The following is a 57,671-nucleotide window of genomic DNA, read 5'->3' on the forward strand; positions in this document are numbered from 1 at the left end:
GAGCAGTGCCCACCCGTCGAGGAGCAGGGCGGCGCCGTATCCGGCCTCGGGTACCGGTTCGGCACCCGGCGTGGCGACGACGAGGGCGGGGCGGTCCGGTACGGCGGCGACCATCGCGTCGCCGCCGGAGGTGATGACCTGGGTTCCGGGAAAGGCGCGGCCGAGTTCCTCGGCGGTGCGGCGGGCGCCCACCACCACGGCGCGCACCGATTCGGATCCGCAACGCCCACAACGTAGTTGGGGTTCGTCGCGGCCGCACCACCGGCACACCGCGGCACCGCGTTCGGGCAGCGACAGCGGACCGGTGCAGTGTCTGCACCGGGCGATCGCACGGCAGCGGGCACACGCCAGCGCGGGCACGTAGCCGCGCCGGGGCACCTGCACCAGCACCGGCCGTCCCCCGTCGAGCGCGGAACGTGCCGCGCGCAGCGCCATCGACGGCAGCCGCGCGGTCCGGGCGGCGGGGTCACGTTCCTGTTCGAAGCCGTCGTCGTCGAGCGCGACCACCCGCGGCGCCGCCGCCCGCACCGTCGCGCGGGTGGCCACCAGATCGTGCGCCCAGCCGCTGCGCACCAGCGCCTGGGCCTCGGCCGTGCGCGCGTAGCCACCGATCAGGGCCGCGCACCGCAGCTGGTGCGCGCGCAACATGGCCACCTCACGGGCGTGCGGATACGGGGCCCGCGGTTCGGCGAGCGAATCGTCGCCGTCGTCCCACACCAGCACCAGCCCGAGATCGCACACCGGCGCGAACACCGCACTGCGCGTGCCGATCACCACGCGCGCGCCGCCGCGCAGCACCGACAGCCAGCGCCGGTAGCGCTGCGTGGGCCCCAGCCCGGCCGACAGCGCCGCCACCCGGTCGTCGCCGAGGAGTGCGACGACCGCGGCGTGCAGGGCGTCGACGTCGCGCTGATCCGGCAGAATCGCCAGGACGCCGCGACCGGCCGCGGCGGCGACGGCCGCGGCCTCGGCCAGACGGTCCGCCCAGCGCTCACCGGGCAGCGCCTGCCAGACGGCGCGGGCGGCGCGGCCCTCCTCGATCGCGGTGAGGAACTGCCCTGCGCGCGCATAGGCGTCCCACGCGGTGCGGTCGATCGGTCCGACCGTCAGCGGCGGCGGCGCGGCCACGGGTTCCTTCTCGACGCGGGCGTGGCGGGGCGGCAGCGCCAGCCGCAGCACGTCGGGCCGGGTGCCGGCGTAGCGGGCGACGACGGCGTCGGTCAGCCTGCGGATGTCGGGGGTGAGCACCGGTTCGGCGGAGACGACACGGTCGAGCCAGCCGAGCTGGCCGACGTGGTCGGTCTGGGATCGGCGTTCGAGCAGATAGGCGTCGACCAGGCGGCCGCGAAAGCGGACCCGCACCCGTACCCCGGGCTGGGCGTCGTCGGAGCAGTCGGCGGGGACGAGATAGTCGAATTCGCGGTCGAGGTGCGGGACCGTCAGCATCGGCAGCACGCGCGCGATCGGTTCGTGCTCGGCCGCCTGCCGGATCGTGGTCACCCCGTGGGTCTAGCAGACGGCCCCGACGCGCGAAGCACTCACCTACAGCGCGAAGTGCTCCTTGTAGATCTGTCCGTGCACGCCGACGGTGCGGTCCACGACCTGGGAGATGGTGAAGTCGCTCGCAGCCGAGAGATAGGCGTAGGCCGTCGCGCGGTCCATGCCGCGGTCGTGTTCCAGGTAGTCGAGGGCGTTGACGACGGCCCGGCGCATCGCGATGTTGAGATCGCTGCCCTGTCCGCCGCCCTGGCCGCCGTCGGGGTCGGACAGTCCGATGGGGATCCACGCCTGCGCGGTCTCGGCGAACGGGTAGTGGTAGGCGACGCTGGGGGCGTCGCCGGATCCGGGTTTGCAGACCGTGAGGCGGAACGTGCCGCGCAGCGAGCCCTCCATGGCGGTCAGCGCCACCTCACCGTCGCCCATCGCCATGTGCGGGTCGCCGACGTAGAACAGCGCGCCGGGGGCGAACACCGGGACGTAGAACGTCGACCCGGGGCCGAGGTGTTTGATGTCGATGTTTCCGCCGCCGATCGTGGGCGGGATGGAGTTGGCGTTCGGCGGGTTGAGCCCCTCGTCGCGGGCGAACGCGACGCCCATCACGCCCATGAAGGGGTTGAGCGGGAACCGCGCCGAGCTGGAGCCGCCGACCGGCATCACGCCGCGGCCGTCCTGCACCGGGGTGAACACCGACACGCTTCCCCACTGGGTCGGATCGGGTGCGGACCGGTCGTCGGTGCCGGTCGGCGGCATCACCTCGGCCAGCGAGATGCCTGCGGGCGCCGCCTTGTCGGCGGTCAGCCCGAGCGCGCCCTTGCCGTGCCGGCTTGACACCACTCCGTAGGGCACCCGCGGGATAGTCTCCAGCGTCTCGATCTTCAGCACGTCACCGGGTTCGGCGCCCTCGACGAAGATCGGCCCGGTCACCACGTGCGGACCGTCCTTGGCGAAGTCGCGGGGCGTGCGATTGTATTCAGCGGCAATGACTTTCGCGTCATCGAGTACGTCGGATTCGCCGACGCCCTTCCCGCCGAAGTACTCGACGGGGTTGCGGCCCTGGTCTTCGAGGATGCCCTCGTGCGACACCGTGTCGATGGTGACCGTCTGGCCGCTGCGCATCCGCAGCACGGGCGTCGCGTGCACGGTCGGGACGTAACCCCACAGCACCTGATCGGGCAGCGAGGACAGGTAGTGATCCCCGCTGCGATCCCCCTGACCGGGCTGCAGGACCGGGATCGACGCGTACGGGGGCGCGGGCGCCTCCGCCTTGGACTCCGGTCTCGAACACGCGACGACGGCCGCCGTCGCACCTACTCCGACAGCGGCCGTGTGCAGGAATGCCCTGCGTCCCATCTGAGGCATAGGGCGCAACCTATGCAGCTCCGGTTACCTAGACGTTAGCGCGAGTTTTCGCCCGGTTTACCTCGAGATACCGGTCGACCTGCTCGGGCTCGAGCGTCTTCGACCAGATGGTGAGTTTGTGGTCCGGGCCCGCGTCCTCGTTCTCCTCGGCGCGCTTGGCGGCGGCGGCGCGGAAACCGGCGACGCCGAGCACCAGCGACGCGGCCAACGCGGCGCCGGCCAGCGCGGCGAGTTGGCTGCCGTGGGCCAGTGCCGCGACGAACAGTCCCAACCAGACGAAGCTGGTGAGCATGACGAGGTAGGCCAGACCGGTGACGACGGACGAACTGGTACGGGTCAACATGGAGCCTCCTTACAGAACGCTACGCGTATCGTAGCGCTACGCCCAGTGTAGCGTTGTTCGCGCGGCAGATATTCCCGGCGAGAGGCGGTCCCACCGATGACCGAGCGCGGCAGCGTCGAGGACCGCATCGGAGCGTCCACGCTGGACCTGCTGCGCAGCCGCGGGCCCGGGTCGGTCACCGTGGAGGCTGTCGCGGCGGCGTCCGGCGTGGCCAAGACGACGATCTACCGCCGCTACAGCGACCGGCGCCAGATGCTCTCCGACGCCCTGTCACGGCTGCCGGTCGCGACTCCCCTGGATCCGCGGACCACGCCCCAGGACCTGCTGCGCTGGCTGATCGAGCACGCCGTGCAGGACGTCGAGGACGGTGTCGGACTGGGCGGGGTGGCAGCGATGCTGACCGGCGCGGACCCGGAGTTCACCGCGCTGTTCCGGCAGCTCTTGGTCGACCGACGCAACCGCCTCACCGCCGCGATCGAGGCCGGCAAGGCCGCCGGCGCCCTGCGGGCCGACACCGACGGCACCACGCTGCTCGACGCGATCGTCGGCGCCTACCTCGCCGAACAGGCCCGCACCGGGGGCATCACCGACGGCTGGGAGAAGCGGTTGTTCGACCTGTTCTGGCCGGCGGTGGCCGCCGAACCGCGACCGGCCGGGAGGTAGCCACACATGGTCACCTTGGACCGGCTGATCAACGTGCTCGGCGGCTACGGAGTCCAGCTGCGGGCCTGCTCGGTGCCGCGATCCACCGCCCTGCGCAGCGTGGTCATGCACGAGCAGACCGACGAGCGCGTGGTCACCGGTGACGTGCTGCTGGCGATCGGTGCCGAGTCGATGGAGGACGCGGTGGCGTGGGCCCGGGCGGCCCGCGCCGCGGTGGTGCTCGTCGTCGGCCAGGTCGAACACGACGGGACGGGTGGCCCGGTCCAGGACCTGACCATGGACGCCGCCGCCCCGGCCGTCATGGTCGTCGACCCCGGGATCTCCTGGAGTGAACTGGCCGCGATCGTCTACGGACTGGTGCTGGAGGGCCGCGAGACCGAATCCGGCCGCGGACCGACCGATCTGTTCGCCCTGGCCGACAGCCTGGGCGATGCGATCGGCGCCGCCGTGACGATCGAGGATCCGCACTGGGAGGTGCTCGCCTACTCCCGGCTGCAGCAGGGCGCCGACGGCGCCCGCGCGCAGACAATCCTCGCCCGGCGGGCGCCGGACCGGCTGCGCGCGCTGTTCGTCGAGCTCGGCGTCCACAAGCATCTCGCCGAATCCGACGATCCGCTGTTCATCCCGCCCGCTCCCGAACACGAGCTGTCCGGCCGGATGGTGGTGGCCGCGCGCGCCGGGCGCCAACTGCTCGGCTCGGTGTGGGTGGCGTGCCCGGAGACGTTGCCCGATCCGCAGCTGCGCGCCCTGTCCGACGGGGCCCGGATGGTCGCCCTGCACCTGCTGCGGTCGCGGGCCAGCGCGGATCTGGAACGGCAGGTGGAGTCCGAGCTGGTGATCGGCCTGCTGGACGGCACCGCTGATGCGTCGACCGTGGCCAGCAAGCTCGCGTTGCCAGCCGCCGATCTTCGGGTGATCGCGCTGCGGGCGTCGGTCGGCGAACAGCGCCACGCCGCGCTGCTGCAGGTCTTCGAACGGGCCACGGCGGGGTTCGGCTGGTCGCGGCCCGGCCGCAGCGCACTGGCCGGCGCCACGGTCTACACCGTGCTGCCGACCGCGTCGGTGGAGATCGCCCGCCACTGGGTCGCGGACCTGCGCGCGTCCCTGCCGGACCGGATGTCCGTGCGGGCCGGGATCAGCGCCCCGGCAACGGTCCTGGAGATCCCCGCGGCCCGCGACGAAGCCGACGAATGCCTGGCCCTGCACGAATTGCGGCCCGCCGCCGCCGACGCCGTCGCCTACGACGAGTCCTGGGACGACATCCTGCTGCAGCGCCTGCGCGTCGCCGCCCGGGCGGGCCGCGCACCGCAGCGCGGACCGATCGCCGATCTGCGCCGGCACGACGCCGGGCACGCCACCCGTTACGTCGACACCCTGCGCGCGTGGCTGGCCGCCCAGGGCGACCTGCACCAGGCCGGTGAACTGCTCGGCGTGCACGAGAACACCGTCCGCTACCGGATGCGCAGGATGGCCGAGGTGACGACGCTAGACCTCGACGACGTCCGCAAAAGGCTGGCGATGACCGTGGAACTCGCCGCAACCGACGATTTGTCGCCTCCGGACAGCCCCGCCTAATCGGCTTGTCGCCCCGCGACAACGGTCCAGGCGGGTTTCCTTGCCACCATCGATGTGGACAGGAGTATCCGCAGGGAGGTGAGTCGTGGTCGGCGAGGGTTTCGACGATGTGCGCTCGGCGATCGTCGTGGGCGCCGGCATCGTCGGACTGTCGACCGCGTGGTTCCTGCAGGAGCGCGGTGTCGATGTCACGGTGGTCGACCGCGAGGGCGTCGCCGCCGGGTCCTCCTGGGGTAACGCCGGCTGGGTCGCACCGGCGCTGACGATCCCGATCAACCACCCGGCCACACTGGCCGCCGGGGTGGCGTCGCTGGCCGATCCCCATGCACCCCTGCACATTCCGCTGCGGGCCGACTTCTCCCTGGCTGCCTTCCTCGCGCGGTTCGCGTTCCACTGCCGGATGTCGTCCTGGGACCGCGCGGTCGCCGCGAACCTGCCGTTCAACGAGGAATGCCTCGAGGCGTTCGACGTCCTGACCGCCAACGGGGTCGACGCGGTGACCACCGACGGTCCGATCATGGCGGTCTTCACCGGCGCGCAGCAGGCAGGTCATCTCGTCGACGAGATCTGCCGGATGCAGTCGGCCGGCCAGCCGACGTCCTACACGCGGCTGAGCGGCGCGCGGCTCGCCGAGCAGGTGCCGCTGGCTTCGCCCGCCATCACGGCGGGCATCGAGATCGACGGTCAGCGCTACGTCGACCCCGGCCGGTTCACCCAGGCCCTGGCTCGTTCGGTGATCGACCGCGGCGGGGCGATCCTGCGCCGCGAGATCGTCGACGTCCAGCCCGCCGCCGACGGCGTTCGGGTGTACGCCGACCACGGCCTGCCGCCGCTGCGCGCCGACGCCGCCGTCGTCGCCACCGGCGCCTGGCTGTCGCGGCTGGCCGGCCGCTGGATGCGGACCCGCGTCCAGGCCGGGCGCGGATACTCGTTCACCGTTCCTGTCGACGCACCCGTCCCGACCCCGATCTACCTCCCCGAGGTGCGGGTGGCGTGTACGCCCTACCGGGGCGGTCTGCGGGTGGCGGGCACGATGGAGTTCCGCGGACCCGACGAACCGGCCGTACCGGCCCGCATCGAGGCGATCATCGCCTCGGTCGCCCCGCTGCTCGACGGGGTGCGCTGGGACGAGCGGACCGACGAATGGGTCGGCTCCCGGCCTGTCAGCTCCGACGGCCGTCCGCTGGTCGGTGCGGTGACCCGCGGCGTGTACGTCGCCGGCGGCCACGGGATGTGGGGTCTGGCGCACGGACCGGTGACCGGCCGTCTGCTGGCCGAGCAGATCACCACCGGCAAGCAACCCGAGGGCCTTCGCCCGCTCGACCCGCTGCGCTGACACCGAAAGACCAGCACCGAGTCGTCAGGGGCGGCGAATCGCCCCGCCCCTGACGACGGCATCTGACCACTCGACCCACCTGGAGGCTGACAATGACCGTTGCACAACGCTATTGGATCGGAACGCAGGCTTATCAGAAGTTGCAGGACGAACTCGCGACCCTGCGCCACCTGCTCGCGACCGAGGCGCTGGACGACAGCTCCGAGGACCTGGTGACCGTGCAGCGCGCCCGGCAGGCCCGCATCCAGCACATCCACGACATGCTGCTCAACGCCACCGTCGGTGACGAACCGCCGGACGACGGGGTGGCCGAACCCGGCATGGTGCTCACCGTGCGCTTCGACGAGACCGGTGACACCGAGACGTTCCTGCTCGGTCTGCGGGGCGTGGCCTACGGCGACCTCGAGGTCTACTCACTGAGCTCCCCGCTCGGCGCGGCGCTGCTGGGCGCCCGCGTCGGCACCAGCTGCACCTACACGGTGCCCAGCGGCGCCACCATCCCGGTGACCTTGCTCAAGGCGGTGCCCTACGGCGTGCACGACCACGCCGGCTAACACGCATCCGCGCCGTGCAGGGGGGGTGTTAGGTTACGAAGCCGATGGATCCGTAACCACGGGAACACCTCCCCTGCACGGTAAGGACACACCACCCATGGGCACATACGCCGTGACCGGATCCGCGTCGGGAATGGGCAAGGCCGCCGCGGATCGGTTGCGCGCCGACGGCCACACCGTCATCGGCGTCGACCTGCGCGACGCGGAGGTGGTGGCGGATCTGTCCACGCGCGACGGCCGCTCTCGCGCCGCCCGGGAGGTGCTCGCCGCCGCGGAGGACCACCTCGACGGCGCCGTACTCGCCGCCGGCCTCGGGCCGGGCAAGGGTGAGCAGCGGCCCCGGATGATCGCCGAGGTCAACTATCTTGGCGTGGTGGAACTGCTCGAATCATGGCGCGCCGCGCTCGCCGCCATGGGTCACGCCAAAGTCGTTGTGGTGTCCAGCAATTCGACGACCACCACCCCCGCGGTACCCAGCCGGACGGTGCGCGCGCTGATGGCGGCGGACGTCGAGCGCGCTCTGCGCACCGTGCGGCTGTACGGACCGGTCCGGCCGGTCATGATGTACGCCGCCTCGAAGCTCGCGGTCAGCCGATGGGTGCGCACCCGTGGGGTGCGACCGGAATGGGCAGGCGCCGGTATCCGCGTCAACGCGCTCGCCCCCGGCGCGGTGCTGACCCCGCTGCTAGAAGAACAACTCGCCGACCCCCAGCAGCGCAAGGCCGTCCAACGCTTCCCGGTCCCGGTCGGCGGCTTCGGCGACCCCGCCCAGATGGCCGAGTGGATCCGGTTCATGCTCTCGGACGCGGCCGACTTCCTCTGCGGCAGCATCATCTTCGTCGACGGAGGCACCGACGCGCACTTCCGCGCCGAGGACTGGCCGCGACCGGTGCCGCTGCGCCGCATCGTGCGCTACGTTCGGCGATTCCTCGGGCACGGCCTGTCGGCATGAGCGCCGGGGCGGGTCGCGCGAAAACCCCTGGGCGACCACGTGACACGTCGATCGACGACCGGGTGCTCTCGGCCGCCCGCGACCTGCTCATGGAGGTCGGCTGGAACGGGCTGAGCATGCGGCTGGTCGCCGCACGCGCCGGTGTCGGGCGGGCCAGCCTCAACCGCCGATTCCCGTCGAAGGCCGAGCTGGTGCTGCAGGCCATCCTCGGCGAAGCGCCCGATCTGTCCCCGTTCTCCGGCACCGACTTGTCCGGCTGGATCGACTGGGTGGTGCGGGGCAGTCACGAACTGTTCAGCAGGGAGGCCGTCCGCATCGCCGTCCCGGGTCTGCTGCTGGCCCTGCGCGAGAACGACGAGCTGCGAAAAGCATTGTGGCAGAACTTCAGTGGGCCGGCGGTGCAGCTGTTCGCCGCCCACCGCGACGCCACCACCGAAGACGAGCGCCGCCGGGTCGACCTCGACGCCCGCGCGGTGCTGGCGATGGCGGCCGGGGCCGCGCTGTTCATGACGACCGTCGCGGTCGACGACGACTCCGAGGCGTTACGCCGGCACATCGCCGATCTGCTGACCACCGCCGTCGTCCACCGGGCGCAGTGAGGCGATGATCGCCCCCTTCGGATCCCGCCAGTGGATGTCCAGCTCCGCGCAGGTCCTGCTGTCGTCGACGGGCGTCGCCGCGGTGAGCAGCAGGGCGGCCTCGTAGCTGAGCCCGTCACCGAGACTCACGTAGCGGCCTGCCGCGTCGGAGACACGGCCGAGCGCACGCATCGATCCGGGCCTCAACGGGATCCGGCGGATCCGCCGCCCGGTGCCCTCCTCGAGCGCGTCCACCATCTGGTCGAACGTCAGCAGCCGGCCGCCGCACGTGTACCGCCGCGGCCCGCAACCGGGGGTCATCAGCCGCACATGGACCTCGGCGACGTCACGCACGTCGACCATCTGCATTCCGCCGCGCAGCGACGGCGCCATCCCCCACCGCACGATCGGAGCCCAGCCCCGTTCGGTGACCCCCGCCGCCGTCCCGAAGGCGGGGCCCACCACGCTGGACGGATAGGTCACCACCACCGGTGCGCCGGCGTCCTGAAGTCGGCGGGCGGCCCGGTCGGCGTAGCCCTTGGTCTTCGCGTAGGCGCTGCGCCCCTCCGCGGTCGGCGAATCGGGAGTGATCACCCCGTCCGGCGGCGGGAACAGCGCGCTGTAGGAGCTGACCGACACCACCGGGTCCAGACCCATCTCGACCGCCCGCGTGAGCACCGCCTCGGTGGCGTAGGCGTTGACGTCCCACATCAGTTGCGCTCGGCGCTCGTCGGTGCCGACGATGCCCGCGGCGTGCAGCACGGCGTCGGCGCCGGTGAGCAGTTCGTCGACCGTCTCGGCGTGCCGCACGTCGCCGGTGAGCACCGTGACCGGACCGAGCACCTCGAAGCGGCGCAGGACGGGCGCGTTCACCTCCTGCGGCGCCACCAGCAGACGCACCTCGTGCCCCGCCTCGAGCAGCGCCCGCACAGTGTGTGCCCCCAGATAGCCCGTTCCTCCGGTGACGGCGATTCGCACGGCCCACTCCTCATCGATTGCGTGCCAGATTCGGTGCCAATGGTATCGGAAGGGTTGTTCCGTCCGGCACGGAACCGATCCGAACCCGCCCCGGCGACGAATGCCGGACATGACAGCTCTTTCCACCATCGCCAAGATCCCCGGCCAGACCCTCGAGATGGTCGGCTCCATCGTCGGTGTGCGCTGGGGTACCGAAGAACCGTCCTACACCGTCGTCGAGCGGGTCGGTCCGGTCGAGATCCGGCGCTACGGCCCCCGTATCGCCGCCGAGACCACCATCGACGCCGACGAGGACGAAGCGCGCAACATCGGCTTCCGCCGGCTGGCCCACTACATCTTCGGCGGCAACCGGACCCGCGCCGAGATCGCGATGACCGCGCCCGTCCACCAGAATCGGGCGCAGAACGAGAAGATCGCGATGACCGCCCCGGTGGCGCAGTCCGTCGACGGCCGCGAATCGGTGATCCGCTTCTACATGCCGTCGAAGTACACCCTGGACAGCCTGCCCGAGCCGGACAACGACCGCGTGGTCCTGGTGCCCGTCCCGTCCGAGACCGTCGCGGTGCTCCGGTACACCGGTGACCGCAGCCCGGAGGCGGTCAGCAGCAAGCGTGCGGAGTTGCTGGCCGCGCTCGACGGCAGCACTCACACCACCGTTGGCGAACCCTTCTCGTGGTTCTACGACCCGCCGTTCACGTTGCCGTTCCGGCGACGCAACGAGATCGGCGTGCGGGTCTCCAGCTGACCCGCTGAGCCTCCGCCGTGCCGGGGTCCGCTCCCGGGCAGGGCTTCGGCCGCATGCGACGATGGCCTCGGAGCTTCGCGGACGGGGGGACGTGATGAGCGGTAGCCGGCTTCGCGGCAGCCTGTTCGCCGTCGTCGCGGTGGTGGCCGTCCTCAACGCCATGGCACCGTTCGGTGAGGACGCCGCCCGCGTGTTCGCGTCCGCGCTGCAGGCCTGTATCGGCATCGGTGCGATCGTCACCGCGGCCGTGGTCGCCCGTCGGGTCGCCGGCCCCGCCCGGTGGTGGCGAGTCCTGGTCATCTCGGCGATGGGGTGCTGGGTGGTCGGCGAGGCGGTCTGGTGGTCGTCCGGCGCAGCGCAGCACGGCGGCACGGCCGCGCTGCCCGGGACCATCGCGTATTTCGGACCGCCGGCCCTGTCGCTCGCAGCGATGATCGTGCTGGCGGTGTCCAGCGGGGCCCTCGAGCAGCGCCCGGACCGTTCCTCGTCCTACTACCGCGCGGTCGCGGTGCTCGACGGGGTGCTGGCCGCGCTGGCCTTCACGATCCTCGTGTTCATCTCCCGGGAGGGCGCGGTGAGCGGGTTGGCCCTCCCGCACTCCCGCGACGCCGGCGTCGTCGTCAGCTACTCGGTGCTACAACTCTCCGTCGTCGTCGCGGCGACGCTGTTGGCGATGGCGTATCGGCGGGATCGCCCGTCCCGGGCGAACTTCCTGCTGCTGTCCGGTGGCGTGCTGGTGATCGCCTCCTCCGACCGGCTGATGGCCTATCTGCTGACCCTCGGACTGGAGAACGCCGATCTGTGGGGTGGGGTCGGCTTCACCCTCGGCCCGCTGATGATCGCGTACGCACTGCTGCCGTTGCCCCGGCGCGAGCGCGTCCGCAGCGGCGAGGCCATGGACTGGGTGCAGGCGGTTCTGCCCTACATCGGTTTCCTGGGGACCATCGTCCTGCTGTCGTTCCACCTGCTCGGCGGCCGCACAATGGAACCGGTCGTGGTGCTGGCGGGGCTGGGCACGATCGTGCTCGTCACGCTGCGGCAGATCATGGCGATGCGCGCGCAGCGGACCCTGACCCGGCGGCTGTTCGAGACCCAGAGACGGCTGGCCCACCAGGTTCACCACGATCCGCTCACCGGCCTGCCCAACCGGCTGCTGTTCGGCCAGCGCCTCGACGCCGCGATGCGCCACGGCCGGTTCGTGCTCGTCTTCGTCGACATCGACGACTTCAAAGACGTCAACGACAAGTTCGGCCACGCCGCCGGCGACGAACTGCTGTCCGCGGTGGGCGCCCGGCTCGGCGATTGCGTCCGGGACACCGACACCCTCGCCCGGATCGGCGGCGACGAGTTCGCCGTCCTGGTCGAGGGCGACCCTGACGCTCCCCGAGCCGAGACGCCCGAGGAGATCGCCGACCGGTTCCGCGTCGCCCTCGACCCGCCGTTCGCCGTGCACGGTTCCTCGGTGCGCGTGCGGGTGAGCATGGGCCTGGTCCGGCCGTCCGCCGATCAGCCTGTCGACAGTTCCGACGAGCTGCTCCGGCAGGCCGACATCTCCATGTACGCCGGGAAGCGGCTCGGCAAGGACACCGCGGTCGTCTACCGGCCCACCGGCGTGACGGTCGACTTCCCCAGCGCGCTGCGGCGCGCCGACGGCGAGGCGCCGGCGGGTTTCCGGTTGGTCTACCAGCCCGTCGTCACCCTGCCCGACGGAGACATCGTCGCGGTGGAGGCGCTGGCCCGGTGGACCGCACCCAACGGCATGCAGATCCCGCCGCTGACCTTCGTCGCCATGGCCGAGGGCTCCGGGCTCGGCGCCGACCTCGACGCGCTCGTACTCGACATCGCGTGCCGCGAGGTGCGGGCGCTGGACGCCGACTTGGCCATCCACGTCAACATCGGCGCCGCGCGACTGGGCAACCGGGCGTTCGAGCGGCAGGTCGCGCGGACGGTGGAGCGGTACGGCGTCGACCCGGCCCGCCTCGTCCTGGAGATCACCGAGACCGTCCCGATCGTCGACCTGACCGAGGGCGCCGCCGCGATCGAACGGTTACGCGCCCTCGGCGTCAAGATTGCGCTCGACGACTTCGGCGCCGGGTTCAACTCCCTGACGTATCTACAGGTGCTGCCGGTCGACATCATCAAGCTGGACCGCGGGCTGGCCGTCGGCGCCGAACCCGGGCGCGGCATCGCGCTGTACCGATCGATCATCTCGGTCTGCGAGGCGGCCGGACTCGACGTCATCGCCGAAGGGATCGAGACGGCCGCGCAGGCCGACGCCGTGCTGTCGGCCGGCTGTCACCAGGCGCAGGGCTATCTGTTCGGCCGACCGCTACCGCTGGCCGAGATCCCGGGCCTCATCGGGTCCGACCGAAGAAGAAACCCGCGCTGATCAGCAGCAGCGACGCCGCGTACGCCCACCAGATCGGCACCGCGAGCGCCTCGGAGCGCAGGATGAACCGGCCGATGCCGATCATGGCGTCGGACACCGCGAACGTCACCGCGCCCAGCGCTGTCCACGGCGTCGGCAGCTTGGCCAGCAGCGCCGCGCAGACCATCGCGCCCAACACCGCGATGTAGGCGGTCACCGGAACCGCCATCCCGTCGGCCACCAGGTGCGGCCAGAACCACACGAGCAGCGCCGCACATGCCACCACCGTCGCCGCGACCGCCGCCAACCGGGGCGCGGAGCGGGTCGCCAGCGGGATCAGCGCGGCCAGGAAACACAGATGCGCGATCAGGAACGACGCCAGTCCGAGCACGAACGACGGTTCCCACCACGGGATCGCGAGGAGGAAGTCGCCCGCGGCGGAGAACAGCAGCGCGGGCACCAGCCACCGGCGTTCACGGGCTACGGGGTGACCGACGGCCGCGGCGGCCAGCAGCACCGCCGCGGTGGCCTTGACGGCGGGTTGTGCGGCGAACTGACCTGTGAGCTCCGCACCGGCCGGGAGACGCAGAGCGGTCACGATGAGGAAGACGCCGTAGCCGGCGGCGACCAGCGCCGCGACGCCCCACAGTCGGACTGTCCGGGGGCGTGCGTACGGTGAGGGCGTGTCCGTCGCAGACGAGAAGCCGCCGATTGACGTCATCCTGCAGAAGGTACTGGACGCCGTTCCGTTCCAGCTGTCGACCGACGAGGGGGTGGAGGTGGCGCGGCGCCGGCTGCGCGACCTGCCGAGGCGGCCGGTGCATCCGGAGGTGACCACCGAGGACCGCGTGATCCCCGGGCCCGCAGGCGATCTCGGCGTGCGGATCTACCGTCCTCCCGCGGCGGGCGATCGGCCGCCGGTGGTGGTGTACTTCCACGGCGGCGGCTTCGCCGTCGGAGACCTGGACACCCACGACGGCACCTGCCGCGAACACGCCGTCGGTGCGGCAGCCGTGGTCGTCTCGGTCGATTACCGGCTGGCCCCCGAACATCCCTACCCGGCAGCCGTCGAGGACGCGTGGGCGGCGACGCAGTGGGTGGCCGACCACGCAGACGAACTGGGCGCCGATGCCGGGCGCCTGGCGCTGGCCGGCGATTCGGCGGGCGGCAACCTGGCGGCGGTGATCTCCCAGCGCGCCCGCGCGGCCGGCCGACCCGCCATCGCGTTCCAACTGCTGTGGTATCCGGCGACGATGTGGGACGAGTCGCTGCCGTCGTATGCCGAGAACGCCGCCGCCCCTGTGCTCGACCGCGCCGCGATCCTGGCCTTCTCCCAGTGGTATGCGTCCGACGCCGACTTCACCGATCCGGAACTCGCTCCCGGCCGCGCCTCGGATTTCGCGGGCCTGCCGCCGGCGTACGTGGCGGTCGCCGGCCACGATCCGCTGCGCGACGACGGGGTGCGCTACGCCGAACTGCTCGCCGACGCGGGAGTACCCGTCGAACTGCACAACGCGACCACCCTGGTTCACGGCTATCTCGGCTACTCCGGCGTCGTCCCGGCGGCCACCGAGGCGACCGAGCGCGGGCTGGCCGCATTGCGCTCGGCCCTGCACCCCTGAGGCCGCACGCCATCTAGAGTGCGAACATGAGCGCCTTGACAACACCCGATGTCGAAACGCTGGTCGTCGGCGCCGGGTTCTCCGGCATCGGCGCCGGGATACTGCTGGACCGAGCCGGCTTCGGTGACTATCTGCTGGTCGAGGCGGGCCCCGAGGCCGGCGGCACCTGGTACTGGAACAGCTATCCCGGCATCGGCGTCGACATCCCGTCGTACTCCTACCAGTTCTCCTTCGAACAGAACCCGGACTGGACGCGCACCTACGCGCGCGGAGGCGAGCTCAAGCGCTACGCCGACCACTGCATCGACAAGTACGGGCTGCGGTCCCGAATCCGCTTCGGCACCACCGTCGTCGCCGCATCCTTCGACACCGCCGCGAACGTCTGGCGTATCGAGCTCGACAGCGGAGAGGCCCTCACCGCGCGCTACCTGATCAACGGCAGCGGTCCGCTCAACGTGCCGAAACTGCCCGACATCGATGGCGTCGACACGTTCGCCGGGGTGACCATGCACACCGCCCGCTGGGACCACGGCCAGGACCTCACCGGAAAGCGGGTGGCCATCGTCGGCACCGGCGCCTCGGCGGTCCAGGTGATCCCCGAGATCGCGCCCGCCGTCGAGCGGCTCACCGTCTTCCAGCGCACGCCGATCTGGTGCTTCCCGAAGTTCGACGTACCGCTGCCGGCCGCGGCCCGCCGGGCGGCCCGGCTCCCCGGCGCTCAGGCCGTGCAGCGGCTGCTGAGCCAGGCCTACGTCGAGCTGACGTTCCCCGTCACGGCGCAGTACGCGAGCTACTTCCCGCTCGGCCGGCTCACCGAACGGATGGGCCGCAACTATCTGCGCCGCGAGGTGCGGGACCCGCAGGTCCGGGACAAGCTGACCCCGCGCTACGCGGTCGGCTGCAAACGGCCCGGGTTCCACAACTCGTACCTGTCCACCTACAACCGCGACAACGTCGAGCTCGTCACCGCACCCATCGAGAAGATCACCGGCGCCGGCGTCGCCACCGGGGACGGCGGTTTCCACGACGCCGACGTGCTGATCCTGGCCACCGGGTTCAAGGTCATGGACGTCGACGCGGTGCCGTTCACCGTGACCAACGGCGACGGCGACACCCTCAGCACCTTCTGGGAGCAGCACCGGATGCAGGCCTACGAAGGGGTCAGCATCCCGGGCTTCCCGAACTTCTTCACGGTGATGGGACCGTACGGCTACGTCGGCTCGTCGTACTTCGCGCTGATCGAGGCCCAGGTGGGCCACATCATCCGCTGCCTTGCCGAGGCGCGGCGTCGTGGTGTCCCCAAAGTCGAGGTCACCGCCGAAGCCAACGACCGCTACTTCGCCGAGATGATGCGCAAACGGCACACCCAGATCTTCTGGCAGCCCAGCTGCGGACAGGCCAACAGCTACTACTTCGACTCGAACGGCGACGTGCCGCTACGCCGGGCCACAACCGTCGAGGCGTACTGGCGCAGCCGCCGATTCCCGCTCGACGACTACGCCTTCATCAACTAGGACCTAGATGGCCGTCTTCAGGGCGTCGGCCTTGTCGGTGCGCTCCCACGGCAGATCCACATCGGTGCGGCCGAAGTGGCCGTACGCGGCGGTCGGCGCGTAGATCGGGCGCAGCAGGTCGAGATCGCGCACGATCGCACCCGGACGCAGGTCGAACACCGTGGTGATGGCTTTTTCGATCTTGGCCGGATCGACGGTCTCGGAACCGAACGTCTCGACGAACAGGCCCACCGGCGCGGCCTTGCCGATGGCGTAGGCGACCTGGACCTCGACGCGGTCGGCCAGGCCGGCGGCGACGACGTTCTTGGCGACCCAGCGCATCGCGTACGCGGCCGAGCGGTCCACCTTCGACGGATCCTTGCCGGAGAAGGCGCCGCCGCCGTGGCGTGCCCAGCCGCCGTAGGTGTCGACGATGATCTTGCGGCCGGTCAGGCCGGCGTCGCCCATCGGGCCGCCGAGCACGAACTTGCCGGTCGGGTTGACCAGCAGCCGGAAGTCGGAGGTGTCCATGGTGTCGTGGTTCAGATCGCCCAGCACGGTGTTGACGACCTTCTCGCGGATGTCCGGGGTCAGCGTGCCCTCGAGGTCGATGCCCTCGGCGTGCTGGGTGGACAGCACCACGGTGTCCAGGCGCACCGGGGTGACGCCGTCGTACTGGACGGTGACCTGGGTCTTGCCGTCGGGACGCAGGTAGTCGAGGACGCCGTTCTTGCGGACCTCGGTGAGCCGGCGGGCCAGCCGGTGGGCCAGCGCGATCGGCAGCGGCATCAGCTCGGGGGTGTCCTTGATGGCGTATCCGAACATCAGGCCCTGATCGCCGGCGCCCTGGGAGTCCAGCGGGTCACCGGCGCCCTCGACGCGGGTCTCGTGGGCGGTGTCGACGCCCTGGGCGATGTCGGGCGACTGCGCCCCGATACCGATGTTGACGCCGCAGGTGGTGCCGTCGAAACCCTTGTCCGACGAGTCGTAGCCCACCTCGAGGATCCGGTGACGCACCGTGTTGGTGATGTCGGCGAACGCCTCCTTGGCCGTCGTGGTCACCTCACCGACGACGTGCACCTGACCGGTGGTGACGAGCGTCTCGACCGCCACGCGGGACTTGGGGTCCTGGGCGAGCAGTGCATCGAGCACCGAGTCGCTGATCGCGTCACAGATCTTGTCGGGGTGCCCTTCGGTGACCGACTCACTGGTAAACAGCCGACCTTTGCTCACAGTGCCATCCTTCTTCTTTCGAATCATTGCCCGATGAAATTTGTTAGCCAGCCGAATCGTATCGGGGCTCCGTAGCACCTAAGCGCCTACCCGGCCGGCGCGCAAGCTTTTGGCGCGGACATTCGTCAGCGCTACCGGTCTACCGGCACGGTGCGCAGGAATCCCCCGACCGCATCGACGATACGGCTGGCCATCAGCGTCTTCGACTCGTGCTCCAACGCCACCTCGGTGCCGTCGGCCCCCAGCAGCCAGCCGTCGTTGCTGTCGACCTCGAACGCCCGATTCTCCCCAACCGCATTCACGACGAGTAGATCACAACCCTTGCGCTTCAGCTTGGCGCGGGCGTGGAACAGCACATCCCCGTTGGCGTCCCCGGTCTCCGCGGCGAAGCCGACGATGGCCCGCATGTTCGGCAGCTGGCCGTCGGACCGCGCGCGAACAGTGCCGGCGAGGATGTCGTCTGTGCGGGTCAGCTCGATCCCGGGTGCCGCCTCGTCGGGGTCGGCGGACTTCTTGATCTTGCTGGTGGCGAGGTGCTTGGGCCGGAAATCGGCCACCGCGGCCGCCATCACCAGGACGTGCGCGTCGGGGGCGTGCTTGGAGACCGCGTCGCGCAGCTGGGCGGCCGAACCGATGCGGACCACCTCGACCCCTGCGGGGTCGATCAGCCCCGCGGTGTTGCCTGCGATCAGGGTGACGTCGGCGCCGCGCTGGGCCATAACCCGGGCCACCGCGTACCCCTGCTTACCGGAGCTGCGATTGCCGATGAACCGGACCGGGTCGATGGGTTCCCGGGTGCCGCCGGCGGTCACCAGCGCCTTGACGCCGGACAGGTCGTAGGGCAGCGCGTCGGGACGGGCCAGCAGCAGCTGGGACAGGGTGGTGATCTCCTCGGCCTCCGGCAGCCGGCCCGCGCCGCTGTCGGCGCCGGTGAGCCTGCCGGCCGCGGGTTCGAGGACCACCGCGCCACGGCGACGCAGCGTCGCCACGTTCTCGACGGTGGCGGGATGGAACCACATCTCGGTGTGCATGGCCGGCGCGAACAGCACCGGGCAGCGGGCCGTGAGCAGGGTCGCGGTCAGCAGGTCGTCGGCACGGCCGGCGACGGCGCGGGCGAGTAGATCGGCGGTGGCGGGGGCGACGACGACGAGGTCGGCGCCCTGACCGATCCGCACGTGCGGCACCTCGTGGACGTCGTCCCAGACACCGGTGTGCACCGGGTTACCGGACAGCGCCTCGAAGGTGGCGGCGCCGACGAAGCGCAGCGCCGATTCGGTGGGTAGCACCCGAACCGAATGGCCGGCCTCGGCGAGCTGGCGGACCAGCGTGCACGCCTTGTAGGCGGCGATGCCTCCGGCGACGCCGACGATGATCCGCTTGCGGTCCACTGCCGGAAGTTACTCGCCCTCGGTGTGCTCGAGCAGGTCCTCGTGGATCTCGCGCAGCGCGATCGACAGCGGCTTCTCCTGCAGACCGGGCTCGACCAGCGGGCCGACGTATTCGAGGATGCCGTCGCCGAGCTGGTTGTAGTAGTCGTTGATCTGGCGGGCACGCTTGGCGGCGTAGATCACCAGGGCGTACTTGCTGGACGCGCGCGACAGCAACTCGTCGATGGGCGGGTTGGTGATGCCCAGCGGCGTGTCGTAGGCGCCTGCGGCCGAAGGATCGATGTCGAGGTCGTCCACGGCCAGCGGCGCGTCGGCGTGCGGGGTGCTCACTAAGAAGTCTCCTGGCGGTTTTGAGTGCAAGATCGGGCGTGCGACGGTCGTATCAGCCGTGGCCCACCAGCAAGGATACCAACTCTGAGCAGGCGAATTCCAACTGGCGATTCACGACGACCTCGTCGAACGCGTTCTGGGCGGCCAGTTCCGTGCGGGCAGTGGCCAACCGGCGGGCGATCACCTCGTCGGTTTCGGTGCCGCGGCCGCGCAGCCGCTGCTCGAGGACGTCCCAGCTGGGCGGGGCGAGGAAGACGGTCGTGGCCTCGGGCATCGCGGTTTTGACCGCGACCGCCCCGGCCAGGTCGACCTCGATGAGCACCGGGCGACCGGCGGCCATCGCCTCCCGGACCGGTTGGGCCGGGGTGCCCGAGCGGTGCAGACCCCCGTGGATGTCGGCCCATTCCAGCAGCGCGCCGTGGTCGATCAGTTCCTGGAACCGCGCGGGCGTGACGAACGTGTAATCGACGCCGTCCACCTCACCGGGACGCGGGGCCCTGGTCGTGGCCGAGACGCTGAAATACAGGTCGGGGATCCGTTCGCGCAGGCAGCGCACGACAGTGGACTTCCCGACGGCTGAGGGGCCGGACAGGACGATGACCCGTCCGACCCCCCGGCCGGCGCTCAAGCGTGCGCGCCTAGGACTGGTCGAACTTCTCGAGCAGCGCCTTGCGCTGGCGGTCGCCCAGACCGCGCAGGCGGCGGGTGGGGGCGATCTCGAGTTCGGTCATGATCTCCTGCGCCTTGACCTTGCCGACCTTGGGCAACGCCTCCAGCAATGCGGAGACCTTCATCTTGCCCAGGACTTCGTCGGTCTCGGCGTCCTGGAGTACCTGCTTGAGGTTGGTGCCGCCGCGCTTCAACCGATCTTTGAGCTCGGCACGCGCTCGACGTGCGGCAGCAGCCTTCTCCAACGCTGCCGCGCGCTGTTCGTCGGTCAACTGGGGAAGGGCCACGGGGTTCCTCCGTCTCTGGCGATTCTCTCGACCATCTTTTTCTGTCTCGGCTGGTAGAACCAGCCAGCGACGACGACCGTACCCACGCTGCCCGACGAACGCTAACCCCACCCCCGCGTTTCCGGATCAAAAGCCCAGCGTGTAGGGCCATCGACGGGCGATGCCGACGGGCGCGTCGGAACTCGGCCGCGACCGGTCCGGGACCGGGTTGGTCGGCGATACCCCTGTACACCAGGGCTTTTGGACCGCACGCGGGCAGAATCACCGCTCACTTGCGCTCTCGACCCCTGGTCGAGGGTTCGGTGGTCGAGGGGCAAACTTAAATTTTGCCTGGTCACGGCGTGTCGCGTGTCGGCTACCGCTTGATCTCGACGAGCAGCACCCACGAATTCGCCGACGCCGAGACGAACCCCGCGACGGTCGAGGCGGTCACCCAGAACAGCCCACCGCCCCACTGGGCGAGCAACGAGGCGCCGGCGACGATCAGCAGGACCGAGGGGATCAGCAGGAACATCAGCGTGTACACCCGGAAGTGCAGCGGACGGCCCCGGCCCTGATGCCGGCCGGCCCACAGCGATCCGGCCACCATCGCCAGACCGAGGCCCGCCAATTCGGCCGCCACCACCGCGCTCGACTGACCGGGGGTGGCGAGGAACACGGTGACCAGCAGGATCGAGATCGTCAGCGACAGTGTGGCGGCCGCGCGGGCGGGCACACCGGGGTGTGCCAGCACGTCGGACAGGTTCAGCGACAGCCCGACGAACAGCAGCCCGGCCAGCGCCGCCGCTCCGCCGCCGACGGTCTGGGCGAAGTCCGACCAGGCGGCGACGTCGTAGGCGGCGGTCACGCCAGGTATCCGACGGCGTCGCGCAGCCGGTCCGCCGCGTCGCGCAGCGCCGTCACGTCCGGTCCGCAGCGCAGCACCTCGCGCGACACCGTCGGCAACAGCTGACCTGGGCGTGCCCCGCCGAGGCCGCCCAGCGCATCCGGACGCCCGCCCTGGGCCCCCACCCCGGGCACCAGCACCGGGCCGCCCAGCGCGCTGACATCGGGGGGTTCGGCCACCGTGGCGCCGACCACCACCCCCACCGACCCGGGGCCCGGGGCCGCGGCGTTGACGGCGGCGGCGGCGTCGACGACGCTCTGCGCGACCGTGCGCTCATCCACGTGGGCCCGCTGCACCGACGCACCCTCCGGATTGGACGTCGCGGCCAGCACGAACACCCCGCGCCCGTGCGCGGCGGCGGTGTCGAGAAGTGGCGTCAGCGCGCCGAAGCCCAGATACGGCGATGCGGTCACCGCATCGGCGGCCAACGGCGACTCCCCCGCCCACGCCTGGGCGTAGGCGGCCATGGTCGAGCCGATGTCACCCCGTTTGGCGTCGGCGAGCACCAGCACCCCCTCCGACCGGAATGCGGCGATGGTCCGTTCGAGCACCGCGAACCCCGCCGAGCCGTACGCCTCGAAAAACGCGATCTGGGGTTTGACGATCGCGAATCCCGCGAACGCCTCCACACACGTCTCGCAGAACCGGCTCAGGCCGTCGGCGCCGACCGGCAGCCCCCACGCGGTGAGCAGCTCCGGGTGCGGGTCGATGCCCGGGCACAGCGGGCCGCGGCGGGAGACCGCGTCAGCGAGCCGCGCCCCGAAGCCGGCCCCCGCCCCGGGCACCGTCAGCGCTCCAGCTCGCTGTGCAACTCCTGCAGGCTCATCACCCCGATGTCGCCGCGGATCGCGGCCTCGATGCCCTGGACGGCCGCCGAGGCGCCCTGCACCGTGGTGACGCACGGGATGTTCATCGACACCGCCGCGGATCTGATCTCGTAGCCGTCGACGCGCGGACCGGAGTTGCCGTACGGGGTGTTGATCACCATGTCGACCTCACCGGCGCGGATCGCCTCGACCGCCGAGCGCCGTGTGTCGTCGGCTCCACTGGGATCTTCATAATGCTTGCGCACCTCGCCGCAGGGGATGCCGTTGCGGCGCAGCATCTCCGCAGTGCCCTCGGTGGCCAGCACCTGGAACCCCAGATCGGCCAGCCGCTTGACCGGGAACACCAGCGACCGCTTGTCGCGATTGGCGACCGAGACGAACACGGTGCCCTCGGTCGGCAGCGATCCGTAGGCGGCGGTCTGACTCTTGGCGAACGCGCTGCCGAAGTCGTGGTCGATGCCCATGACCTCGCCGGTCGATTTCATCTCGGGACCGAGCAGCGAGTCGATCTGGGAACCGTCCGCCTTGCGGAAGCGATGAAAAGGGAGGACGGCTTCCTTCACCGCGACCGGTGCGTTGCGCGCGGTCGCGGCACCGTCGCCGGTGGCGGCCAGCACACCCTCCGCCCGGAGCTGGGCGATGGTGGCGCCGAGCATGATCCGCGCGCACGCCTTGGCCAGCGGCACCGCGGTGGCCTTGGAGACGAACGGCACGGTGCGGCTGGCGCGGGGATTGGCCTCCAGCACGTAGAGCACATCGTCCTTGAGCGCGTACTGCACGTTGAGCAGTCCGACCACGCCGATGCCGTGGGCGATGGCCTCGGTGGCGCGCCGCACCGATTCGACGTCGCTGCGGCCCAGCGTCACCGGCGGCAGCGCACACGCCGAGTCGCCGGAGTGGATGCCGGCCTCCTCGATGTGCTCCATGATGCCGCCGATGTAGACCTCGGTGCCGTCACACAGGGCGTCGACGTCGATCTCGATGGCGTCCTCGAGGAACCGGTCCACCAAGACCGGATGCTCGGGCGACAGCTGGGTGGCGCGGGTGATGTAGCCCTCGAGCGTCTCGTCGTCGTAGACGATCTCCATACCGCGGCCGCCGAGCACGTACGACGGCCGCACCAGCACCGGATAGCCGATGTCGGCGGCGATCCGGCGGGCCTGCTCGAAGCTGGTGGCCATCCCGAACCGGGGCGCGGGCAACCCCGCACCACGCAGCACCTCACCGAACGCGCCGCGGTCCTCGGCGAGGTCGATGGCCTTGGGGCTGGTGCCGACGATCGGCACGCCGGCCTTCTCCAGCCGTTCGGCCAGGCCGAGCGGCGTCTGGCCGCCGAGCTGCACGATCACCCCGACCACACCGGGACCGCCTGCGCCGGAAGCAGATTCGGCGTAGTAGACCTCGAGGACGTCCTCGAAGGTCAGCGGTTCGAAGTACAGGCGGTCGGCCGTGTCGTAGTCGGTGGACACCGTCTCGGGGTTGCAGTTGACCATTACCGTCTCGAAGCCGGCCTCGCTCAGCGTCGTCGCGGCGTGCACACAGCTGTAGTCGAACTCGATGCCCTGGCCGATGCGGTTGGGGCCGGAACCCAGGATCAGCACCTTGGGTCGTTCGGGCTGCGGGGCGACCTCGGACTCGGCGGCAGGATCGAGTTCATAGCTGCTGTAGTGGTATGGCGTCTTGGCCTCGAACTCCGCGGCGCAGGTGTCGACGGTCTTGTACACCGGATGGATACCGAGCCGCTGACGCAGCGCGCGCACCCCCATCTCGCCCGCGAGCTCCGGCCGCAGCGCGGCGATCTGGCGGTCCGACAGTCCGCTGTTCTTGGCCCGCCGCAGCAGCTCGCCGTCGAGCACCGGGGTCTCGAGCAGTTCGGCCCGCAGCCCGACCAGCCCGGCGATCTGTTCGACGAACCACGGGTCCACCCCGGAGGCCTCTGCGACCTGTTCCACCGAACCGCCCAGCCGCAGTGCGTATTCGATGTCGTAGAGACGGCCGTCGGTCGCGGTGCGCAGTCCTTCGAGCACGTCGTCGAGCGACGCAAGCGGATCCGGCGCGGTCCAGAATCCCGCCCTGCCGCCCTCCAGTGAGCGCATCACCTTGCCGAGCGCCTCGATGAAATTGCGGCCCAGCGACATCGCCTCGCCGACGGACTTCATCGTGGTGGTCAGCGTGCCGTCGGCGCCCGGGAACTTCTCGAACGCGAACCGCGGCGCCTTGACCACCACGTAGTCCAGCGTCGGTTCGAAGCAGGCCGGCGTCTCCTTGGTGATGTCGTTGAGGATCTCGTCGAGGGTGTAGCCGATCGCGAGCTTGGCGGCGATCTTCGCGATCGGGAAGCCGGTGGCCTTGGAGGCCAGCGCACTGGACCGTGACACCCGCGGGTTCATCTCGATGACGATGAGCCGGCCGTCGCGGGGGTTGACCGCGAACTGGATGTTGCAGCCACCGGTGTCGACGCCGACCTCGCGCAGGATCGCGATGCCCAGATCGCGCATCGTCTGGTACTCGCGATCGGTGAGCGTCATCGCGGGCGCCACGGTGACCGAGTCGCCGGTGTGCACGCCCATCGGATCGAAGTTCTCGATGGAGCACACCACCACCACGTTGTCGTGGTGGTCGCGCATCAACTCGAGCTCGTATTCCTTCCACCCGTAGATGGATTCCTCGATCAGCACGTTCGCAGACGGGGACGCTGCCAGCCCGTGCCCCGCCATCCGTTCGACGTCTTCGGCGGAGTGCGCCATCCCCGAGCCCAACCCGCCCATGGTGAACGACGGGCGCACCACCACGGGCAGCCCCAGCTCGGCGACGGTCTCGCGGACCTCGTCCATCGTGAAACAGACGCGGCTGCGGGCGGATTCGCCGCCCACCTTGGCGACGATGTCCTTGAACTTCTGCCGGTCCTCACCGCGCTGGATCGCCTCGAAGTCCGCGCCGATCATCTCGACGCCGTAGCGCTCCAGCACCCCGTTCTCGTAGAGCGCCACCGCGGTGTTCAGCGCGGTCTGCCCACCCAGAGTGGCCAGCAGCGCGTCGATCCGGTTGCCGCGCTCGGCCTGCTGGGCGATGACCCGCTCCACGAACGCCGGGGTGATCGGCTCGATGTAGGTGTAGTCGGCGTACTCGGGATCGGTCATGATCGTGGCCGGGTTCGAGTTGATCAGGGTGACGGTGAGCCCTTCGGCCCGCAACACCCGGCACGCCTGAGTGCCCGAGTAGTCGAACTCCGCGGCCTGCCCGATGAGGATCGGCCCCGATCCGATCACCAGCACGTGGTTGAGATCCGTGCGACGCGCCATCTAGCGCTCCTCCCCCGACATCACCTTGACGAACTGGTCGAACAGATAGTTGGCGTCGCGCGGGCCCGCCGCCGCCTCCGGGTGGTACTGCACCGAGAAGGCCCGCCCGTCAACGAGTTTCACGCCCTCCACAGTGCCGTCGTTGGCGCAGGTGTGGCTGACGATCGCCTCGCCGAACGGGGTGTCGAATACCTCGCCGGCCTCACCTTCGAGCGCGAATCCGTGGTTCTGCGCGGTGATCGCGACCGAGCCGGTCGCATGGTCCATCACCGGAATGTTGATCCCGCGGTGGCCGAAGGTCATCTTGTACGTCGAGCGGCCCAGCGCCCGGCCCAGGATCTGGTTGCCGAAACAGATACCGAACAACGGGATCCCGGCCGCCAGCACCTCGCGGGTGACCGCGACGGCGTGATCGGCCGTCGCCGGATCGCCGGGACCGTTGGACAGGAACACCCCGTCGGGACGCAGATCGGCGATCTGGTCGAAGGTCGTGGTCGCGGGCAGCACGTGGCTGCGGATGCCACGGCGGGCGAAGTTGCGCGGCGTGTTGGTCTTGATGCCGAGGTCGATCGCGGCCACCGTGAACCGCGCGTCGCCGTCCGGATCGACGACGTAGGCGGTCGGCGTGGTCACCGCGCCCGCGAGGTCGGCGCCCAGCATGCCCGGCTGGTCGCGGACCCGGGCCAGCAGTTCCTCGGGGTCGGCCAGCGCATCGCCGGAGAACACCCCGGCCTTCATCGAACCGCGGGTGCGCAGATGCCGCACCAGGGCACGGGTGTCGATGCCGGCGATCCCGACGATGCCCTGGCGGACCAGCTCGTCGTCGAGGGTTCCGGTGGCGCGCCAGTTCGACGCCCGCGGGGACGGGTCACGCACCGCGTAGCCGGCGACCCAGATCCGGTCGTCGCGGCTCTCACCGTCTTCGGCGTTCCAGCCGGTGTTGCCGATCTGTGGGGCGGTGGCCACCACGATCTGCCCGTAATAGCTGGGATCGGTCAATGTCTCCTGATACCCGGACATCCCGGTGGAGAACACGGCCTCGCCGAGTGTCTGCCCGATCGCGCCGAACGGGACGCCGGTGAACGTCCGGCCATCCTCCAGGATCAGCAGGGCCCTGCTGTTCGTCACGCTACTTCCTCCAGCCAGCGGTCGTATTGAGTGCGGTCGTCGCCGCGGAACCCGGTGTCGATCTCGGTGCCCGACGGCAGACGCCACCGGATCGCCAGGATCCCTTCGTGCGGCTCGGTGTTACCCCGAGTCGCTGGGCTCCTGCCCCCTGGGACGACTTTCCCGACCATCCCGCGTTCGGTGCGGATGGCCGTCACCGAATCCGCGGGGATCCAGATCGGCCGGGCGCCGCTGCGCTGCACCATGATTCCCTCCGGATACCGGGTCAGCACCGCCTTGCACCGGTAACCCAGATCACCGACGGCGATGCGGTCGTGCCAGTTCGGCACCAGGGTGCTGCCGACGTACAGCCCCTTCATGCCGGGGATGACGGCCTGGCCGACGGTGTCGGGCAGCGGTGGCAGGGTGCCGATCAGTTCGATCTGCCGTTCGGCGCGGTGGCGCCATCCCCGCACCATGGCGCGGATCACCACGCCGATCAGCACCACGAGGATCGCCGCCATCACCAGCGACGTGACCAGCGTACCGGTGTTCATGCAATCTTCCCGTCGCGGGCGGTCACCTTGCCGCGCAACATCGTCAGCGTCACGGCGGCCGGCAGGGTCATCGATTCGTAGGGCGTGTTGTCCGAGCGGCTGGCCAGTTCGGCGCCGCTGACGGTCCAGGTGGCCTCGGGATCGACGACGGTCAGGTTGGCCGGTTCGCCGATTGCCAGCGGCCGGCCCTGATCGGTGAGTCCGACGATGCGGGCCGGGGCCTCGCTCATCACGCGGGCGACGTCCCGCCACGTCAGCAGTCCGGGTTCCACCATCGTGGCCACCACCACCGACAGCGCGGTCTGCAGTCCGAGCATGCCGGGCCGGGCGGCGGCGAATTCGCACATCTTCTCGTGGTCGGCGTGCGGTGCGTGATCGGTGGCGACACAGTCGATCACGCCGTCGGCCAGCGCCTGCCGCAACGCCTCGGCGTCACCGGCTTCCCGCAGCGGGGGGGTGACCCGGTTGCGGCCGTCGTAGGTGGCCAGCCGGGAGTCGTCGAGGAGTAGGTGGTGCGGCGTCACCTCGGCGGTGATCGCGATGCCCTGTTCCTTGGCCCAGCGCAGCAACTCCACGGTGCCCGCGGTCGACGCGTGGCAGATGTGAACGCGCGCACCGGCGTCGCGGGCCAACAGTGCGTCGCGGATCACGATCGACTCCTCGGCGGCGCGCGGCCACCCCGCCAGACCGAGCCGGGCGGCGTTGGGGCCCTCGTGCGCGACGGCGCCGACGGTCAGCCGCGGTTCCTCGGCGTGCTGGGCGATCAGCACACCCAGCCCCGAGGCGTATTCGAGCGCGCGCCGCATGATCAGCGGGTCGTGCACACAGATGCCGTCGTCGGAGAACATCCGCACCCGGCCGACACCGGCGGCCATCAGCCCCATCTCGGTGAGCTGGGCACCGGCCAGACCCACGGTGACCGCGCCGACGGGATGCACGTCGACCAGCCCCACCTGCTGTCCCCGGTGCCAGACATGATCGGTCACCACCGCGGTGTCGGCCACCGGGTCGGTGTTGGCCATCGCGAACACTGCGGTGTACCCGCCGAGTGCGGCTGCGGCGGAACCGGTTTCGATGTCCTCGGCGTATTCGCGGCCGGGTTCGCGCAGATGGGTGTGCAGATCGACGAATCCCGGCAGCAGAATCTGCCCGCGCACGTCGAGTACCTCCGCGTCCCCGGGCTCGAGACGCGCCCCGATGTCGGCGATCTGGCCATCGTCGTCGAGCACGTCGACCGGATCGCCCTCGCCGTAGGGGCGGACCCCCTGCAAAACCACGCTCATGCGCTGATCGCCTCCTGTTCGGCGCCGACGAGAAGGTGGAACAGCACCGCCATGCGGACGTGTACGCCGTTGGAAACCTGTTGCAGCACCGCGGATTGCGATGAATCGGCCACCGGACTGGCGATCTCCATCCCGCGCAGCATCGGGCCGGGGTGCAGCACCACCGCGCCGTCGTCCAGCAGCGCCTGACGCTTCTCCGACAGGCCGTAGCGCACGGAGTACTCCCGCGCCGACGGGAAGAACCCGCCGTTCATCCGCTCGGCCTGCACCCGCAGCATCAGCACCGCGTCGGCCGCGGGCAGTTCGGCGTCGAGTTCGTGCGACACCGTCACCGGCCAGCCGTCCACCCCGACGGGCAGCAGCGTGGGCGGCGCCACCAGCACGACCTCCGCACCCAGGGTGGCCAGCAGCAGCACGTTGGACCGCGCCACCCGGCTGTGCAGCACGTCGCCGACGATCACCACGCGGCGACCCTCGATGCCGCCGAGCCGCTGCCGGATCGTCAGCGCGTCGAGCAACGCCTGAGTGGGATGTTCGTGGGTGCCGTCCCCCGCGTTGATCACGCTGGGTCCGCCCTCTTCCGAGGCCGTCCACTCCGCCAGCTGCTGAGCCGCCCCGGAGGCCGGGTGCCGGATGATCAGCGCGTCGGCGCCGGCGGCGCGCAGGGTCAGCGCGGTATCGCGCAGCGACTCCCCTTTGGCCACAGATGATCCCGACGAGCTGACGTTGATCACGTCGGCGCTCATCCACTTGCCCGCGACCTCGAACGACACCCGGGTGCGGGTGGAGTTCTCGTAGAACATCGTGATCACGGTGCGACCGCGCAGCGTCGGCAGCTTCTTGACCTCGCGGCCCAGCAGCGCCTGGCTGAACCGGTCGGCGTCGTCGAGGATCGCGATCGCCTCGTCGCGGCTGAGGTCGGCCGCGCTCAACAGATGTCGGGTCATCGATTCTGTCTCTTCTTCGCGCAAGCGCTCATCAGCGTTCGGGCCCTCCGTAGGGTGCGATCCAGATGCCTTCCACGTCATCGGTTCCGGCCAGCCGCACCTTGACGTTCTCACTGCGCGAGGTCGGCACGTTCTTGCCGACGTAGTCGGCGCGCAGTGGGAGTTCGCGGTGGCCGCGGTCGACCAGCACGGCCAACTGCACGGCGTTCGGCCTGCCGAAGTCGCGCAAGGCGTCCAACGCGGCGCGCACCGAGCGCCCGGTGTAGAGCACGTCGTCGACGAGCACCACCAACGCGTGGTCGATGCCGCCCTCGGGGATCGAGGTGTCCGCCAGCGGCCGGGGCGGTTTGCTACCCAGGTCGTCGCGGTAGAGCGTGATGTCGAGGGCCCCGCGTCCCACGGTGACCCCGGAGAACTCCTCGATCTTCTCGGCCAGCCGGGTCGCGAGGGTGACCCCCCGCGTCGGAATGCCGAGCAGCACCACCCGGGGTGCGTCCGGGCCGTCGAGTGCGGTCTTCTCGATGATCTGATGCGCTATCCGGGAGATGGTGCGGCTCACGTCCGCCGCCGTCATCAATTCCCGGTCGGGGGTGTCAGGACTGCCCACGCGCGATCCAGACCTCCTTCTCCGCCTCGCGGGACGGATCGTTAAAGGATGTCAAACTGCCGGGGAGCCTACCACCGGCGCGGACATGCCCCGGTTGTGGTTAGCCTGGCTTGATGAATCTCGCTGGTAATGATGCGTCGATCCACGAGGCGGTCGACGCCGGACTGCTGTCGGGGGCAGTGACCCTGGTGTGGCAGGGCGGACGGGTGCTCCAGGTCAACGAACTGGGTCGCCGCGACGTCGAGGCGGGTCTGCCGATGCAACGCGACACCATCTTCCGCATCGCGTCGATGAGCAAGCCGGTCACGGTGGCGGCCGCCATGACGCTGGTCGACGAAGGCCGGTTGGCGCTGTCCGATCCGGTGACGCGGTGGCTGCCCGAATTGCAGGACATGACGGTGCTGGACGCGCCCGGCGGCCCGCTGGACCGCACCCATCCGGCGCGGCGGGACATCACCGTCGAGGATCTGATGACCCACCGCAGCGGGCTGGCGTACGTCTTCTCGGTGACCGGGCCGCTGGCCCGCGCCTACGGCCGGATCTCGGCGAAACAGGATCCGGGTGCCTGGCTCGCCGAGGTCGGCGCGCTGCCGCTGGAACACCAGCCCGGGGAGCGGATGACCTACAGCACCTCCACCGACGTGCTGGGCATCCTGCTCGAACGCATCGAGGGCTCCTCGCTGCAGGACGTGCTCACCGAGCGGATCCTCGGTCCCCTCGGCATGCCCGACACCGCGTTCTTCGTCGCGCCGCACAACCGGGGCCGGGTGGCGACGATGTACAAACTCGCCGACGACACGCTCAGCCACGACGCGATGGGCCCGCCGCGCACCACGCCGCCGCCGTTCTGCATGGGCGGGGCCAACCTGTTCTCCACCGCCGATGACTATCTGCGCTTCGCACGGATGCTCTTGAGCGGCGGGGAGATCGACGGTGTGCGCGTGCTCTCCGAGGATGCGGTGCGGCTGATGCGCACCGACCACCTCACCGCCGAGCAGAAGAAGCACCCGTTCCTGGGCATGCCGTTCTGGATGGGCCGCGGGTTCGGACTGAACCTGTCGGTCGTCACCGATCCGGCGAAGTCGCGCCAGCTGTACGGTCCCGGCGGACTGGGCACCTTCAGCTGGCCCGGCGCGTACGGCACGTGGTGGCAGGCGGACCCGAGCAACGATCTCATCTTGATCTACCTCATCCAGAACCTGCCCAACCTCAGCGCGGACGCCGCCGCCGCGGTCGCCGGGAACACCTCGCTGATGAAGCTGCAATCCGTCCAGCCCAAGTTCGTGCGGCGTACCTACGCGGCGCTGGATCTGTGACTTAATCTGTCGGCATGGCCAAGCCCACCGTCCTGATCAGCGGCGCAGGCATCGCGGGACCTGCTCTCGCACTGTGGTTGACGCGCAACGGGTTTAGCGTGGTCGTGACCGAGATCGCCGACGATATCCGACCCGGCGGACAGACGGTGGATCTGCGCGGCGCGGGTGCCGACGTGGTGGAGCGGATGGGTCTGCTGACCCAGATGCGCAGCCGCGCACTGTTCCAGCGCGGGATCGCCTGGGTGCGGGCCGACGGCAGCCGCCGCGCCGAGATGCCGGTCACCGCGTTCGACGGCAACGGCCCGGTCTCGAAGCTGGAGATCCTGCGCGGTGACATCGTCGAGGTCCTGTACGAGGCCACCAAGGCGGACACCGAGTACCGGTTCGGCACCCGCATCGCCGCCCTGGCCGAGCACGAGGCCGGTGTCGACGTCACGTTCGCCGACGGGTCGACGATGCAGGCCGACCTCGTCGTCGGCGCCGACGGACCGCATTCGGCGGTGCGCCGCCTCGCGTTCGGCCCGGAGGAGGACTTCATCCGGCCACTGGGCGGCTACAACGCCTGGTTCACCGCCCCCGACACCGCCGGGCTCGACGGCTGGTACCTGGCGTTCCAGGCGCCGGGCGGGCTGCACGCCTCGATGCGCCCGTCCCACGATCCGGCGCTGGCCAAAGCCAGCCTGTCGTTCCGGTCCGAACCGCTCACCTACGACCGGCACGACATGGACACGCAGCGCGCACTGCTGCGGGAACGGTTCGCCGGTGCCGGCTGGCAGTGCGACGCGCTGCTGGACGCGGCCGAGACCGCCGACGACTTCTACTTCGATTCGTTCGCGCAGGTCCACATGCCCGGGTGGTCGACGCGCCGGGTGGCGCTGGTCGGCGACGCCGGCTACTGCGCCTCGCCCCTGTCCGGGATGGGCACCAGCCTCGCGCTGGTCGGCGGCTATCTGCTCGCGGGCGAACTCGGCGCCGGGGACGGGATGTCCGGCGACCGGCTCGCGGCGGCGCTGGCGTCCTACGACCGGTTGATCCGGCCCTACGTCGAGCGCTGCCAGCACCTGAACAACACGCTGGACCGCTATGCGCCGATGACCGAGAAGGACATCCAGAACACCGCCTGGGCGTACAAGTGGATGCAGCGCTGGCCGTTCCGGATCGTCGCGTCGCGACTGTGGTTCACCACCGCCGACGCCATCACGCTGCCCGACTATCCCGTCCGCAGCACCGGCGGCTCGTAGGGCCGCACGTCGAGCAGCGGGATCACCTGGCGGGCGAAGCGTTCGGCCTCGGCGGCCAACGGCCAGCCCGACAGGATCCAGGTGTCGATGTCCAGTCGCGCGGACAACTCGGTGATCAGCCCCGCCACCGTCTCCGGGCTGCCGATCAGATAGTTGCCCGAGCCCTTACCGGCGATGTCGAACGGCGGTTCACCGGAGGTCCAGGTGGTCAGGCCCGCGGCGAGTCCGGGCGCGAACTCGAGCTGCTCGCGGCTGGGCAGGCGCCCGGCCCGCAGGCTGTCGATGCGGCTCTGGACCTGCGGGTCATCACTCGACATCTCCGCCAGCGGCCCGAATCCGAACGACCTCAGATTGCGGTCCGCCAGGCGCACCATTTCGGCCGGATCGGTCTGCGCCAGTTGCCATTCGAAGTGTCGCCAAGCCTCGGCGTGGGTGTCCCGGACGATCACGCTGGCCAGCACGCCCACCGGGATGACGCGTCCGGCGGCGTCGGCGGCCTGCCGCATCGCGCCGAAAGTCTTTGCCAGGCTGCCGGGTTCGGCGAGGAAGCTCAGATAGCTGTCGAGTACCGCGACGGCGTGGCGGATCCCCTCCGGTGACGCACCGGTCCCCCACACCGGGACACCGCCCTCCTGGCGCGGCCCGGCGATCGGCGGTTTGTAGCGCGGGCCGAACCGGAAGTGCTCACCGTCGAACGCGGCCGCATCGTCGAGGTACAGCCGGCGCACGGTCTTCCAGAACTCCTCGGATTCGCCGTAGCGCGCGGCTTTCGGGGCGAACCGGCCGTAGCGGGCCAGTACGGGGTCGGCGCCGTTGACCTGGTTGAAGATCAGCCGACCACCCGAATAGTGGTCGAAGACCTGCGCCTCCTCGGCGAGGAGCGCGGGCGGTTTGACGCCGGGGTACTCGGGGATCATGAAGCGCAACCGCTCGGTGTCGCCCACCAGGGCGATGGTCTCCCGCGCGGTGCTCAGCGCGCCGAAGTAGCCGAGCCCGTCCAGCGCGGCCGCCACCGACCGCAGATGCGAAAGCGACGGTGGCACACGGTGTTCCGGCTGCCATGGCACATCGCCGTCGGCGCCGTTGAGGTACCACATGATGCGCAGGCCGGAACCGGCGTGTGCCTCGGGGTCAGGCATCGTCGCCGACGGCGCGCACCGCCTCTGCCGCCGCCCGGATCTGGGGGGTCACCAGCATGACCTGGCCCAGCACCCCGTTGACGAATCCCGGAGAGTCATCGGTGGAGAGCTGTTTGGCCAGTTCGACCGCCTCGTCGACCGCCACCGGTTCGGGTACGTCCTCGGCGTGCAGCAGCTCCCACACGGCCACCCGCATGATCGCGCGATCCACGGCGGGCAACCGGTCGAGCGTCCAGCCCTGCAGATGCGCCGAGATCAGATCGTCGATGTGGGCGCGGTGCTCGGTCACCCCGCGCGCGACAGTCACGGTGTACGGGTTGAGAGCGGTCACGTCGGGCTGCTGTCCGGCCAGCGCGTTGCGCGCGGTGGCGACCTCGGCGGCGGTCATCCCGCGCGCCTCGGCTTCGAAGAGCAGATCGACCGCGCGCTTGCGGGCCTGGTGCCGGCCCCGGTCCGGTTTGCGGTCAGGCATGACTAGCTGTTGACGCGGCCCAGGTAGTTGCCGTCCCGGGAGTCGACTTTGAGCTTGTCGCCGGTGTTGATGAACAGCGGCACCTGGATTTCCGCACCCGTCTCGAGGGTGGCCGGTTTGGTGCCCGCACTGGAGCGGTCACCCTGCAGACCGGGTTCGGTCGAGGCCACCACGAGTTCGACGGTGACGGGCAGCTCGAGATACAGCGGCACCCCGTCGTGGAACGCGATCTGCACGGGCATGCTCTCGAGCAGGAAACCGGCGGCCCGGCCGACCAGCGCCTCCGGAAGCGGATGCTGCTCGTAGTCCTCGGAGTCCATGAACACGAAGTCCGAACCGTCGCGGTAGAGGTAGGTCGCGTCGCGGCGGTCGACGGTGGCGGTCTCCACCTTCACACCGGCGTTGTAGGTCTTGTCGACGGTCTTGCCCGAGACGACGTTCTTGAGCTTGGTCCGCACGAACGCCGGACCCTTACCGGGCTTGACGTGCTGGAACTCGATGATCTGCCAGAGTTGGCCGTCGATGTTCAGGACGAGCCCATTTTTGAAGTCGGCGGTCGATGCCACGGTCGGTGTTCTCCTGTAGTCCTAGTTGATGACCACCAGTTCCTTGGGGAACCGGGTGAGCAAGTCGGGTGTGTCTTCCCCTGCGCCTGTAGGGCTGCCGACGACCAGCGTGTCCTCGATACGGACACCGCCACGGTCGGGGAGGTAGACACCGGGTTCCACGGTGACCGCAGAGCCAGCAAGCAGTGTACCGGCGGCGGCGGCATTGATTCCCGGCGCTTCGTGGATCTGCAGTCCGACGCCGTGTCCGAGGCCATGCCCGAAGTGGTCGGCGTAGCCGGCGTCGGCGATGACGCGCCGGGAGGCGGTGTCGACGTCTTTGAGCGTCACGCCCGGGGCCAGGGCCTCGCGGCCGGCCCGCTGCGCGTCGGCGACCAGCGCGTAGATGTCACGTTGCCAGTCGGCAGCTCGGCCCAGCACGAAGGTGCGGGTCATATCGGAGTGGTAGCCCGACACCAGCGCGCCGAAGTCGATCTTGACGAAGTCGCCGGCCGCCAGCACGGCGTCGGTCGGCCGGTGGTGCGGGATGGCGGAGTTCGCGCCCGCGGCGACGATGGTCTCGAAAGACGGGCCGTCCGCGCCGTGGTCGAGCATCAGGTCCTCGAGCTCGCGACGCACCTCTTTCTCGGTGCGACCGGGCCGGAGTCCGCCCCGGGCGAGCAGATCGGCCAGCGCCGCGTCGGCGGCCTCGCACGCCAGCCGCAGCAGCGCCACCTCACCGGCGTCCTTGACCTCACGCAACGCCTCGACGGTGCCCGGAGCGCGGACCAGTTCGGTCCGGCCGGCGGCCTCCAGCAGCCGGGCGTGTTGGTCGACGGTCACCACGTGGCTCTCGAAGCCCAGCCGGGCGGTCCCGGCCGCGGCCGCCCGCTCCACCAGGTGGGGTCCGCAGGCGCGTTCGATGACCACCTCGGCGTCGGGCGCCTGGGCGGCGGCCTGTGTGCGGTACCGGCCGTCGGTGGCCAGCACCGGCGTGACGTCCGACGCGCTGATGAGCAACGCCGCGTTGGAACCGGTGAATCCGGACAGGTATCGCACGTTGATGAGGTCGGTGACCAGCATCGCATCGAGTTCGGCCGCGATCAGTCGCTCGCGCAGCCGGTCCCTGCGCTGGGAAATTGTCACAGCCGCTGACGCTACTCGCTAGGCTGTTGCGCCATGAGCAAGTGGTTACTGCGCGGATTGGTGTTCGCGGCCCTGATGGTGATCGTCCGATTGCTGCAGGGAGCGATGATCAACGCCTGGGAGACGCGGGCCACGACGATCAGCATTTCGTTGGTGGCGGTCTACGCGATCGTCGCCTTCATCTGGGGTTTCTTCGACGGTCGCGCCGACGCGCGTAAGAACCCGGACCCCGATCGCCGCGCCGATCTGGCGATGACGTGGCTGCTGGCCGGACTCTTCGCCGGCGTCGTCAGCGGTCTGGTCACGTGGCTGATCGGGATGTTCTACAAGAACCTCTACGTCGAGGCCCTGGTCAGCGAGGTCACCACGTTTGCGGCGTTCACCGCGCTGCTGGTATTCCTGCTGGCGATCCTCGGTGTGGCGATCGGCCGCTGGCTGGTCGACCGCAAGACCCCGGATCAGCCGCGCCAGCGTGAGGACGACGAGCGCGCCGACACCGATGTGTTCGCCGCCGTGCGACCCGGCGGCTCCGAGGAGTCGCGGACGGCCGAGGATTACGAGCCGCAGACCGGCCCGGTGGCCACCCAGACCGCCACCGACCGCCCCGAGTCGCGCGCCTAGGCCGCCAGGTAGCGCAGGGCCAGCAGATAGCCCTGCACACCCAGACCGACGATCACGCCGGTCGCGACGCCGCTGAGATACGAGTGGTGCCGGAACTCTTCGCGCCGGTGCACGTTCGAGATGTGCACCTCGATCAGGGTGCCGAGTTCTGCACATGCGTCGCGCAGGGCGACCGAGGTGTGGGTGAGCGCGCCGGCGTTGAGTATCACGGGCTGCCCCGCGTCTGCCGCGTCGTGGATCCAGCCCAGCAGCTCGCCCTCGCTGTCGCTCTGCCGCACCACGGCGGCCAGGCCGAGGCCGGCGGCCTCCTGCTCGATCAGGGCGACGAGGTCGTCGTGGGTGGTACTGCCGTAGACGGCCGGTTCGCGCTTACCCAGCCGACCCAGGTTGGGACCGTTGATGACCTGAACGGTACTTCCGGCGCTCACTGCGCTCCCCCCACCACCGAGTAGGCCGCCGCCAGCAGCGCCGGGTCCGGACCTTCGAGCCGGCCGGGTTTGGCCAGACCGTCGAGGACCACGAACCGCAGCACTCCCGAGCGGGTCTTCTTGTCCCCGGCCATGTACTCCAGCAGCTGCGGAAGCGCGTCGGCGTCGTAGGAGATGGGCAGCCCGAGCGCGGTGAGCACGCTGCGGTGCCGGTCGGCGGTCTCGTCGTCGAGCCGGCCGGCCAGCCGGCCGAGTTCGGCGGCGAACACCAGCCCGACCGAGACGGCCGCGCCGTGGCGCCAGCTGTAACGTTCGCGGCGTTCGATGGCGTGCGCGAGCGTGTGGCCGTAGTTGAGGATCTCCCGCAGCGCGGATTCCTTCTCGTCGGCGGCCACCACCTCGGCCTTGACGGCGACCGCACGCCGGATGAGTTCGGGCAGCACGTCCGCGGTGGGGTCGATCGCGGCCTCGGGGTCGGCCTCGATGATGTCGAGGATCTGCGGGTCGGCGATGAAGCCGGCCTTGACCACTTCCGCCATCCCCGCCACGATCTCGTTGCGCGGCAGGGATTCCAGCGTCGCGAGGTCGATCAGCACGGCGGCCGGCTGGTGGAATGCGCCGACGAGGTTCTTGCCTGCGTCGGTGTTGATGCCGGTCTTTCCGCCGACAGCGGCGTCGACCATGCCGAGCAGTGTCGTCGGCACGTGCACGATGTCGATACCCCGCAGCCAGGTGGCGGCGGCGAATCCGGCGACGTCGGTGGCCGCTCCCCCGCCGAGGCTGACGACGGCGTCCTTGCGGCCGAGCCCGATGCGGCCGAGCACCTCCCAGATGAAACCGAGGACGGGCAGTTCCTTACCGGCCTCGGCATCGGGGATCTCGATGCGGTGCGCGTCGATTCCCTTGTCCGACAGGTGACTTCGGATCGCCTCGGCGGTCTGGGTGAGCGTCGGCTGGTGCAGGATCGCGACTTTGTGCCTGCCCTCGAGCTGGTGGCCCAGCTCGGTGAGCAGGCCGGTGCCGATGATCACCGGGTACGGGGGGTCGACGAGGACGTCGACGGTGACCGCTTCGCTCATGCGTGTCTTCCGGGTTTGCGCGCGGCCATGACCGCGGGGGTGGGCGGGGTGTTGTCGGTGGGCTCGGAGGTCGGGGGCGTTTCCGGGGCGCCGGCCGTGGGGTCGCGGCGCCACGGCGGCCTGCGGCGACGGCGCGGCCGGTTCACCTCGGCGCTCGCCGGTTTGGTGGGGTCGGGGGTGTGCTCGAGCCGGTGCACGATGTGGCGCACCACCGCTCCGGGATTGCGCCGGTTGGTGTTGACGCGCAGCGTGGCCACCCGCCGGTAGAGCGGTACGCGTTCGGTCATCAACGCCCGGTACTTCTCGGCGCGGTCGCCACCGGCCAGGAGCGGACGCACGTTGCTACCGCCGGTGCGGCGGATCCCCTCGGCGGCGCTGATCTCGAGATAGACCACGGCGTGTCCGGCGAGCGCGTCACGGACACCGGGGGTGGTCACCGCACCACCGCCCAGCGACAGCACGCCGTCGTGGTTCTGCAGCGCATCGCGGATCACTTCCTCCTCGAGGCGCCGGAACTCTTTTTCGCCGTCCTCGGCGAAGATCTCGGCGATGGTGCGGCCGGTGCGCTGTTCGATGGCGACGTCGGTGTCGAGCATCGCCACGCCGAGCGCTTTGGCCAGGCGCCGGCCGATCGTCGACTTACCCGATCCGGGCAGCCCGACCAGCACCGCCTTCGGGGCCATCAGCCTGGCGTCTCGACGGGATGGGCCCCGACCGGGTGCGTTTCGCGCTCCGCGACGGCGCGCAGGTAGGACTCGACGTTGGCGCGGGTCTCGGCCAGCGAGTCGCCGCCGAACTTCTGCAGCGCGGCGCGGGCCAGCACGAGCGCGACCATCGTCTCGACGACGACGCCGGCGGCAGGCACCGCGCAGACGTCGGAGCGCTGGTGGATCGCGACGGCTTCCTCGCCCGTGGCCATGTCGACGGTGGCCAGCGCGCGCGGCACCGTGGAGATCGGTTTCATCGCGGCGCGCACCCGCAGCGGCTGGCCGTTGGTCATCCCGCCCTCCAGGCCGCCCGCGCGGTTGGTGGAACGCACCACACCGTCGGGGCCCGGGTAGATCTCGTCGTGGGCGACGCTGCCGCGCCGGCGGGCGGTCTCGAATCCGTCGCCGATCTCGACGCCCTTGATGGCCTGGATGCCCATGACGGCACCGGCGAGCTGGCTGTCGAGGCGGTTCTCCCCGCTGGTGAACGAGCCGATTCCGACCGGCAGCCCGTGCACGACGACCTCGACGACGCCGCCGAGCGTGTCACCGTCGCGTTTGGCGGCCTCGATCTCGGCGATCATGGATTGCTCTGCCTCTTGGGTGTACGCGCGCACCGGGCTGCCGTCGACGGCGGCCAGGTCGGCGGGCTGCGGCGGCGGGCCGTCGTAGGGGGCCGACGCACCGATGGAGATGACGTGGGAGACCACCTCGACGCCGAGGGCCTGGCGCAGGAAGTTGCGGGCCACGGTGCCGGCGGCGACGCGGGCGGCGGTCTCGCGGGCGCTGGCGCGTTCGAGCACCGGCCGGGCGTCGTCGAAGCCGTACTTGAGCATGCCGGCGTAGTCGGCGTGCCCCGGGCGGGGCCGGGTCAGCGGGGCGTTGCGCGCGGCGCTGTCGGCGAGCACCTGCTCGTCGACCGGGTCCGGCGCCATCACGGTCTCCCACTTCGGCCACTCGGTGTTGCCGATCTCGATCGCGATCGGCCCGCCGAGGGTGAGGCCGTGCCGGACGCCGGCCAGCATGGTCACTTCGTCCTGCTCGAACTTCATCCGGGCGCCGCGGCCGTAGCCGAGCCGGCGCCGCTGTAGCTGCGCGGAGATGTCCGCCGACGTCACAGACACACCGGCGACCATGCCTTCGAGCATGGCCACCAGCGCACGGCCATGGGATTCACCGGCAGTCGTCCATCGCAACACGCGTCCCATCTTCCCACGGCCCGCAGTCCGCCCCGAAATCCCGGGGGAACGCCGGTGGAACACCGGCCGCGGGGCTTCGCGTTGTGTCGTCGCATGAAGGCGATCACCTACGCCCGGACGGGCGACAGTTCCGTATTGCAGTTGCACGACCGCCCGGTGCCCGAACCGGGGCCGGGCGAGGTGCGGGTCCGCATCGCGCTCTCGGGCGTGAACCCCACCGACTGGAAGCACCGGCAGGGCGCAGCACCCGGCCGGGAACTGGAATTCGCCGAGCTGGTACCCCACCACGACGGCGCGGGGGTGGTGGACGCGCTCGGCGACGGCGTCTCCGGACTTGCGGTGGGTGACCGGGTGTGGGTGTTCATGGCCCAGCATCAGCGTCCGGGTGGCACGGCCCAGGAGTACGTGGCGCTGCCCGCGACGGCGGTGGTGCCGCTACCCGCAGGGGTCGACTTCGAGGTCGGCGCCAGCCTGGGGGTGCCCGCCCTGACGGCGCACCGGGCGCTCACCGTCGCCGAGGGGCTGCCGTCGCGGCTGCACCCTGGTGCGCTGGACGGTGTGACGGTGCTCGTGGCCGGCGGCGCGGGCGCCGTCGGCCATGCGGCCATCCAGCTGGCCCGGTGGGCGGGCGCTCGGGTGATCACGACGGTGAGCAGCCCCGAGAAGGCGGCGCTGGCGTCCGCGGCGGGCGCGGACCACGTCGTGAACTACCGCTCGGAGGATGCGGTGCAGGCGATCCGCGCCGCGGCCCCCGACGGGGTGGACATCGTGGTGGAGGTGGCGCCCGCGCAGAACGCCGCGCTGAACACAGCGGTGGTGTCGAACCGGGCGACGATCTCGATCTACGCGAACAACGGCGGCACCGCCGTGGAACTCGACATCATGCCGAACATGTGGGTCAACGCCCGCTACCAGTTCCTGGTCCTCTACACCGTGGGTGAGGACGTGCTGGCCGCCGCGCGCGACGACGTTGCCGCCGCGGTGGCGGCGGGCGCCATGGGCGTCGGCGAGGGCGCCGGTCTACCGCTGCACTATTTCCCGCTGGAGGACACGGCGGCAGCGCACGACGCCGTGGAGAGCGGTGTCACGGGAAAGGTGCTCATCCGGGTCGGCGAGTAGCCGGCCAGCGCTCGGTGATCAGCTCAGTCATCGCGTCCACCCACGCGTCGTCGAGGCTGGCGTCGTGGCGGATGAGGATGCGGAAGATCGCCGTCCCCGCCACGACCTCGGCGAGCATCGGCAGGTCGTCGCCGCCGCGCCGCTGCTGGCCGAAGCGCGATTCGAAGGCGGCCAGATTGCCGGCCAGCCGGGCGGTCATCGTGCGGTGCAGATCCGGGTCGGCGACGGTGTCGGCGATCAGCCCGGGCAGGGCGACGCGGACCTCCGGGCGGTCGAACATCGCGCGCGTGGTCTCGACGAGGGCGCGGATGTCGGCGCGGATGTCACCGGCGCCGTCCGGGATCGAGGTGGCCTCGGCCGAGAGCACCGCCTCGTGGACGAGTTGCGCCTTGCCCGACCACCGCCGGTAGATCGCGGCGGTGGTGGTGCCTGCCCGGGCGGCGATGGCCGACAGCGACAGCGCCGAGTAGCCGGTCTGGAGAATCAGCTCGCGGGTGGCGTCGATGATCGCGGCGTCGATCCGGCCGTCGCGGGGGCGGCCCGGCGCCTTGCCTTCGCCGCGCTGATCTGCTGTCATATCCGCAGTCTAGTTCCAATACAGCACGCATCGTATTTGTTAGGGAGCTCGTGAACCTCAGCCCGCTCGACGAGTACCCGATCCATCAGGTGCCCGCGCCGATCGCCGCACCCGCAACGTCGGACCGCAACTTCTACGACCGGTCCTACTTCAACGTGCTCGACCGCGACGGCCGGTTCATGGCGCTGACCGGTATCGGCTACTACCCGCGCCTCGGCGTCAAGGACGCCTACTTCCTGGTGCGGCGCGGGGACACCCAGACCGCGGTGCACTTCAGCGATGCGATCGACGACGACCGGCTCCACCAGCACGTCAACGGTTACCGCCTCGAGGTCGTCGAACCGCTGCAGGAGTTGCACCTGACCATCGCCGAGACCGAGGGCATCTCCGCGGACCTGACGTGGCGCGGACTGTTCCCCGCCGCACTGGAGCGTCCGCACGAGATGCTGACCGAACGGCGGGTGACGTTGCACGCGTGCCGATTCGCGCAGGTGGGCAGCTGGCAGGGCTGGATCGACGTCGACGGTGAGCGGTTGACCGTCGAGCACGACACCAGCGTTGCCAGCCGGGACCGGTCGTGGGGCATCCGCCCCGTCGGCGAGCCGGAACCGGCCGGGCGGCCCGACACCGCGTTCGGCGGCATGTGGTGGCTGTATCTGCCGCTGGCGTTCGACGACTACCAGCTGTTCCTGATCCTGCAGGAGGATCCGGACGGCCACCGCAGCCTCTACGACTGCACGCGCCGGTGGCGCGACGGCAGGGTCGAACAGCTCGACGGCGTACGGGCGACGATCCACTACACGCCCGGGACGCGGATCCCGCACGGCGCCCATGTCGAGTTCATGAACCGCGCGGGTGAGAAGATCCAGCTCGACGTCGAATCGAAGTTGTTCGCGCCCATCGCATTCGGGTCCGGTTACGGCGGCGACACCTCATGGGGTCACGGCACCTGGAAGGAGGGCCCGTTCACCGAACGGGTCAGCTTCGACCTGACCGATCCTGCCGTGATGGCCAGGGCGCCGTTCAGTCTGATCGACCATGTCGGCAAGGCCGTGTGCACCGAGGCCGACGGCACCACCCGCGAGGGTGCGGGGCTGTTCGAGCACGGCATCATCGGACCGCACCGTCCGTCGGGGTTCACCGACTGGACCGACGTGGCGGGATAGGGCGGCGAGATGAAGGTCATGACAGCGTTGTTCGGGCCCACCGATGCGGTCGAACGGGCAGGTCTGCTCAAGGAGGCCGGTGCGTCCGGGGTGTTCACCTTCGAGGGGCCGTTCGACGTGTTCACCCCGCTGGTGCTGGCGTCGACGGTCAAGGGTCTGGACGTGATGTCCAACGTCGCGATCGCGTTCCCGCGCAACCCGATCCAGCTGGCCCACCAGGCCAACGATCTGCAGTTGCTCGCCGAGGGCCGGTTCATCCTGGGCCTGGGCACGCAGGTGCGCGCACAGATCGAGAAGCGCTACGGCGTGGCGTTCGACAAACCCGTCGCACGGATGAAGGAACTGGTGGGGGCGCTGCGCGCGATCTTCGCCACCTGGAACGACGGGGAGCGACTCGACTTCCGCGGCGAGTACTACCGCCACACCCTGATGACACCGACCTTCGTCCCCGGGCCGAATCCCTACGGTCCGCCCCCGATCTATCTGGGGGCGCTGGGTCCGCGGCTGACCCGGGCCACCGCGGAGGTGGCCGACGGTCTGCTGGTGATGCCGTTCGGGTCGAAGCGGTTCCTGCACGAGACCACGCTGCCGGCGGTCCGTGAGGGCCTCGCCGCCGCGGGCCGCTCCGAGGACGACTTCGCCGTAGTGCCCGAGGTGATCGTCTCCGTCGGCACTGGGTCGGACGACGACCACCACTCGACCCGAATGCTGTTGGCCTTCTACGGTTCCACCCCTGCCTACCGTCCCGTGCTCGACGCCCACGGGTGGGGCGATCTGCAACCCGAGCTGAACGCGATGTCCAAACAGGGCCGCTGGCAGGAGATGGCGACCCTGATCGACGACGAGATCCTGCACACCATCGCCGCCTGCGGCACCCCGGCCGAAGTGGCCGCACACATCCGGGACCGCGTCGACGGGGTGTCCGACCGGATCTGCCTGTACCAACCGGGCCCCATCGCAGTCGACGCACTCGCCGAGATCGTGGACGCGTTGACCTGACATGGCGCCGAGAACCCTCGAATTCGACGACATCACCGACGACCGCTTCGGCGGAAAGGCCGCCGGTCTGGCGGAATTGCGCCGTATCGGCCTCGCCGTCCCGGTGGGCTTCGTGGTCGCCGACGCGTCCGCGTCAGACCCACTCGACGCCGCAGTGCACCGATTCACCGAGATGTCCGCCGCCGGGGCGACTCCGGTGGCGGTCCGGTCCTCCGCGGCCGGGGAGGACGGCGCCGACCAGTCCTTCGCCGGTCAGTACGACACCGTGCTCGGCGTCGACTCCGTCGACGGATTCGTCGCGGCCGTACGCCGGTGCGCGGAATCCGTCGGCTCCCGACGTGCATCGTCCTACAGCGGCGACTCCCCCGCCGTCATGAACGTTGTCGTGCAGCAGATGGTGGACGCACGGGCCGCGGGCGTCGTGTTCACCGCCGACCCGGCGACCGGACGGCGCGATTTGCTGGTCATCGACGCCGTGGCCGGGCTCGGCGAAGCGCTCGTCGACGGCTCGGCCTCTCCCGATCACATCGTGCTGACCGCCGACGGCGACACCGCGGTGCGCGAGGGCCCCGGTCCGGTCCTGTCCCCCGGCGAGATCACCGAGATCCGTTCCGGCGCACTGCGCGCGGCCGGTCACTGGGGCATTCCGCTGGACCTCGAATGGGCGATCGACCACACCGGCACGCTGTGGTGGCTGCAGGCCCGGCCGATCACCACGCTGCCCGGGGACCTCAACGAGATGGATTCACCCCTCGCCGGCGCCGAACACGTGTACACCCGCTGCAACATCGGCGAGATGATGCCGGGGGCGTTCTGCCCGCTGACGGCGTCGGTGTCGGGGTACGCCATCGACTACGCGATGCAGATGACGCAGGTGGTGGCCCGCGCCCAGGAGCGGTACGACACCCCGTGGCTGCAGGTCGGCTACTTCTACGGCCACATGTTCCTGAACATGACCGAAGGCACGGCACTGAGTTCGGGCATCCTGGGCAACTCGCTGGAACAGTTCTCGATGTCGATCTGCGGGCGGGTGATCGACGAACTCGAACCCAAACCGCCGAAACCGTTCGCGCGCAAGCTGGTCAACACGGTCCGGCTGTCGTCGTTCGCGCTGTCCGCCGGTCCGGCGATCCGCCGGCTGCCGAACCAGATCGGCGAGTACGCGGTACCGACCGGTGACGACCCGCGGCTGGTCCTGCGCCAGCTGGACACCGGGGTCGACCTCTACTGTGACGTCACCCTCACCCACGTGCGGTCCTCGTCGCGCGCGGCGGTGGCGGCCAACATCCTGGAGAGCGTCCTGGTCCGGGACGCGGTGAAGAACGGCCGCAGCGCCGAAGACGGTCAGGCCGAGGCGATCCGGCTCATGTCGGGAGCGGCGGACGTCGAGAGCGCGCTCATGGTGGAGGAACTCGACTCGGTGGTGCGCACGCTGGCCGCCGAACGGGCGGGTGCCGAACGGTTCCTGGCGGCCGACCCGGCGCAGGCCGTCACCGAGTTGCGGGCGGCCTCGGGCGCCGGCGGTGCGGCGTTGCGGGAGTTCCTGATCCGCCACGGCCACCGGGGCTACCGCGAACTGTGCATGCGCGATCCCTCCTGGGCCGAGGACCCCCGCGGGCTGGGCACGATGCTGCAGGTCATGCTGCGGGCCGCGCGCAATCCGGCCGAACGTGGTACCGCGCAGGGACGGAGCGACGCGCCGCGATCGAGGGCCGTGCGGTTACTCGCCCGGCTCGCGCAGGGCGGTGCGCGCGGCCGCGAGGAGACCAAATCGAAGATGGCGCTGATGGCGCACGCGCTCAAACGCGGTTACCGCCATCTCGGTGAGGTGCTGACCCGGTCGGGCCGGCTCCCGGACGCCGATCTCATCTTCTTCTTCGACCGCAGCGAACTCCCCCGCCTCGTCGATGACCGGGCCGCGGACGGGGATGTCGCCGAGCTCGTCGAGCGCGCCCTGCAGCGGCGGGCGGCGCTGCCGTTCCAGGACGCCCTCGAGTTCGAGGACGTATCGATCGGCCGCCCCACACCGGTACTCGCGCCGCCGCCGAGCGCGACGGCCGAGAACGAGATCGCCGGACGTCCCGCCAGCCGTGGGACGGTGGAAGGCGTTGTGCGGGTGGCGAAGTCGATTCGCGACGCGGTCGACGTGCAACGCGGCGAGATCCTCGTCGCGCCGGTGACCGATGTGGGTTGGACGCCCTATTTCACGGTGATCGGCGCACTGGTCACCGACATCGGCAGCTCGGTGTCGCACGGCGCCGTGGTGGCACGCGAATACGGGCTGCCCTGTGTGGTCAACACTCTGGTGGCCACCCAGGTGCTCCGGACCGGGGACCGGGTGCGGGTGGACGGCGACCGCGGCCTGGTCACCCGGCTCGCCTAGGGTTTGGGCGTCGAACGCCCCCAGCCGGTGTGGCGGGTGGTCTCGTCCAGCAGCGGGATCACCCGGTAGGGCAGCGGTGTGGTCAGGGCGAGCGTCGTGCTCGAGTGCACGACCCCGGGGATCGCCAGGATCCGCACCACCAGTTCCTGCAGTTCGGCCTGCGTGCCGGTGGCGACCCGCACCAGCAGATCCTCCCGGCCAGTCGTCGCGTGCACCTCGAGCACCTGCGGGATACCGGCCAGACCGCTGACCACCGAGGCCATCCCGACCTGGGTGATCTCCAGTGCGACGAAAGCTTGCACCGCCACGCCGGCCTGCGCGAGGTCCACGCGCGGCTCGTAGCCGGTCACCACACCGGACTCCTCCAGGCGGCGCACCCGGGACTGCACGGTGTTCCGCGACACCCCCAGCGCCGACGACAGTTCGACCACCCCGGTGCGGGCGTCGTCGGTCAGCTTGCGCAGGATCTGCAGGTCGAGCCGGTCCAAGCTGGTCATTCTTCCCACCTTAGGGCGTGACGGGCGTCACCAACTGACCCATCCGACCAGTTGTCGGCTGATCAGTTGACCGCCTGGTCATCGAGTCGCACGCTTGAAGGAGCCAAGCGATCACCCTCGGAGGAGGTGGGTCTGATGACCGACCTGGCCGACAACCACTGTCCCGCCCCGTATGACCTCACGTCCCGGTACTCGGCGGCTTCGGGTCCGGTGCTGCTGACCGGTGTGCAGGCCATCGCCCGCCAACTGGTGGAGCAGCACGTGCGCGACCTGCGGGCCGGCCACCGCGTCGCCACCTTCGTCTCCGGTTATCAGGGCAGTCCGCTGGCCGGGCTCGACCGGCTCCTGGCCGGCCTCGGCGACGTCACCGCCAGCCACGACGTCACGCTGGTCCCCGGGGTGAACGAGGAACTGGCGGCGACCGCCGTCTGGGGCAGTCAGCTCGAACTCCCGAAGGGCAGGCGCAGCCACGACGGGGTCGTCGGGGTCTGGTACGGCAAGGGCCCCGGCCTGGACCGCGCCGGCGATGCCCTGCGCCACGCCGTCATGTACGGCGCCCATCCGGCCGGCGGCGCCCTGGCCCTGGTCGGCGACGACCCGGCGGCGAAATCGTCGACCGTGCCCGCCGCGAGCGAGCGGACCCTGGCCGCGCTGTCGATGCCGGTGCTGTTCCCGCGCAACGCGGAGGAGGTCGTGGCCTTCGGGCTCTACGGTGTCGCGCTGTCCCGGGCGTCGGGCTGCTGGCCCGCACTCAAGATCGTCGCCGACGTCGCCGACGGTCTCTGGACGCTCGACCGGGACTTCGCCGACTTCCCCATCACCGTCCCCACCATCGACTGGGACGGCCGGCCGTGGACCTACCGGCAGCGCGTCATGGCCGCTCCGGCCGACAGCCTGCTCGCCGAAGCCGATCTCTACGGACCCCGGTGGGCGATGGTCGAGGCCTTCGGCGCCGCCAACCCGATCGACACCATCGAGGTCGATCCGGCCGACGCCTGGCTGGGCATTGTCGCGGTCGGCACCGCGTACGACTCTGTACGCCAAGCGCTTTCCGATCTCGGCCTCACCGAGGCCGACCTGCTCGAGGCCGGGATCCGCATCCTGCGCGTCGGCATGCCGTATCCGCTCGGCGCGGCGACGGTCCGTCGGCTCGCCGCCGGGGCGGACCGGGTGCTGGTCGTCGAGGACAAGACCGCGTTCGTCGAATCCCAGGTGAAAGAGCTCCTGTACGGCCGCGATCGGGCGCCCGCGGTGCTCGGCAAGCGGGGCCTCGACGGGCGTCCCCTCATCCCGGCGGACGGCGAACTGACCGCCGCCCGGCTGGCCGGCCCGCTGCGCCGGGTCCTCTCCGAGCGCGTGACGGTGACGGCACCGCCGCCACCGCCGTTGTCGCTCACCGTGTTGCCCACCAAGCGCACCGCCTACTTCTGCTCCGGCTGCCCGCACAACCGCTCCACCGCGGTCCCGGCCGGATCGCTGGCCGGCGGCGGCATCGGCTGCCACACGCTGGTGACGTTGTCGCCGCGTACCGACTCCCACGTCACCGGTCTGACCCAGATGGGCGGTGAGGGCGCGCAGTGGATCGGGCAGGCGCCCTACACCGACGTCGAGCACATCTTCCAGAACATCGGCGACGGAACGTATTTCCACTCCGGCCAGCTGGCGATTCAAGCCAACATCGCGGCCGGGACGAACATCACCTACAAGATCCTGTACAACTCGGCGGTCGCGATGACCGGTGCGCAGGACGCCGAGGGCGGGTTGCCGGTACCGGAGCTGACGCGCAAGCTCACCGCCGAGGGCGTGGCCGGGATCATCGTCTGCGCGGAGGACCCGGGGCGCTACCGGCACGCCGCGTTCGCCCCCGGGGTCAGGCTGTGGCATCGGGACCGCCTCGACGAGGCGCAGCGGATCCTGCGTGACACCAGGGGGGTGACGGTGCTGATCTACGACCAGCAGTGCGCGGCCGAGGCCCGCCGCAAACGCAAGCGCGGCAGCCTGCCCGTCCGGCGCACCCGCGTGGTCATCAACGAGGCGGTCTGCGAAGGCTGCGGTGACTGCGGCGTCAAGAGCAACTGCCTGTCCGTCCAGCCCGTGGATACCGAGTTCGGCCGCAAGACCCGGATCGATCAGACCTCGTGCAACACCGACTACTCGTGCCTCGACGGCGAGTGCCCGTCGTTCGTGACCGTCGAGGTAGCCGAAGACCACGCGGCCACAACAGCTTCGGCACCCACACCTCCCCCGGTGCCCGACGTCGAGACGCCGCTGCCGGCGTCACCGCACAACGTGTTCCTCGCCGGCATCGGCGGGACCGGGATCGTCACCGTGAACCAGGTCCTCGGGATGGCCGCACTGCGGTCCGGACTGCACGTCGACGGTCTGGACCAGACGGGTCTGAGCCAGAAGGCGGGACCGGTGACATCGCACCTGCGGCTGTCCACCGGCTCCGCGGCCGCCAACCGGATCAGCCCGGCGGGCGCCGACTGTGTGCTGGCCTTCGATCTGCTCACCGCCGCCGAGGCCAGAAACCTCGGCTACGGCGATCCGGCGCGGACCGTCACCGTCGCCTCCACCAGCAGGACACCCACCGGCGAAATGGTCTACGACGGCTCGGTGACCTACCCCGACGACGACGAGCTGATCGACCTGCTGCGTGACCGGGCCCGCACCGTCATCCCGTTCGACGCACTCGCCTCGGCCCGGGCCCTGTTCGGCGATGCGGCGGCGGCGAACTTCCTGCTGGTGGGCGCCGCCTATCAGGCCGGGGCGCTGCCGGTCCCGGCCGCGGCCATCGAGGAAGCCATCGAGATCAACGGCGTTGCGGTGGAAGCCAACCGGGCGGCGTTCCGATGGGGACGGGTGGCCGTCGCTGACCCGGCCGCGTTCGCGGCGGTGTCGGCCGCCACGACGGCGCCGCGCCGCAGCGACACCGCAGTGCCGACTCATCTGCTGGCCGGTTCGCCGGTCACCGGGCAGACGCGCGCGATCGTGGAACGCTGCTCCGCCCAACTGGCCGCCTACCAGGGCGACCGGCTCGTCACCCGCTACCTCGCCGCGGTCGACGCGGCGTGGGCATGCGAACGGGCGGTCACGTCGCGCACCGAGTTCTCCTGTGCGGTCGCGACGAATCTGCACAGACTCCTCGCCTACAAGGACGAGTACGAGGTCGCCCGGCTGCTGACCGACCCCGCATTCGTCGCCTCGCTGCAGACCGAGGTGCCCGGCGGCGAGAACGTGACCTACCGGCTTCATCCGCCCACCCTGAAAGCGTTGGGGCGCAAGAAGAAGATCGGTTTCGGCCCGCGGTCGCATGGAGCGCTCAAACTGCTCGCCAGGGCGAAGGCGCTGCGCGGCACCCCGCTCGACCCGTTCGGTCATACCCGCATGCGCAAGCTGGAGCGCACGCTGGCCGCGCACTACGAGGCCATGGTCGCCACGCTGGGCGCCGAACTTTCCGCCGCGACCTACGACACCGCCGTATCGGCCGCTTCGGCACCCGACCTAGTCCGCGGCTACGACGAGGTCAAGCTGCGCAACGTGGCGGCCTACGTGGCCCGGCTCACCGCGCTCGGCATCGATACGACGATGCTGGACGGCTAGCCTGGCGTCGGTGAGCGCCGAGTTGTCTGATCAGGGATTCGAAGCGGAATTGCGGGCCGAGCAGAGCTACGTCGACCGGCTCTACGTGCGCCTCGACGCCGAACGCGCCCGGCTGAAGGAGCGGTACAGCGCGGCGCTGCGCGGACCGGTCGACCGCAGTGACGGCGGCACCCTGTTCCAGCGGGACGCCGAGGTCCGCGCGATCGGCAAACAGCAGCAGCGGTTCGACGTGCCCGATCAGGGGCTGTGCTTCGGGCGGTTGGACACCGACGCCGGGGAACGGCTCTACATCGGGCGGATCGGCCTGCTCGACGACGACGTCGAACGCGACGCGCTGCTGCTGGACTGGCGGGCACCGGCCGCGCGGCCGTTCTACGTCGCGACCGCCGCGCACCCGGAGGGCATGCGGCTACGCAGACAGTTTCATTCGCGGGGCCGTCGGCTGACTGATCTGACCGACGAGGTGCTGGGCCGGCCGACCGCCGGGGACGGCGAGATGGACAGCATCAATGACGCTGACGCCGCGCTGCTCGCGGCGGTCAACGCGCCCCGTGGCGCGGGGATGCGCGACATCGTCGCGACCATCCAGGCCGAGCAGGACGAGATCATCCGGCTGGACCATCCCGGTGTGCTGGTGATCGAGGGCGGTCCGGGCACCGGCAAGACGGTGGTCGCGCTGCACCGCGTCGCCTACCTGCTCTACACCCACCGCGCCCGCTTCGAGCGCAGCGGGGTCCTGGTGGTCGGGCCCAACCGCGCGTTCCTCGATCACATCGGCCGGGTGCTGCCGTCGCTCGGGGAATCCGAGGCGGTGTTCGCCACGCCCGGGGATCTCTGGCCGGGGGTGCACGCCGACACCGAGGACGTCCCGGAGGTCGCTCGGATCAAGGGTGCGTTGTCGATCCTCGAGGTGCTGGCCGCCGCCGTCGCCGACCGGCAGCGGCTGCCGGAGGAGCCCATCCCGATCGAGTTGTCGGACGTGACGGTGCGCATCGACGCACCCACCGCGGAGTGGGCCCGGCAGGAGGCCCGCGATCTCGGGTTGCCGCACAACGATTCTCGTGCCAAGTTCCGCGAGATCATCACCTACGTGCTGACCGAGCGCGCGGTGTCGCGGGTCGCCCGGGGCTGGCTGAGCCGGGAGGACACCAACGCGCTGGCCGATCTGCGTAGCGACATCACCGAGGAACTCGCCGAGAACGATCAACTGAGCGCGGCGATCGACGAGTTGTGGCCGATCCTGACGCCGGTGTCGCTGCTGGCGTCGCTGTACGCGTCGCCGGAGCGGCTGCGTGCCGCGGGCGCCGACGCCGCGCTGTACCGCGCCGACGGTGCGGCCTGGACGGTCTCGGACGTGCCGCTGCTCGACGAGCTGGTGGATCTGCTGGGTCGCGACCGGGCGGCCGAGGCCGCCGCCGAACGGGAACGCCGCGAGGAGGAGGCGTACGCCGCCGGCGTGCTCGATCTGATGGTCGATCGCGAGGACCTGATGGACGACGAGGACCTCCTGCTGGCCCGCGACGTCATCGACGCCGAAGAACTGGCGGACCGCTTCATCGAACGCGACACCCGCGACCTTGCCGAGCGCGCCGCCGCCGACCGGGACTGGACGTACGGCCACGTCGTGGTCGACGAGGCGCAAGAGCTCTCGGAGATGGATTGGCGGGTGCTGATGCGCCGCTGCCCGAGTCGGTCGTTCACGATCGTGGGCGATCTCGCGCAACGCCGCTCCGCCGCCGGCGCAACATCCTGGGACAGGATGCTGCAGCCGTACGTACCGGGTCGGTGGCTCTACAAGGCGCTGACGGTGAACTACCGGACCCCCGCCGAGATCATGGCCGTCGCCGCCGCGGTGCTCGCCGAGGTCGCACCCGGTGTGAAGCCGCCGGAGTCGGTCCGCTCGTGCGGGATCCCGCCGTGGTCGAGACAGGTGACCGACAACGAGTTGTCCTCGGCCATTGAGGATTTCACCCGCACCGAGGCAGGCCGGGAGGGCACCAGTGTGGTGATCGGCCCGCCCGGCACCCCCGGAGCGGTGCCGCCTGCGGAGACCAAGGGCCTCGAATTCGACGCGGTGCTGGTGGTGCAGCCGGAGAAGATCCTGGCCGACGGTCCGCGGGGCGCGGCCGAACTCTACGTCGCGCTCACCCGCGCCACGCAGCGGCTCGGCGTGGTGCACGTCGAGCCCCTGCCGGCGGCGCTGGCCGGTCTCGCAGGCCTGGTCGCGTCCGCCGACGCGCCGAGTGTGCACTGAGCTCCAGCAGCCGCCTCACAACACGGCGGGCGCCACCGCGGCCATACTGGCGACGCACATCGACAACCCGTGCGGCACAGTCTGTTTCGAGCGCAGCGCCAGTATCGCCACAGCCCACACGCCGCTGAGCAACGGCGCCCCCAGGGCGGCGGGCAGCCAGATCTGGGACCCGAACCCGCCCGTCAGCGCACCGAGGCCGATCGCGAGTTTGACGTCTCCCGCGCCCATCGCCGACGGCGACACCAGGTGCACCGCCGCGTAGACCGCGAACAGGACGCCCGCCCCGGCCACCGCGGGCAACCCGCGTCCGACCGCAGCGGCCCCGAGCAGCATCACCAGCGCCCCGGGCAGCGTCAGGACATTCGGTAACCGGCGGTGCCGCACGTCGGACACGCTCAGCGCCACACACCACGCCACCACCGCGCCGGCGGCGACCGTCTCCCCCATCCGGACAACGTTAAGTCCGGTCGAGCGCCGCCCTCATCACCTCTTGGGGTGCGGGCCGCCCGGTGAACTGCTCGACCTGCGCGAACGCCTGGTGCAGCAGCATCTGCAATCCGCTGACCACCCGGCCGCCGGCCGCCGAGACCGCGGTGGCCAACGGCGTCGGCCACGGATCGTAGATCGCGTCGAGCAACACCGGCGTCGCCGCCAGGACGCCGGCGTAGGGCTCCGCGGCGTCCGCAGGAATCGTGCTCACCACCGCGGCGGCCCCCGTGACGATGTCAGCGAGGCTGCCGTCGGCCAGATCACACCAGCGTCCGGCCACCCCCAGCCGTCCGGCCAACTCGACCAGCGGCGCCGCCCGGTCGGCACTGCGGGCGGCGATCGTCATCTCGCGTATCCCGAGGTCGGCCAGCGCCACCACCGCCGCGGGGGCGGTGCCGCCGGAGCCCACCACGACCGCCGCGTCACCCGGGGGCAGCGCTCCCAACGCGCCGCGGACGCCGTCGACGTCGGTGTTGTCGGCCCGCCAGCCCGTCGGGGTGCGCACCAGCGTGTTGGCCGACCCCACCAGTTCGGCTCGGGCGGTGCGTTCGTCGGCGACGCGCAGTGCGACGAACTTCCCCGGCATCGTCACCGACAGCCCGACCCATTCCGGGCCGAGGCCGCCGACCAGGCCGGGCAGTTGTTCGGCGGTGCACTCGATCCGCTCGTAGGTCCAGTCCGACAGGCCGAGTTCCCGGTAGGCCGCGAGGTGCAACTGCGGCGACCGCGAATGCGCGATCGGCGAACCCAGGACCGCGGCGCGGCGCGGACCGTCAGCGCGCGCTGTCGAGGACACCGTTGCGAAGCGCCAGCTGGATGTTGGCCAGATGCTGGTTGTAATCGCGGGTGAAGACCGTCGTGCCCTGCAGATCGATGGTCACGAAGTACAGCCAGTCCCCCGCCGCGGGCTGTTCGGCCGCCAGCAGCGCGGGCTGGCTGGGCGAGCAGATCGGGGTGGCGGGCAACCCGGGCCGCACGTAGGTGTTCCACGGGTTGTTCTGGGCGCGGTCACCATCGGTGGTCGCGACCTCGATGCGGTCCAGCGGATAGTTCACCGTGGAGTCGAATTCGAGGGTGCGGTTCTCGTTGAGCCGGTTGTAGATCACCCGCGCGACCTTGGCGAAATCCTCCGGCTTCGACTCGCGCTGCACCAGTGAGGCGACCGTGAGGATCTCGTAGGGCGACATGTCCGCCGCCGCGGCGGCGTCGAGCAGACCGGCCTGCGCGTACTGGCTGGCGCTGGCACGCAGCAGCGTCGACAGGGTCACCTCCGGTGCCGCCGACGGATCGATGTTCCAGGTGCCGGGCGCGATCAGTCCCTCGATGCGGCGGTGGTCGTCGCCCATCGCGCTGACCGGCTCGACCGCCCATTCCGCGATGGCGAGTTCTGCCGGTGGGGTGTTGGCGGCCACGTTCTTGAGGTCCTCGGCCGGTACGCAGCTCAGGTTCCCGTCCAGGTCCACGCAGGTGGCCTTCGAGATCAGGGTGAAGATGCCCTCGGTGACGGCGTTGGTCTTGACGTCGCGAACGTCGTCGAGTTGGCGGCCCTCGGGGATCACCAGTCGGCCCACCCGGCTCTTGGGATCGGTGAGCCGGCCGACCGCGTCGGCCGCCGGGATCTCGGTGCGCACCTTGTAGAAGCCCGGCTGGATCGCCGACATCTCGGAGTTCTGCGACGCAGCGTCGACGAATGCCTTGACCGTGGCGACCACGTTGTTGTCGAGCAGTGTCTGGCCGATCGCGGTGGTCGAATCGCCGTCCCGGACCTGGATCACCACGTCGCTGACACCGGTTCCGGCGAAGTCGTCACCGCCGCCACCGAACAACCCGTGCCACATGCGCGAGCCCAGGAAAACCACGCCGACGATGACGACGACCAGCACACCCAGCGAGATGGCGCCCATCAGCCGTCGCCGCCGCCGGTTGCGTGCGGCGCGCATCCGGGCCGATCGGCTCAGCCGCTGCCGCGGCGGACCGACCGCCACGGGCTCTGCGCGATCCGGACCCCAGTCCTCAGCCACTGTCTCCCTCTCTGACGCCGTCTCCTGGGCCCGCTTCTCGAGCTGCCAGAACGGTGCGTCGCTGGTCGAGCCAGCTCTGCAAGATTCCCACCGCCGCGGCCTGATCGATCACCGCGCGCTGGCCCCTGGCCCGCACACCCGCGTCGCGCAGACTGCGCTGGGCGGTGACGGTCGTGAGGCGTTCATCGGCCATCCGGACCGGCACGGGCGCGATGCGCCGGGCGAGCGCCTCGGCGACCTCGATGGCGTCGTGCGCTGCCGGGCCGGTCCGATCCGCCAGCGTGCGGGGCAGGCCGACGATCACCTCGACCGCCTCGTATTCCGTGACCAACTGGGCCAGCCGCCGCAGATGCCGGCCTGAATTCTCGCGGCGGACGGTCTCGACCGGGGTGGCCAGGATGGCGTCCGGATCGCTGACGGCGACGCCGATCCGCACGGAACCGACGTCGATGCCGAGTCGGCGTCCGCGTCCGGGATCCGGGGAGTCAGGGCTTCCGCCGGGGCGGTCGGGCAACCGGTGCTCGCTGTCGGCCACAAGGCTAGGTCCGCTCGATTCGGGCACGCAGCGCCGCCAACGCCGCGTCGATTCCCGCCGCCCCCTTACCGGAACCCTGTGCCAGATCCGCTTTGCCGCCCCCACGGCCGTTCACCTCGGCGCCCACGACCTTGACCAGATCGTCGGCGCGCAGTCCGAGCTCCTGGGCCGCGGCGTTGACCGCGACCACGAACGGCACGGCGTCGTTCTCGCCCTCTGCGATCAGCGCGACAACCGCAGGGTCGGTGCCCAGTTTGCCGCGGACGTCGCCGACCAGCGTGCGCAGATCTCCGGCGGACATGCCCGCGGCCATCCGCTGGGCCACCAGGCGCACCCGGCCGATCGTCTCGGCGCCTGCCGCCGCGTTCGCCGCGGCGGCACGAGCGCCGGCCAGCCGCACGCGGTCGAGTTCCTTCTCGGCCACCCGCAGCCGCTCGACGAGGTTGGCCACCCGGGCGGGCACCTCCTCCGAGGGCACCTTCAGCGTGGATGCCAGCCCGGCCATCAGGGCACGTTCCCGCGCGAGGTGGCGGAACGAGTCGAGGCCGACGTAGGCCTCGACCCGGCGCACCCCGGAGCCGACCGACGATTCGCCGAGGATCGTCACCGGCCCGATCTGCGCCGAGCTCCGGACGTGGGTGCCGCCGCACAGTTCCAGGGAGAACGGTCCGCCGATCTCGACCACCCGCACCTCGTCGGGGTAGGCCTCGCCGAACAGCGCCATGGCGCCCATCGCCTTGGCCTTCTCGAGCTGGGTGACGTAGCTGTGCACCTCGAAGTTCGCCTCGACGGCCTCGTTGGTGACCTCTTCTATCTGGGTCCGCTGGTCGTCGGTGAGGGCGCCCTGCCAGTTGAAATCGAAGCGCAGGTAGCCGGGCCGGTTCAGCGAGCCCGCCTGCACGGCGTTCGGTCCGAGGACCTGCCGCAGTGCGGCGTGCACCATGTGCGTGCCGGAATGACCCTGGGTGGCGCCGTGCCGCCAGCGCGGGTCGACCGCCGCGACGACGGTGTCGCCCTCGACGAACTCGCCCGATTCGACGGTGACCCGGTGCACCCACAGCGATTTGGCGAGTTTCTGCACATCGGAGACGGCGGCCTTGGCAGCCTGAGAGGCGCCGGTCCCGCTGATCGATCCCTCGTCGGCGATCTGGCCGCCGGATTCGGCATAGAAGGGGCTGCGATCCAGCACCAGTTCGACGCGCTCGTCCCCGATGGCCGCATCGTGACCGACCACCGGCACCCGGCGGCCACCGACGAAGATCCCGAGAATCCGTGACTCGGTGGTCAACTCGTCGAAGCCGGTGAACTCCGTGGGTCCGGCGTCGACGAGTTCGCGATACGCCGACAGGTCGGTGTGGGCCTGTTTGCGGGCGGCGGCGTCGGCCTTGGCGCGCCGGCGCTGCTCGGCCATCAGACCGCGGAAACCCTCCTGGTCGACCGAGAGTCCCGCCTCGGCGGCCATCTCCAGGGTCAGGTCGATCGGGAAGCCGTAGGTGTCGTGCAGGGTGAAGGCGTCGGATCCCGACAACACGGTCGCCCCAGAGGACTTCGTCGCGCGGGCCGCCTCGTCGAACAGCCGGGATCCCGACACCAGCGTCCGGTTGAACGCGGTCTCCTCGGCGACGGCGATGCGCTGGATGCGGTCGAAGTCGGTGGCCAGTTCCGGATACGACGGCGCCATCGCGTCGCGCACCGTCGACATCAGGTCGGCCATCACCGGCTCGTCGACGCCGAGCAGTTTCGCAGCGCGGATGATGCGGCGCAGCAACCGGCGCAGCACGTAGCCGCGGCCTTCGTTGCCGGGGCTGACGCCGTCGCCGATGATGATCGCCGCGGTGCGGCTGTGGTCGGCGATGATGCGGTAGCGGACGTCGTCATCGTGGCTGCCCTGCCCGTATCCGCGCGGCGCGCGGCCGGCGACCAGATCGATGACCGGGCGCAGCAGATCCGTCTCGTAGACGTTGTCGACGTCCTGCAGCAGACACGCGACCCGCTCGATGCCCATGCCGGTGTCGATGTTCTGGCGCGGCAGCGGACCGAGGATCTCGAAATCGTCCTTCGAGGTGCCCTCGCCGCGCTCGTTCTGCATGAACACGAGGTTCCAGATCTCGATGTAGCGGTCCTCGTTGGCCTCCGGGCCGCCCTCGATGCCGTACTCGGATCCGCGGTCGTAGTAGATCTCCGAGGACGGACCGCAGGGACCGGGGATGCCCATCGACCAGTAGTTGTCGGCCATCCCGCGGCGCTGGATGCGTTCCAGGGGCAGGCCCGCCACTTCCTGCCAGTAGCCGATCGCCTCGTCGTCGTCGAGATAGACCGTGGCCCAGAGCCTTTCGGGATCGAACCCGTAGCCGCCCTGGTCCTGGGGATTGGTCAGCAGTGTCCAGGCGAACTCGATGGCGCCCTTCTTGAAGTAGTCGCCGAAGCTGAAGTTGCCGGCCATCTGGAAGAAGGTGTTGTGCCGGGTGGTGATGCCGACCTCGTCGATGTCCGGGGTGCGGATGCACTTCTGGACGCTGACGGCACGGTTCCACGGCGGGGTGCGCTGGCCCAGGAAGTAGGGCACGAACTGCACCATGCCGGCGTTGACGAACAGCAGGTTCGGGTCGTCGAGGATCACCGAGGCGCTGGGCACCTCGGTGTGGC

51 protein-coding genes and 1 pseudogene (2 of these 52 running past the window's edge) are annotated in these 57,671 nt (G+C 70.5%); 19 read left to right on the forward strand and 33 right to left on the reverse strand.

The window, feature by feature from the left end:
• The 3 genes in view from A5757_RS08215 to A5757_RS08225 are tightly spaced (at most 42 nt apart) and all read right to left on the reverse strand, a layout consistent with a single transcriptional unit that may run on beyond the window.
• On the reverse strand, positions 1-1,500 hold the 5' portion of the coding sequence (locus tag A5757_RS08215; RefSeq protein ID WP_066831183.1) for a primosomal protein N'. Its footprint begins 495 nt before the window's first position; the window shows 1,500 of its 1,995 coding nt (coding positions 1-1,500); the start codon lies at positions 1,498-1,500; its stop codon lies off the left edge, out of view.
• Positions 1,501-1,542: 42 nt separating this feature from the next.
• The gene (locus A5757_RS08220; protein ID WP_066831186.1) at positions 1,543-2,859 is read right to left on the reverse strand and encodes an acetamidase/formamidase family protein; all 1,317 of its coding nucleotides are present in this window, start codon (positions 2,857-2,859) and stop codon (positions 1,543-1,545) included.
• Between the two features lie 28 nt (positions 2,860-2,887).
• A complete protein-coding gene (locus tag A5757_RS08225; protein ID WP_066831190.1) occupies positions 2,888-3,202 on the reverse strand; it encodes a hypothetical protein in 315 nt (104 codons plus the stop codon).
• Between the two features lie 96 nt (positions 3,203-3,298).
• Between A5757_RS08225 and A5757_RS08230 the strand changes: the two genes are divergently transcribed.
• From A5757_RS08230 to A5757_RS08255, 6 genes are all read left to right on the forward strand, one after another.
• Positions 3,299-3,865, forward strand: coding sequence for a TetR/AcrR family transcriptional regulator (locus A5757_RS08230; RefSeq protein WP_066831193.1), 567 nt, complete (start codon positions 3,299-3,301; stop codon positions 3,863-3,865).
• Between the two features lie 6 nt (positions 3,866-3,871).
• The gene (locus tag A5757_RS08235) at positions 3,872-5,440 is read left to right on the forward strand and encodes a CdaR family transcriptional regulator (RefSeq protein WP_066831196.1); all 1,569 of its coding nucleotides are present in this window, start codon (positions 3,872-3,874) and stop codon (positions 5,438-5,440) included.
• Between the two features lie 85 nt (positions 5,441-5,525).
• Positions 5,526-6,776, forward strand: a complete 1,251-nt coding sequence (locus A5757_RS08240) for an FAD-binding oxidoreductase (RefSeq protein WP_066831199.1) — start codon at positions 5,526-5,528, stop codon at positions 6,774-6,776.
• A gap of 92 nt (positions 6,777-6,868) precedes the next feature.
• Positions 6,869-7,330 carry a GreA/GreB family elongation factor gene (locus A5757_RS08245; protein ID WP_066831202.1) on the forward strand — a complete coding sequence of 154 codons (462 nt, stop codon included), beginning with the start codon at positions 6,869-6,871 and terminating at the stop codon, positions 7,328-7,330.
• Between the two features lie 97 nt (positions 7,331-7,427).
• Entirely contained in the window at positions 7,428-8,282 is an 855-nt protein-coding gene (locus A5757_RS08250) for an SDR family oxidoreductase (RefSeq protein WP_066831205.1), read from the forward strand.
• On the forward strand, positions 8,279-8,881 hold the full coding sequence (locus tag A5757_RS08255) for a helix-turn-helix domain-containing protein (RefSeq protein ID WP_066831208.1): 603 nt from the start codon (positions 8,279-8,281) through the stop codon (positions 8,879-8,881). Before A5757_RS08250 ends, A5757_RS08255 begins: the two co-directional genes overlap by 4 nt.
• Here the strand turns inward: A5757_RS08255 and A5757_RS08260 are convergent.
• Positions 8,825-9,838 (reverse strand): NAD-dependent epimerase/dehydratase family protein, encoded by a 1,014-nt coding sequence (locus tag A5757_RS08260; protein ID WP_066831210.1) that lies wholly within the window; start codon positions 9,836-9,838, stop codon positions 8,825-8,827. The genes A5757_RS08255 and A5757_RS08260 overlap by 57 nt on opposite strands.
• 109 nt (positions 9,839-9,947) lie before the next feature.
• Between A5757_RS08260 and A5757_RS08265 the strand changes: the two genes are divergently transcribed.
• Entirely contained in the window at positions 9,948-10,583 is a 636-nt protein-coding gene (locus A5757_RS08265; protein WP_066832272.1) for a heme-binding protein, read from the forward strand.
• Between the two features lie 94 nt (positions 10,584-10,677).
• Complete coding sequence (locus A5757_RS08270; protein ID WP_066831213.1) at positions 10,678-12,972, forward strand: bifunctional diguanylate cyclase/phosphodiesterase; 2,295 nt, start codon at positions 10,678-10,680, stop codon at positions 12,970-12,972.
• Here the strand turns inward: A5757_RS08270 and A5757_RS08275 are convergent.
• A complete protein-coding gene (locus A5757_RS08275; protein WP_066831214.1) occupies positions 12,938-13,672 on the reverse strand; it encodes a lysoplasmalogenase in 735 nt (244 codons plus the stop codon). The genes A5757_RS08270 and A5757_RS08275 overlap by 35 nt on opposite strands.
• On the opposite strand from A5757_RS08275, the gene A5757_RS08280 reads away from it, so the two are divergent.
• Both A5757_RS08280 and A5757_RS08285 read left to right on the forward strand, forming a co-directional pair.
• Positions 13,635-14,573, forward strand: coding sequence for an alpha/beta hydrolase (locus A5757_RS08280; protein WP_066831216.1), 939 nt, complete (start codon positions 13,635-13,637; stop codon positions 14,571-14,573). The genes A5757_RS08275 and A5757_RS08280 overlap by 38 nt on opposite strands.
• A 26-nt stretch (positions 14,574-14,599) precedes the next feature.
• Positions 14,600-16,087, forward strand: a complete 1,488-nt coding sequence (locus A5757_RS08285) for an NAD(P)/FAD-dependent oxidoreductase (protein ID WP_066831218.1) — start codon at positions 14,600-14,602, stop codon at positions 16,085-16,087.
• Positions 16,088-16,090: 3 nt separating this feature from the next.
• On the opposite strand, the gene metK is transcribed toward A5757_RS08285, so the two are convergent.
• The 13 genes from metK to pyrR form a co-directional block, all read right to left on the reverse strand.
• The gene (metK, locus tag A5757_RS08290) at positions 16,091-17,299 is read right to left on the reverse strand and encodes a methionine adenosyltransferase (RefSeq protein WP_066831225.1); all 1,209 of its coding nucleotides are present in this window, start codon (positions 17,297-17,299) and stop codon (positions 16,091-16,093) included.
• Positions 17,300-17,430: 131 nt separating this feature from the next.
• A complete protein-coding gene (coaBC, locus tag A5757_RS08295; protein WP_066831227.1) occupies positions 17,431-18,687 on the reverse strand; it encodes a bifunctional phosphopantothenoylcysteine decarboxylase/phosphopantothenate--cysteine ligase CoaBC in 1,257 nt (418 codons plus the stop codon).
• Between the two features lie 9 nt (positions 18,688-18,696).
• On the reverse strand, positions 18,697-19,017 hold the full coding sequence (gene rpoZ, locus A5757_RS08300) for a DNA-directed RNA polymerase subunit omega (RefSeq protein ID WP_066831229.1): 321 nt from the start codon (positions 19,015-19,017) through the stop codon (positions 18,697-18,699).
• A 52-nt stretch (positions 19,018-19,069) separates the two neighbouring features.
• Positions 19,070-19,645 carry a guanylate kinase gene (gene gmk, locus A5757_RS08305; RefSeq protein ID WP_066831231.1) on the reverse strand — a complete coding sequence of 192 codons (576 nt, stop codon included), beginning with the start codon at positions 19,643-19,645 and terminating at the stop codon, positions 19,070-19,072.
• Between the two features lie 10 nt (positions 19,646-19,655).
• Positions 19,656-19,973, reverse strand: coding sequence for an integration host factor, actinobacterial type (gene mihF / locus A5757_RS08310; RefSeq protein WP_066831233.1), 318 nt, complete (start codon positions 19,971-19,973; stop codon positions 19,656-19,658).
• 355 nt (positions 19,974-20,328) lie between these two features.
• The gene (locus A5757_RS08315) at positions 20,329-20,820 is read right to left on the reverse strand and encodes a hypothetical protein (RefSeq protein ID WP_066831235.1); all 492 of its coding nucleotides are present in this window, start codon (positions 20,818-20,820) and stop codon (positions 20,329-20,331) included.
• Positions 20,817-21,644 (reverse strand): orotidine-5'-phosphate decarboxylase, encoded by an 828-nt coding sequence (gene pyrF / locus A5757_RS08320; RefSeq protein ID WP_066831237.1) that lies wholly within the window; start codon positions 21,642-21,644, stop codon positions 20,817-20,819. The genes A5757_RS08315 and pyrF overlap by 4 nt, the downstream gene beginning before the upstream one ends.
• 2 nt (positions 21,645-21,646) lie before the next feature.
• Positions 21,647-24,988, reverse strand: coding sequence for a carbamoyl-phosphate synthase large subunit (carB, locus tag A5757_RS08325; protein ID WP_066831240.1), 3,342 nt, complete (start codon positions 24,986-24,988; stop codon positions 21,647-21,649).
• Complete coding sequence (carA, locus tag A5757_RS08330) at positions 24,989-26,116, reverse strand: glutamine-hydrolyzing carbamoyl-phosphate synthase small subunit (protein WP_197497292.1); 1,128 nt, start codon at positions 26,114-26,116, stop codon at positions 24,989-24,991.
• On the reverse strand, positions 26,113-26,652 hold the full coding sequence (locus tag A5757_RS08335) for a transporter (protein WP_066831243.1): 540 nt from the start codon (positions 26,650-26,652) through the stop codon (positions 26,113-26,115). Before A5757_RS08335 ends, carA begins: the two co-directional genes overlap by 4 nt.
• Positions 26,649-27,935, reverse strand: coding sequence for a dihydroorotase (locus tag A5757_RS08340; RefSeq protein ID WP_066831245.1), 1,287 nt, complete (start codon positions 27,933-27,935; stop codon positions 26,649-26,651). The genes A5757_RS08335 and A5757_RS08340 overlap by 4 nt, the downstream gene beginning before the upstream one ends.
• Positions 27,932-28,882: an aspartate carbamoyltransferase catalytic subunit gene (locus A5757_RS08345; protein ID WP_066831248.1), complete on the reverse strand. Its 951-nt coding sequence runs from the start codon at positions 28,880-28,882 to the stop codon at positions 27,932-27,934. Before A5757_RS08345 ends, A5757_RS08340 begins: the two co-directional genes overlap by 4 nt.
• Positions 28,883-28,913: 31 nt before the next feature.
• On the reverse strand, positions 28,914-29,489 hold the full coding sequence (pyrR, locus tag A5757_RS08350) for a bifunctional pyr operon transcriptional regulator/uracil phosphoribosyltransferase PyrR (protein WP_066831251.1): 576 nt from the start codon (positions 29,487-29,489) through the stop codon (positions 28,914-28,916).
• Between the two features lie 113 nt (positions 29,490-29,602).
• On the opposite strand from pyrR, the gene A5757_RS08355 reads away from it, so the two are divergent.
• Together A5757_RS08355 and A5757_RS08360 are read left to right on the forward strand one after the other, a co-directional pair.
• Entirely contained in the window at positions 29,603-30,805 is a 1,203-nt protein-coding gene (locus A5757_RS08355; RefSeq protein WP_066831254.1) for a serine hydrolase, read from the forward strand.
• A 14-nt stretch (positions 30,806-30,819) separates the two neighbouring features.
• Positions 30,820-32,046, forward strand: coding sequence for an FAD-dependent monooxygenase (locus tag A5757_RS08360; protein WP_066831256.1), 1,227 nt, complete (start codon positions 30,820-30,822; stop codon positions 32,044-32,046).
• On the opposite strand, the gene A5757_RS08365 is transcribed toward A5757_RS08360, so the two are convergent.
• From A5757_RS08365 to A5757_RS08380, 4 genes are read right to left on the reverse strand one after another with little or no spacing between them, the layout of a single operon-like run.
• Complete coding sequence (locus A5757_RS08365; RefSeq protein ID WP_066831257.1) at positions 32,016-33,185, reverse strand: LLM class flavin-dependent oxidoreductase; 1,170 nt, start codon at positions 33,183-33,185, stop codon at positions 32,016-32,018. The genes A5757_RS08360 and A5757_RS08365 overlap by 31 nt on opposite strands.
• Positions 33,178-33,657 (reverse strand): transcription antitermination factor NusB, encoded by a 480-nt coding sequence (gene nusB / locus A5757_RS08370; protein ID WP_066831260.1) that lies wholly within the window; start codon positions 33,655-33,657, stop codon positions 33,178-33,180. Before nusB ends, A5757_RS08365 begins: the two co-directional genes overlap by 8 nt.
• Before the next feature lie 2 nt (positions 33,658-33,659).
• Positions 33,660-34,223 carry an elongation factor P gene (gene efp / locus A5757_RS08375; RefSeq protein ID WP_066831263.1) on the reverse strand — a complete coding sequence of 188 codons (564 nt, stop codon included), beginning with the start codon at positions 34,221-34,223 and terminating at the stop codon, positions 33,660-33,662.
• Positions 34,224-34,244: 21 nt separating this feature from the next.
• A complete protein-coding gene (locus A5757_RS08380) occupies positions 34,245-35,348 on the reverse strand; it encodes a Xaa-Pro peptidase family protein (protein ID WP_066831266.1) in 1,104 nt (367 codons plus the stop codon).
• Between the two features lie 33 nt (positions 35,349-35,381).
• Here A5757_RS08380 and A5757_RS08385 point away from each other — a divergent pair, with 33 nt between their 5' ends.
• Positions 35,382-35,969 (forward strand): B-4DMT family transporter, encoded by a 588-nt coding sequence (locus A5757_RS08385; protein WP_066831269.1) that lies wholly within the window; start codon positions 35,382-35,384, stop codon positions 35,967-35,969.
• Here A5757_RS08385 and aroQ read toward each other — a convergent pair.
• The 4 genes and pseudogenes from aroQ to aroC all read right to left on the reverse strand — a co-directional run bounded on the left by aroQ (position 35,966) and on the right by aroC (position 39,382).
• Positions 35,966-36,397, reverse strand: a complete 432-nt coding sequence (gene aroQ, locus A5757_RS08390) for a type II 3-dehydroquinate dehydratase (protein ID WP_066831272.1) — start codon at positions 36,395-36,397, stop codon at positions 35,966-35,968. The two genes, A5757_RS08385 and aroQ, sit on opposite strands and share 4 nt — an antisense overlap.
• Positions 36,394-37,476 carry a 3-dehydroquinate synthase gene (gene aroB, locus A5757_RS08395; RefSeq protein WP_066831275.1) on the reverse strand — a complete coding sequence of 361 codons (1,083 nt, stop codon included), beginning with the start codon at positions 37,474-37,476 and terminating at the stop codon, positions 36,394-36,396. The genes aroQ and aroB overlap by 4 nt, the downstream gene beginning before the upstream one ends.
• 152 nt (positions 37,477-37,628) lie before the next feature.
• Positions 37,629-38,159 (reverse strand): annotated as a pseudogene (locus A5757_RS08400) (shikimate kinase); the annotation flags it as partial.
• Positions 38,159-39,382 (reverse strand): chorismate synthase, encoded by a 1,224-nt coding sequence (gene aroC / locus A5757_RS08405; protein WP_066832277.1) that lies wholly within the window; start codon positions 39,380-39,382, stop codon positions 38,159-38,161. The gene aroC and the pseudogene A5757_RS08400, both read right to left, overlap by 1 nt.
• Positions 39,383-39,475: 93 nt before the next feature.
• On the opposite strand from aroC, the gene A5757_RS08410 reads away from it, so the two are divergent.
• Positions 39,476-40,501 (forward strand): NADPH:quinone reductase, encoded by a 1,026-nt coding sequence (locus A5757_RS08410; RefSeq protein WP_066831281.1) that lies wholly within the window; start codon positions 39,476-39,478, stop codon positions 40,499-40,501.
• Here A5757_RS08410 and A5757_RS08415 read toward each other — a convergent pair.
• A complete protein-coding gene (locus A5757_RS08415; protein WP_066831294.1) occupies positions 40,482-41,078 on the reverse strand; it encodes a TetR-like C-terminal domain-containing protein in 597 nt (198 codons plus the stop codon). The genes A5757_RS08410 and A5757_RS08415 overlap by 20 nt on opposite strands.
• A gap of 50 nt (positions 41,079-41,128) precedes the next feature.
• On the opposite strand from A5757_RS08415, the gene A5757_RS08420 reads away from it, so the two are divergent.
• The 3 genes from A5757_RS08420 to A5757_RS08430 are packed head-to-tail and all read left to right on the forward strand — an operon-like array spanning position 41,129 to position 45,626.
• A complete protein-coding gene (locus tag A5757_RS08420; RefSeq protein WP_066831296.1) occupies positions 41,129-42,244 on the forward strand; it encodes a hypothetical protein in 1,116 nt (371 codons plus the stop codon).
• A 9-nt stretch (positions 42,245-42,253) separates the two neighbouring features.
• Positions 42,254-43,243, forward strand: a complete 990-nt coding sequence (locus A5757_RS08425) for a TIGR03617 family F420-dependent LLM class oxidoreductase (RefSeq protein ID WP_066831298.1) — start codon at positions 42,254-42,256, stop codon at positions 43,241-43,243.
• Between the two features lies 1 nt (position 43,244).
• A complete protein-coding gene (locus A5757_RS08430; protein ID WP_066831300.1) occupies positions 43,245-45,626 on the forward strand; it encodes a PEP/pyruvate-binding domain-containing protein in 2,382 nt (793 codons plus the stop codon).
• Here A5757_RS08430 and A5757_RS08435 read toward each other — a convergent pair.
• The gene (locus A5757_RS08435; protein WP_066831301.1) at positions 45,623-46,123 is read right to left on the reverse strand and encodes an Lrp/AsnC family transcriptional regulator; all 501 of its coding nucleotides are present in this window, start codon (positions 46,121-46,123) and stop codon (positions 45,623-45,625) included. The two genes, A5757_RS08430 and A5757_RS08435, sit on opposite strands and share 4 nt — an antisense overlap.
• A 135-nt stretch (positions 46,124-46,258) precedes the next feature.
• Here A5757_RS08435 and A5757_RS08440 point away from each other — a divergent pair, with 135 nt between their 5' ends.
• Complete coding sequence (locus A5757_RS08440) at positions 46,259-49,726, forward strand: indolepyruvate ferredoxin oxidoreductase family protein (RefSeq protein WP_066832281.1); 3,468 nt, start codon at positions 46,259-46,261, stop codon at positions 49,724-49,726.
• Positions 49,727-49,736: 10 nt separating this feature from the next.
• Positions 49,737-51,980, forward strand: a complete 2,244-nt coding sequence (helR, locus tag A5757_RS08445) for an RNA polymerase recycling motor ATPase HelR (protein ID WP_369815923.1) — start codon at positions 49,737-49,739, stop codon at positions 51,978-51,980.
• 15 nt (positions 51,981-51,995) lie between these two features.
• Here helR and A5757_RS08450 read toward each other — a convergent pair whose 3' ends face one another.
• The 5 genes in view from A5757_RS08450 to alaS are tightly spaced (at most 10 nt apart) and all read right to left on the reverse strand, a layout consistent with a single transcriptional unit that may run on beyond the window.
• The gene (locus A5757_RS08450) at positions 51,996-52,427 is read right to left on the reverse strand and encodes an A24 family peptidase (RefSeq protein WP_066831316.1); all 432 of its coding nucleotides are present in this window, start codon (positions 52,425-52,427) and stop codon (positions 51,996-51,998) included.
• A gap of 10 nt (positions 52,428-52,437) precedes the next feature.
• Positions 52,438-53,265, reverse strand: a complete 828-nt coding sequence (locus tag A5757_RS08455; RefSeq protein WP_066831319.1) for a shikimate dehydrogenase — start codon at positions 53,263-53,265, stop codon at positions 52,438-52,440.
• Positions 53,243-54,490, reverse strand: a complete 1,248-nt coding sequence (gene mltG / locus A5757_RS08460) for an endolytic transglycosylase MltG (RefSeq protein WP_066831322.1) — start codon at positions 54,488-54,490, stop codon at positions 53,243-53,245. Before mltG ends, A5757_RS08455 begins: the two co-directional genes overlap by 23 nt.
• Positions 54,483-55,025: a Holliday junction resolvase RuvX gene (gene ruvX / locus A5757_RS08465; RefSeq protein ID WP_066831325.1), complete on the reverse strand. Its 543-nt coding sequence runs from the start codon at positions 55,023-55,025 to the stop codon at positions 54,483-54,485. Before ruvX ends, mltG begins: the two co-directional genes overlap by 8 nt.
• 4 nt (positions 55,026-55,029) lie before the next feature.
• Positions 55,030-57,671, reverse strand: the 3' portion of a protein-coding gene (alaS, locus tag A5757_RS08470) for an alanine--tRNA ligase (protein WP_066831327.1). Its footprint extends 52 nt past the window's final position; 2,642 of the gene's 2,694 nt are visible here — the last part of the coding sequence; its start codon lies off the right edge, out of view; the stop codon is at positions 55,030-55,032.

This window comes from Mycobacterium sp. 852013-51886_SCH5428379, from assembly GCF_001665575.1.
Taxonomy (GTDB): domain Bacteria; phylum Actinomycetota; class Actinomycetes; order Mycobacteriales; family Mycobacteriaceae; genus Mycobacterium.

Coding starts and splice junctions, on each gene's coding strand:
- A5757_RS08220 (WP_066831186.1), bottom strand. CDS start 2,859: ATGCCTCAGATGGGACGCAGGGCATTCCTGCACACGGCCGCTGTCGGA.
- A5757_RS08225 (WP_066831190.1), bottom strand. CDS start 3,202: ATGTTGACCCGTACCAGTTCGTCCGTCGTCACCGGTCTGGCCTACCTC.
- A5757_RS08230 (WP_066831193.1), top strand. CDS start 3,299: ATGACCGAGCGCGGCAGCGTCGAGGACCGCATCGGAGCGTCCACGCTG.
- A5757_RS08235 (WP_066831196.1), top strand. CDS start 3,872: ATGGTCACCTTGGACCGGCTGATCAACGTGCTCGGCGGCTACGGAGTC.
- A5757_RS08245 (WP_066831202.1), top strand. CDS start 6,869: ATGACCGTTGCACAACGCTATTGGATCGGAACGCAGGCTTATCAGAAG.
- A5757_RS08250 (WP_066831205.1), top strand. CDS start 7,428: ATGGGCACATACGCCGTGACCGGATCCGCGTCGGGAATGGGCAAGGCC.
- A5757_RS08255 (WP_066831208.1), top strand. CDS start 8,279: ATGAGCGCCGGGGCGGGTCGCGCGAAAACCCCTGGGCGACCACGTGAC.
- A5757_RS08265 (WP_066832272.1), top strand. CDS start 9,948: ATGACAGCTCTTTCCACCATCGCCAAGATCCCCGGCCAGACCCTCGAG.
- A5757_RS08270 (WP_066831213.1), top strand. CDS start 10,678: ATGAGCGGTAGCCGGCTTCGCGGCAGCCTGTTCGCCGTCGTCGCGGTG.
- A5757_RS08275 (WP_066831214.1), bottom strand. CDS start 13,672: ATGACGTCAATCGGCGGCTTCTCGTCTGCGACGGACACGCCCTCACCG.
- A5757_RS08285 (WP_066831218.1), top strand. CDS start 14,600: ATGAGCGCCTTGACAACACCCGATGTCGAAACGCTGGTCGTCGGCGCC.
- carB (WP_066831240.1), bottom strand. CDS start 24,988: ATGGCGCGTCGCACGGATCTCAACCACGTGCTGGTGATCGGATCGGGG.
- A5757_RS08335 (WP_066831243.1), bottom strand. CDS start 26,652: ATGAACACCGGTACGCTGGTCACGTCGCTGGTGATGGCGGCGATCCTC.
- A5757_RS08340 (WP_066831245.1), bottom strand. CDS start 27,935: ATGAGCGTGGTTTTGCAGGGGGTCCGCCCCTACGGCGAGGGCGATCCG.
- A5757_RS08345 (WP_066831248.1), bottom strand. CDS start 28,882: ATGACCCGACATCTGTTGAGCGCGGCCGACCTCAGCCGCGACGAGGCG.
- A5757_RS08355 (WP_066831254.1), top strand. CDS start 29,603: ATGAATCTCGCTGGTAATGATGCGTCGATCCACGAGGCGGTCGACGCC.
- A5757_RS08360 (WP_066831256.1), top strand. CDS start 30,820: ATGGCCAAGCCCACCGTCCTGATCAGCGGCGCAGGCATCGCGGGACCT.
- A5757_RS08365 (WP_066831257.1), bottom strand. CDS start 33,185: ATGCCTGACCCCGAGGCACACGCCGGTTCCGGCCTGCGCATCATGTGG.
- nusB (WP_066831260.1), bottom strand. CDS start 33,657: ATGCCTGACCGCAAACCGGACCGGGGCCGGCACCAGGCCCGCAAGCGC.
- A5757_RS08385 (WP_066831269.1), top strand. CDS start 35,382: ATGAGCAAGTGGTTACTGCGCGGATTGGTGTTCGCGGCCCTGATGGTG.
- aroB (WP_066831275.1), bottom strand. CDS start 37,476: ATGAGCGAAGCGGTCACCGTCGACGTCCTCGTCGACCCCCCGTACCCG.
- A5757_RS08410 (WP_066831281.1), top strand. CDS start 39,476: ATGAAGGCGATCACCTACGCCCGGACGGGCGACAGTTCCGTATTGCAG.
- A5757_RS08415 (WP_066831294.1), bottom strand. CDS start 41,078: ATGACAGCAGATCAGCGCGGCGAAGGCAAGGCGCCGGGCCGCCCCCGC.
- A5757_RS08425 (WP_066831298.1), top strand. CDS start 42,254: ATGAAGGTCATGACAGCGTTGTTCGGGCCCACCGATGCGGTCGAACGG.
- A5757_RS08430 (WP_066831300.1), top strand. CDS start 43,245: ATGGCGCCGAGAACCCTCGAATTCGACGACATCACCGACGACCGCTTC.
- A5757_RS08435 (WP_066831301.1), bottom strand. CDS start 46,123: ATGACCAGCTTGGACCGGCTCGACCTGCAGATCCTGCGCAAGCTGACC.
- A5757_RS08440 (WP_066832281.1), top strand. CDS start 46,259: ATGACCGACCTGGCCGACAACCACTGTCCCGCCCCGTATGACCTCACG.
- A5757_RS08450 (WP_066831316.1), bottom strand. CDS start 52,427: ATGGGGGAGACGGTCGCCGCCGGCGCGGTGGTGGCGTGGTGTGTGGCG.